The following is a 57,671-nucleotide window of genomic DNA, read 5'->3' on the forward strand; positions in this document are numbered from 1 at the left end:
CCATAGTTTGGTTTCCTCAATCCTTTGAGTGCAGAATTTAAGCTTAGGCGGAATTTTAGGAAGGTGCAAATTAGTGATGGGTGTCAGCTATTTAAGCTATCAGCTATTTAAGCTATTTAATTCATAGGGAGTCAAAAGTGCTCATACATGGGGCTTTTAGCGCTTGCCACATTACAGCATTGTTTAGGCTTGGAGATCACGTTATTAATATATTTAATAAATGTTTTATATATTGATTTTTTGTTTCTCCGCTGCCAGTATAGCCATTAGTAAGTTTCCGATTTGGAAACTTTAAACAATGATTATCAAGGAAATAAAATGAAACTAAGCCTTAAGAAAAGGAACATGAAAGTACTCAATAAAGACAATAGCCACGTTGTTAAAAATGTCACTTTGCAAATTGCTGGTGGTTATAATCGAGGTTATACAGACTTTTATTTTTGTGGGACAACGCATTGTCCATCTGCGTATCCAGAGTGTGAAACTATGGGGTGTAACGCGTAACCTTGCTCCATAGTTGGCGATTACTCATCAATTCATAGGTTTGTTCTGAATCTCAAACTTATGAATTGTAATTCAGTGCATTCCTATTTTATCAAACACCTTCCAAAGTGCCTTTGCGTGTACTTGCTACAACACAGAAAAATCACGACAAGTAGAGATTGACTCTCTGAGTGCTTTAAATATACGTCACTTTTATATGTTGGGCTTTGTATCGAACACTCTTTTGTAGTATGGCTTTTAACGTTTTACTCTTTTTTGATTGGTATGTTATATTGTATCAATTGCGGGCGAGCATGACAAAGGAGAAAGCGTGAACGTAAAAGTACAGTCGCTTGGAGACAAAGCAGCAATTGGGTTATCTATGTTGTGCTTAGTCCACTGTTTAATATTACCTTTTTTATTACTTGTACTTCCTCCCTTCGCGGGTTTATTAGCGCTCTCTGATGAAGCTTTTCACGAGTGGTTACTAATAGCAGTAATACCTATTAGCGTTTTGGCCCTTGGGTTTGGCTATGTGCGGCATAAGTCAGGTCTTGTTGTGGGCATGGGGTTAGTAGGCTGCACATTCTTGGTGCTAGCAACTATTTTAGGTGAACAACGCGGAGAAACCTTGTTCACAGTGCTTGGCTCTATGCTCATCACCTACGCTCATCTTCGAAACTATGCGCTGCGTCGCAATTTTCACTAAATAAAACCCTATTTGGAGTTACTATGAATAGCCTTATGCCTATAGAGCCGTTGCTTGACGTGGACTCAGTGCATCATCAGCAGTCAGAACATGCAACTGTGTTAACCAAGATTTATGAGTCCAACACCAATATTGTGATTTGGCAACATGCATTATCACCTGCTTTGAAAGCAGAGTTTGGCCACTACTTAGAAACAGCAAAAGAGATAGAATTAGCGCTACAAATTGCGACTAGCAATATCACTTGCGAAGTTAGTGATCCGTTAAAGCAGATGAATTTTAGCGATGCGATGGTGGCGCATATTATTGAAATAGTAGATATGTTTAGCTGTTTATTTGAACTTCGCATAGTTGGTTTACGGTTAAAAATGCTCGAGACTGCAATGTGCCCGAAATTTCATGTTGATAAAGTACCTGTACGACTGGTGACTACACTAGCAGGCGCTGGCAGTGAGTGGCTTAGAAACCAGCATGTATCAAGGGATGGCAACAAACTGACTGTTGTCCCGGAAGCAGACGCAATATCACTAGCCTGTGGGGATGTGGCATTATTAAAAGGCGAGCGTTGGGAAGGCAATGAAGGCCGTGGCTTAGTGCATCGCTCACCAGCAGTAGTAACAGGGGAAAAACGATTGCTACTGACATTAGATTTTATCGCATAGACTGGATTTATTATGACAACAAAATTAACTGCATTTGTATTTAGCGCTATTTTTAGCCTCTCGCTTTTGGGATGCCAGTCAGAGCCTACAAATATCGGTACTTCCGCGGTAAGTGGCCAAGCAACCGTCGCTCCGCTTAAAATCGCGACTTGGAACATGGAGCATTTAGCATATCCATCGAACACAGGGTGTAGGCCTCGTGATGAGCAGGAGATAAGCGCACTGCGCGATTATGCAAAAGGGCTTAATGCAGATGTTATTGCGCTGCAAGAAGTCGCATCGGTTAAAGCATTAGAGCAGGTCTTTCCAAGTAGTGAGTGGCAATTACTGATTTCAAGTAGAGCTGATAGCGCGACGTACGACTGTAGAGGAAGTGGCAACGTCTCTACACAGCAGAAAACCGCTTTTGCAATTAAAAATAGCCTTGCCTCAAGCAAAGTGGATAACGTGAGCGAACTTAGCGTGGATGTTGAAGGGCTAAGACATGGTCTAGTTGTGACCTTAGATACTCAGTTTGGTGAGCTTTCACTGCTTAATGTCCATCTTAAAAGCGGCTGTTTTGTTGATAACTACTCGACATCGGATAAAAAACCCTGTCGATTGCTGGCAGAGCAATTACCAGTACTCAAGTCCTGGTTGAAGAAACACGCAAATAGCAACACCATTGTGTTGGGCGACTTTAATCATCGTTTAAGCCATGGCGACAATCAATTTTGGCAGCAGTTAACCAAGCACCAAAATAACGCCTCTACACCTTTGATAAATGCAACTAAGACGCTGACAGGTTGTCACCCTCGTTACCCTGTGCCGATTGACCATATATTACTGAGCAACAAACTTGCAAACACGGTAAAATTCGCCCCCAGCGTACACTTTTTTGCGGATATGTCTGAAGAGAAAATGCTCAGCGATCACTGCGCTATTTCGGTGTCAATTAGCGTGCGTTAAGACTGTTGCTAGTTGTACTAAAAGGGAGCGCATATAGCCAACCGCTGCCGTGCAAATATTATCAAGGTCTAATCAACAAAAAAAGCAGCATCTTTAATGGCAACTTTAGTGTTGAAATTAGACCTTATTTGCTTTTGCTAACGGCTTCTGTTGTCGTGATTGGATAAAAGGGTATGAGGCTTATCTAACGGCATAGCAGGGCGACACTACGCCTTTGATCCCTTGGATCCAGTATAAAAAATTACCGAGCCGAGAGAATTAAAACAACATTTAAGTTGTCTTGAAGCGGTCATGCCTGCAATATCATGTTTGGCCTATGATAAAAATATTGTGTATTAGGGCCTGTTGCTAACATAAGCAGCTATTTGACAACCGCACTTAATGAATAACTTAAACGAAAGGAGTGTGCTATGCCATCCGCAAACTTACTTGCCTTGCTCGATGATGTCGCTGCGCTAACAAAATTAGCCGCAACCAAAACCGCTCCGGTGTTAGGAGACGATCTCGCCGTCAACGCAGAGCAACTCTCGGGCGGGATCAAACCAGATCGGGAGCTTGCAGTGGTATGGAAGGTGTTTAAAGGCTCCTTGCTAAACAAGTTTATTTTAGTGCCCGCTGCTTTGGCTTGCAGTTACTTTGCGCCGTTTATGATCCCCATTATGCTAATTTTGGGGGCGCTGTACTTGCTGTTTGAAGGTGGCGAAAAAATTCTCCACGCTATTTTTCACCGTCGGGAACAACAGCAAGAAACCGATGAGTTTGTCAAAGCGCTTGAGGATGAGCGTGTTGACTTAGTCGAGTTTGAAAAAGACAAAATCAAGGGCGCTATCGTTACCGACTTTGTTCTATCGGCGGAAATTATCATTATTGCGCTGGGGGCGATTGCTGATCAGCCTTTTGAAAAGCAAGCAATAGTCCTTTCGTTAATTGGGCTTGCACTGACAATCGGGGTTTACGGAATCGTGGCCCTGATTGTTAAGCTTGATGATATTGGTTTAGCCATGATTAAGGACGCAAGTAAGACTACACTTGCAGCGATAAAACGTGGGGTGGGTAAGGGGCTGCTTTATTTTGCTAACGGTCTGATGAAGTTTTTGTCAGTCGCCGGTGTGCTGGCAATGCTTTTAGTTGGCGTTGATATTTTGGCTCACCAGTTCCACTTACTTGAAGAAATTGTTCACGCTATTGAAAATCTGATCCCTGCATTGAGCTGGCTTTTGAGTATTATCGCCAAGCTTGGGTTGGGTGCAGTGATTGGTGTCATTATTGCGGCGGTGTTAAGTCAGTTGTTGGCAATGTTTAAAAAAGCATAAATATCTATATCGCAAGTAGCCGTATATTTCAGGGCTACTTGCAGAGCCTTTCGATTACCTTCTAATCGGCACTTGCTGGTTGACTGGCTTTTGCGGTGCTTCATTGAGGTTTTGTGGTAATAAACGTTTGGCTTTACGCTGCTCCCGTAGCGTAAATTGCAGCGCTTTTAAAATCCGCGCATCCAATGGCGTTTCGCAAAACGGGCTTAACAGGTTGTTCTCTTCCGTCGGATCTTCACTCAAGTTATAACACTCGTATTCACTGGGAATGAACTGAGTGGTTGTTATTCCGTCTGGGTTGCTGACGCCAATGACATTACTCACAGACGATTGCGTGGTAGGCTCATCGTTACCACCAAGATCAACTAAATTCGGGTCTTGCTCATAGAATCGAGCGTTATCAAAATAACGCACAAACTTCCATTTCGTATCACCGCTGATATCCGGTAGTTGCGTTATTACAGCTTCGATATGGTTCGGTTGGATAATACTATTGTAAGCTTTACCGGTAAGCATATTCGTCATATCACTGCCAACTTCGATGTTGTCATCGGTCATAAAGTAAATGGCTTCTTCTTTGGGCGACGCTTCACCTAAAATGACGTTGGCTAGGTTTCTGCCAACGAGTGGCTGTGCCTCACTGTGATCTTTAGCAAGCTGAGTACGAGTTTGCTCAATATCTATATCCGCTAGACCAAGCAGGGTAGGCAGTAAGTCGATATGTGATGTGGTGATATCAAGCTGCTTAGGTTGATTGAAAAGCACAGGATTAGAAATAATAAACGGCACGTTTAATACTTCTTGATACGCGGTGTACCATTTTTGATGTAGACCGCCGTGAGCACCCAGTAGCTCACCATGATCTGAGGTAAAAATGACAATAGTATTTTCATAAAAAGATGACTGCTTTAATGCGTTAAATACCTGTTCTATATGCTTGTTCACTTCTGCGATAAGGTAGTAATAAAACTGTCGATAGGTTTCATCTGGTGGCTGTGGTAGATACATATGCGGGTACATAAGCTGATAGTCTTTTTGGCATCTAGGCTTGTCCATTAAGCTTTCAGTTTGGCTTGGGGCTGGCGCAACACTTGGAAGGTTACCGGCTTCTTTTTCGGCATAAAAGTTGGAAAACCAATCTTTTTGTCCCATTAATACAATGTCATGAGGGTTTACGAATGAAGAAACCAGTAAAAATGGTGTTTGGTCGCCGTTTTGTGCCTTTTCTTCAAGTTGTTTAAGGGTTTCACAAACTTGATTGGCAAATCCCGGATCTCGAGACGTACCTGAATTGTTCTCTGCAGCGCCATGAGGTTCAGGACCTATCCATTGACTAAAGCCAAACTTATCTAGACGCTCTGCGCGCTCATAGAGAGCTTGTTTTGCTGGGTAAGGCTCTCCAGTTTCAGAGTTACTATACAGCGCTTGCTGACTTCCCGGCACGATAATATCCTCATCGGAGAGGTGCCATTTACCACGATAATAGGTTTGATAACCCGCTTCGCGAAACCAAGAGCCCATGGTTGGCACAGTATTGGGAGTCAGCCAGAACATGTTTTGATCAAATGACGACTTGCCAATTCCTGGAGTTTGGCTCACGCCGTGTAGGGATGGATATTGTCCCGTGTAAATGGATGTTCTACTTGGTGCGCATGCCGTCGCTGCTGCATTATGATTCATGAATTCCATGCCACAGCGGCGCATTTCTGCCATGCACGCACTGTGCTTGAGTCGATACTCTTTTGCTTGTGAATTTTCGTAAGGCGGAGGGAAACGCTCTTCATCTGTGGTAATGATTAGAAAATTCGGTTGTTTGCCATTAATCTTCATTACAATCTCCTTTTAACTTGCACAGGGCAAATGCCCACGGAGAGTGTAGTTGAAGATCCTTAGGTATTTGCGTTTTATGTAATTTAATTGTTTTTTATTTTAAATAATGTGTAAAAACAACATTCTGTATTTTCTCAACGGCGAATAGAAAAAAGGCCTTATCGGCCTTTATATATGCTTTGGTATTTGGTGAGTTACCAATCGCCTGGGTCGCCGCCATCTGAGTCGCTGATCTCTTCGTAAGTACCGCCGGTGTCAATACTCAGCTGTTTAAGAAACTGAAATGTAGGGGTACTAGATACCGACTGAGATGCAGATGAAACATCTAATACATACATCTTATCTTTATTAGCCAGAATATTTTGCACTGTGCCTGTATAGATTGTGGCATTGAATTGCACTGGTGGTAGCTCAAACAGGTATTTAGAGGTTACGCTCGTTTGCCAATTTGAGCCGCCACAGCTAGAGACTGGACTGTCATTTTCGCCGCCATCAGTAGAACCATACACTCTTAGCAGTGCGCCATTAGCGGCTTCCGTTGAGTAATTTGCTCTTAACTCATCAGCGCCATCACACATAGCTTGTGCAAGTGCAGTTAGCCCCGAGCACCCTTCTGGATCTAGTTGATAGAGTGCCATCATTGCCGCATTGAAACCGACAAACCCGTTAGTTAGAGATTGAATTTGACCGCCACTAGCAAACGTTTTCACATTTAACTGTTGGCCATTAATTGTGGCATCTAGAAAGAACTTTGATACTTTTTGCACTGCCTGTTGCTTTGAGAATGAACATCGGCTTTGTCCATCTGGGCGCAACGTGTTCATTGAACTACTGCGGTCTAAAAAAAGCACGCCATAAGATTCAGGCGCAGCGAGCGAATTGAAACTCGACATTGTGGTTGCCAATGCAATGGCAGATACTAAGATTTTCATCATTGTGAACTCCATGTCAAAAGATACCATTTGCATTATCTAATCGGAAAACCTCAAGGCTGCGACAAGATATTGTTCAAATGGTGTAAGAAGTATCTGGCTGTACTGCTGATGCAGATACATGATTTGCGCAAGTAAATAAAATGAACCTAGTTGGTTGCAAATTTGTTGCGCAGCGTAAGGGTAGGGTAGATTCTGATTTTATCCATTACACCACATTACAGCGATAATTTATTTTTAAAACATAATGTTACATTGAATTGTGAAGTAAGTTTCAGTGTTTTCAGTATGTTATGTTTAGCTGCTTGATATTATAGCGGTTGCGATTTAGTTTCTAAAAAATATACAGTAGGATGAAGTAAACTGTATTCAAAAGTACGAAATAATAAAAACAATGACAGGAAGTTTTATGAAGCGATATCTATTTTCTCTTTTAGGTTTAATTGCAATCGTCGCTGCTGGTTGGAAGTTTACCCAGTACCAGTCTCATTACACTTCAGATTATGTTGATGTAGTGTTGTCTTCACAAGTGCTTAATGAAGATCGAAAGGTCTTTATTCGCCTCCCAAAAGGATATGACAAGGCACATAGTTATCCACTCATTATTCGCACCGACGGCAACTTTAATCTCGCGCGGTGGGATGAGGTACTAAGCAGCCTTGCCGAACAAGGTAGGGTAGAAGATGCCATTTTAGTGTCTATTCCCAATCAATTTTGGACTGAGACCCGCAACCGCGACTTAGTACCGCCTTATGCTCGACAAGATGTTGCGATTGAGGCTCGTCCAGAGAGTGACAATGATCCTGCCATTTTTGGTCGTGCAGATCGTTTTTTGCAATTTGTTGAAAGCGAGCTGTTACCCTATTTAGAAGCTAACTACTCAATTAACGACAACCGTGTGTTAAGTGGGTTCTCTGCTGGTGGAAGTTTTGTACTTTATACCATGGTGACTAAACCTGCGCTTTTTGATGGCTACTTTGCTTTTAGTCCTGCTGCGTGGTATGACGACTCGGTTGTCGTAAAAGAATTCGCAAAAAGCCTAGCCAATATTCAAGGCAAACCTAAGTATATTTACCTCTCCATAGGCGGTGCTGAGAATGACATCATTACGGGGTCATTTCGCGGTTTATTAGAGGCACTTGAACAGCATGCGCCTGCCAATGTGCGTTGGGGACACAGCATTAGCGAGGGCGCGGGGCATTCACAAAATCCAGTGGTTTCCGTGCCACTTGCCTTGAGTGAGTATCATCACTTTAGAAAAAATCAGTTAATGTAAGTGTTGCAATGCTTTGATTTCAGAGAGCAAATGTTTTTGTTCACTTTCACTTAGCCCTTCAAGCTTAAGCATGGCTTGGTAGGTCTTTAATAGTGATGGCTTATCTCCTTTTTGCTGATAAGCCATGGCCAATTGCTGCAGTGCATTGAGGGACGCTGAGTTGTGCTGGCTCACAAAGCTGAACAGGTTGATGGCCGCAGTGAAGTTACGTTCGAATAGGGCGCCATACCCGAGCGAAGTCAGTGCGTCGTAGGGGTAAGTCTTGAGTCCGTAAAGCGATTTAGCGATGGCAACATGATTTTCCAGCTGAGTGACACCCGCGGCCGCTACCTTCAAGGATGGCTGATAATGGTTAAAGAGGTGCTGCAGACCATGATAATAGCTTGGGTAGACGACGCTCATATGGGATTCGCCGCTAAAGTGCTGCGCTTTGAAGTCAATTCCATTTGGCTTTCGCCAAGCATCATTAAGACGTTGAAATGGCTGCGTTATGATTGCGCTTTCGTCAGCCATGCTGATGTAGATACACTTGTTGATTAACGCTTTTGCCAGTAAGTCATTTAATAATCGCTCTTTATCCCACCAAAGGCTTGGACTTGCCAACATCACACCATTAAATAAATCGGGTTTTTCAAGTAGCGCATAGGTTGCAAACAGCCCACCGAATGAGTGTCCTGCTAACGCGCGATAGCCTGATGTGCGATAATGCTTGTCTACGTAAGGGATGAGTTCTTTGTCGATAAATTGCAGTAGCATTTCTGCACCGCCCGGATTTTGCTGCCGTGTTGGACCTGCAAAATGTCCCAGTACCGCAAGGCTACCTTTGCGATAAGACGGGGTCAGATCTCGAGTGCGGTGTTCGTTGGTTTCGATGGCAACAATGATAAGTTCCGGTATTTTATGTTGTTGTGCCAAGAAGCGAGCCGCTGAAGCGGTATGTTCAAGATTGCTCTGGCCATCAGTTAGATATAACACTGGATAGCCTGTATTGCCTTGCTCATAGCTTGGTGGCAGGACGATATGAACCGTTCTTTTTTGCGAAAAATAAGCGGACGAAAGCTGCAGTGTCGAGTTCGAATCTACTGATTTATTAGCAATAGCGCTACCAATTGACAGCAACGTAAAAATAGCCACGATAACAATGTGAGTAACTAACCTAGCTTGCATAACCGCTCGTTCCTTGCTTAAAAATCATCACTAATTTAACACGAGTCAAAACGACAAGGAACGAGTTATATAGCAGCGCCTAGGAATTATTTGTGTTGTCTTGAGCCTTCTAAGGTCACTATTACTCCATTCTCATTGGTGTTTGTGTCTTCTTAAGTAATTTAGAAAAGATAGGTTTTAAGCAAAAAAGAGAAAACACTGAAACGATTGCCATCACTAAAATGCCAACTAGTGGAATAGCATAACCAAAGGTAAAACTAGCACCGACCACGTGTCCCAATATGCATTCTGCGCGGTAGATTGGATAAAATAATCCAGCTATCAAAAGTCCTAAGGCTGTATACATGGTGAGGCTTTGATAACCGAACTCCCAAAGGGCTGATTGCAACAAGCTAAAGAGTAACATCACAAAGAATGCGACCAAAAACTCAGTAGGAATAACCACGGGTGCTGTTTTTTTAATGCGCTCTGTGCCAATTGCTTTATGTAGCCGCAGTGCAGTAAGCCAAGCTAATACGGGAATTATGATAATGCCCCATGCGTTATATACTGCTGGAAAATCAGCTCTGTGAAGTAAGTGGTGACTCACTATTCCGCCATTTAAATGTTGCCACATCAGCGTTAGTATCACGAGCAAGATTGCCGATGTAATTAGGCCTTTGTTGATTTTGTTCGCTTTGACTGAAAGCATGTTTCTACTCCTAACTGATTAAACTGTAATTTAACTAAAAAAGACGGCTGAAATGCGTGGCCACCACATCATGACAGCGGCCGCGCAGACACCAATCGCGGTGATCACAAAACCTAGGCTCATCATCACCGTGATTATCCAAACCGGTGCGCTGACGTTGGTTTGGCGTTTTGCCCAAAAGTAGAGCTCTGCGAGTACCATTGGTAGCAGATAGCAGGCAAACGAAATAAATATATCGACAGGGCCATCTAAGGTTGCGGTATTGCCATTGAAGCCTTGATTGACCATGTACCAACCAAACAAATAAAGACGAAACGTCCACACCCCATTAACCAAGAAAAAACTATGTGCGGCATAACGTTGATGTGCGGCGATATTTTTTTGTATGGCAGCGCGCCAAGCAAAAAATATCGCAATGGGAATTAATATACCGTTGAGTGTTATCCCAATGGCACCAACATCGCTTAGCCTAAGACCGGTTACCCAAGTGAGATATAACCCTGTGAGTGCGCCCGAAATACCGAGAATAAAAAATACGCGTCCGTTGTAGCGATGAAAGCGTGGAAAGCGTTTTCGCACCGCAGGAATAAGCTGTAATAAACCGTTGGTGGCCAAAATCACAGCGGGTAAAACATGACTAAAAAACACCTTGGCATCTTTTGTGTGTCCACTCGCCGGTGAAACCGCTGCACTTTGCTCTGTGAGTCCCACGATAAGCGGGATGGCATATAGGCCTAAGATATAAACAGCAAACATCCATTGCCCGAGCAGTGCGACACACACCCAGCTCTTTGCGGCACCATTCAATACGCTAAAGGGACTAAAGAAAACCCCTGTTGTTTTGGTCAGATTGAGGGAAGACAAAATACTTATCCTTATAAATCAATAAACTTGGTATATAAAATGACAAGGTTTTGCTATCTCGTCGCTTTGATTTTGAAAATCAAAGCAAAGAAAGTAGGCCGAATTTTAAAAATGCTGGTGTTAAGTTTACTTACAAAGTTAATTTGAATGCTTTTGGTGTGGCTGTTAGAGTTTCTGCGTCTATCAATATTCCTTCAATCGCCATGACTATTGAAAACTATTACCTACTTTTGCTTAGCCTATGTTGCACTTTGGTTGTTGCTCAGCTTTTTGTAAAAGAGAAAAAAGCAGCACATTTACTCTTTGCTTTGGTGTGCGGCTCAATAGCTTTGGCCACCACCAAAAAGCTGACGCAGGACTCCTTAAATGGATATCAGTATTTAATTGGCATGGGCGCTTGTGTGACCTGTAATGGGTTTTGGTTGCTTGCAAGGGCATTATTTAGAGAAAAACATGCCATTTTAAAAAGGCATATTGTGTTTGCAATCGCCATTGCTGCCTTAGTCGTGTGGCGGCAAGGCTATTTGTTTATCGATAGTCAATTACACATGGCTGCTAGCGGATTAGTTGAGTGGCTTAACATTGCGGCGTATGAGCTTACTTTGTTGTTGTCATCTAGTGTACTCATGCTGGCATTTTGGGAAGGGTGCCGAGGGTTCTCGCAGTCTCAAGGGCAGGAAAAAGCACAAAGGGTGCTATTCTTATCCGCTTATTTTATTTGCGTCGCAGGCACCAAATTAGTCGAAAATCGCTTTGCCGATAATCGTGAGGTTCAAGAATGGGCAGTGACAAGCGCAGCTATCCTCATCATATTGACGGCGCAAGTGTTACTGTATTGGCGATTTTCATCTCAACGTACAATTACATCTGTTAGGTGCGTTGAATCAAACGAGCCAACACAAACCGAGGATGATATTGCGCTCCAGCAACAGGTGGAACACTTTCTTATCGAGCAAAAAGGTTTCCTCAAAGAAGGGTTAAAAGTCGCTGACTTAGCTCAGCAATTTAATGAACCTGAATACAAGATAAGCCGAGTGATACGACAAAACCTGCAAGCGCGAAATTTCAGCCAATTGGTCAATGAGTTGCGGGTTGAACATGCCAAAGTGCTGTTACAAGACCCCGCTAAACAGCATTGGCCAGTACTTGTCGTTGGACTGGAAAGTGGTTTTGCGTCGGTTGGACCATTTACTAGAGCATTTAAAATCGCTACGGGAACCACGCCAAATCAATTTAGAAAGCAAAATAGCCAAACGCAAGTGCTACGTGAAGCACAAGAGTAAGTGGCGATTAATCTAGCTTAGTCAGTTTGTATTGTAGCTGCTGAATAGGCAGCTCTATCGTCTGTGGGTCAAGCTCAGGCGTAATATCACTGACCGGAAAGACGTTATCTATTTCCACCGCATTCGCGATAGCGTTAGTATCGGCATTGGATAAAAAAGTAAGTTGGGTGTAATCACTGGGCTGTAAGTCATACCGAGCCAGCGTTGCTTTTAAGTCTATGCTGTATTCGTATGCAGCTAACAGGCTACCTGCGTTATCGTTGTATCTGCAGATCCGCCATTGATAGCTACTTTCAATAAACTCCAGCGCCCAAATCCCACCTTTATCTTGGATCATTTGTTGTGGTTGTTGGCAGGGCTGTGGTAGGGGCAGTAAACGGCTATGAGACCAAAGCCCCTCGTGGTTTTGGCACAATAAGTCGCCCTTACCAAGGTCGATAATATGCGGGCTTAGACCATATTGGCAGAACTGGGAGGCGGGAATGAAAAAGGGATCGCTGTGCTTGTTAAACGCGCCAAACGCAATATAGCCCATTAATACCTCAGTGTTGGTCATCCAGCCAAGGTAAACATATTCATCATCTTGCCAGTTTATTGATGCGATTTTCCCCTGTTTAACGGTGTTAGTCAGCGTGAAGTGGTCGCTTTTACCATTAAATGTACAAGTCAAACTGCCTTGTGTAGCGTCGATGTTGCATGATTGCTGAACTTGCTCTTGTGATAGCCGCTTTATTTTAGAATTTGGCGTTTGATGAGTTAGCGCTGAGGTGAACTTAGCCGCAGCAGACAACAGGCCGGTTTGATCTTGTTTAAAACGACATTTAGGCTGTATCTTTGAGGAACTGAGCACGACACTACCATCAAGTACAGCAAGCTCACAGCTATTGGCTATGGTACAAGCCGTGAGCAGCATAACGCCACAAAAGGCAATCCAAGTGTTTTGCAAATCACAATACTCATCAATCATCAGCTACATTCTATAAACATAGCTGATAACACCTTGATTAAGCAATATGTGCAGCAATACCTGATTTTCCCATGGCGACTTCGGCTTTTAGTACTTGGCCGTTGATGTAATCGCCACTATTTTGCTTTCGATAGGGGATTGGCTGTTCACTAAATACGTGTGTTAAGCGCTCTGACCAATTAGCGATTTCATCAGCTATACGTTGATTAGGCTCGCCTTTTGCGTCGAAAATAACATGGTTTTGTAGAACGTCCATACCTGGGAAAAACAAAGTCCCGTGCGTGATCGGAAATAGTAATTCGTCCATTGTGCCGTTTATCCCTAAAGGAGAGTAATCCTTATATCCACCACCTGTGGTTACACAAATTAACGCTCGTTTTCCCTGTAAAACTCCCTCGCCGTAGCGCAATTGGTTCCCTTTGTTTTGATAACCGTAAGCAAAGCCATAGGCATAGACTCTATCGAACCAGCCTTTAAGTATGGCAGGTACGCTGTACCACCAAAGCGGAAAATGAAAAATAACCAAGTCGGCAGCCAGCAATTTTTGCTGCTCTTGAATAACGTCTTCGGTTAGGGTGTTTGAGTGATATGCCTTGCCAGACGCTGCAATAATCGCAAGTGGTGCTTGAGAGTCATCTTGCGGGAAGTCGGTTGCGTCAACCACAGCCTTCCAGTCCATTTGGTATAGATCTGAAGTTTGAACTTGCAAGCCCATGCGCGTTAAGGTTTCGACACTTGTTTTAGCGAGTGTCTGGGTTAAGGAAGTCGGCTCTGGATGTGCCGATACCACTAGTGCGGATTTGGTCATGATAAGTGCTTTGTAACGAATAGGAGTTGTTACTATCTCTGTAATCTTGCTATAAATGAAATTGAATATTTTTACCCTAGGTATAAATTAAATGGATAGCAAAAAGGTGGACTTAAACCTGCTTCAGACTTTGGTGGTGCTACTGGAAGAGTGCAATGTGACCAAAGCGGCAGATAGGCTGAACCTCAGCCAGCCAGCAGTAAGCACTCAGCTAAGTCGGTTGCGCGGGCTATTTGATGATCAGTTATTAGTCCCTATTCATAAAGGCATGCTACCAACTGCCAAAGCGCTTGCTTTGCTGCCGGAACTTCGCGCTGCGATGAAGCTTGTAAGTAACGTGTTAGTAGAGCATCAAGACTTTATCCCTGAAACGGCCAATTTAACCTTTAAAGTGGCATGTACCGACTATTTACAGCTGGTGGTGATGACAGAGGTGATACGGCGTTTAAAAATAGCTGCGCCCAATATCAAGGTCGTGCTTTGCCACTTAACAATAGCAACACTTGCAGCCCAGCTACAACACTCAGAACTCGATTTGGCATTAATGTCGCCGGAATGTGGGCCTGATTCGTTAAGATTTAAAACCTTATATCAAGAGAAGTATGTCTTGATTGGCAGAAAACACCATCCACAGCTAACGCCAGAAATGACAATAGCAGATTATGTAAAGCTTGAGCATATTGTGGTGTCTTTTGAAGGAAATAGCACCTCAACATTCGTTGATTCAATCTTGCAGCAATATGGTGTATCGAGGCAGGTGATGACGTCAGTACCCTCATTTTTATTGGTGCCGGAACTGGTGAGAAATACCGAGTTGGTTGCACTGATTCCGGCTCGTCAGGCATCAAAACTCGAAGCAGATTTTACCCTCGTTGAAAATCCGATACCTGACTGTGCTTTTGACGTCGCTATGGTGTGGCACGAAGTACAGCATCAATATCCTGCACTTCGTTGGTTACGAGCGTTTATCAGTCAGACTATGGCTGAGGTTTGTTAGTTATTTCGTCCAGCTCCTCGGTTGGCTCACTATTTTGCTCATTGTCGTCGAGTTCATCGTCGTTATCGCGAGGCGTGTCTTCGTCAACGACAAGCAGCTGTTCGTGTGCTGTTTTTTCTTCGATACGCGGGTCCATGGTGGCTGCGAGCGGTGAGCTGGTAATATCAGAAGTCGCAGCAACATAGTCGCTAGGCTCTGGTTGCTCAGCTTTTTGTCTGGCGTTGATAAAGTGGAGCAGTAAGAACATGACAACGGTTAGTGCGCTTAACGAAGCATATAGGGCTTGATGACCAAAATGGGACATGATCTGTGCAATAGCGGCCGAGCCAACACAGGCACCTCCGCCAAATGCCACCAACAGTGCAGAAGAAACGCCAACACGGTCTTCATCATCAACGCGGGAGTTTGCTAGTGCCGAAGAAAGTGGATACATGGTAAATGCGAATAACCCAAAGCCAAAAGTCAGCCAGAGACTGTAGCTTGGACTCAGTGGAAGCAAAAATATACAAAGAGAAATCAAACCGATAAAAACAGCGTTACTGCGCAGTAAGATACTTCTGCGAACTCGGTCAGAGATAATGCCCATTGGCCACTGCGCAAGCAAACCTGCAAAAATCGTTACCGACATATACATAGCAATTTCTTCGGCATTAAATCCTGACTGGCTGGCAAAAGTCGGGGCAAGTCCATAAAAACTACCATTAATCACTCCGGCAAAACAGACCGCCGTGAGAGACTGAGGCACTTTTTTGAAGTAGGTAAACAGACTTACTTGAATAGGCTTAAGTGGCTTAGGGTGGATCCGCCTCGTCGTTGAAATAGGGATAATTCCAAAGGATAAGGCAACAACAATTAAAAACAGCGGCGCATAGCCAAGCTCAGGAAAATTAGAAAGCGCAAATTGCCCTGTTACCATACCGAGGTAGGAGGTGAGCATGTAAAAAGAAAATACTCGTCCCCGCTGCTCAGGCGCTGCTTGTTCATTTAGCCAGCTTTCGAGCACCATAAAGTTACACATCATGCCAAGACCCACCACAAGTCGTAGTCCAAGCCAAAGATAGATATTGTCACTCACCCCATGTATTGCTACGCAGGCAGTCACTGCCGCTGTGCTTGCCGCAAACGCGCGAATATGTCCAACTGATTTGATCAGGTGATAGCCTAATTTGGCACCGAGCAACAAACCTAAGTAATAAAACGAGGTAAGCAAGCCAATCCAAAACGTACTGACGCCGTGCTGGCCTAAATAAAGCGCTAAGTAAGTAGTCAGCAGGCCTGTCCCACCGACTAAGAATAGATTTGTTAAATAAAGCGATGGAAAAGATTTCATATCGACCTTGGGACTCATTATGGATTTGCGTGTAACGCTATAATAGTAGGGGACAAATAGTTTATTTCCAAGCAATCTTTGGTGTTTGGCTTAGGTTCTACCTAGTACATTTTTGTTCAGGTTTTCAGCTTGTTGCTGGGGTATCTGATAAGGCGTTGAATAACGAGAGTGAACCTTCTTTAGGGCTAGCATTTAAAAATAACTGTGCTCAAAAACCAAAGTAACGAGTGCATAGGCGGAGAAAATGTATGAGTTAAAGCTCTTTTAACTAATTGAAATAGAAAGTTACTTTTTTATATTTACTCCAATTAACTAGCAGGACGCATAAACTGAGCTAGTGCGGTAGATTCATTGCTCAAGTTTATAAAGGAGTAACAGAATGCGTTTCAATTTTTCGCAGCGAGCAATTTATATTCAGGTCTTTCTAGCATATCTTGGAGCTATTTTAGTACAGCGACTAGGGTGGGAGTTAGCAGGATGGTTTAGTGGATCTCCACATTGGCGTAACTTTACTGAGAATTTACTCGGTGTAGTGTTTGTCATTTTGATTGCTAGATACTTAAAAGTCTGGGAAAAAATATATTGGTTAACCGTAGATGCCAAACAATACTGGTATCTTTTTGTATTGCCACTGGCATACGTATCAATCAATATTTCTCAGTGGTACCCGCATTCGTTTTCGGAAATTGCTATTGGTAGTATCTCAACCCTTTTCACTGGAATTTTAGAAGAGGTGTTATGCCGAGGTATTGTAGTGTACATATTACTTTGCTGTTATGTCAGTGGTGGCGCTCGGCGTCCAGTGTTGAAAGTTGCATTCTTCTCTGCGCTTTCGTTTGGTATAGTTCATTTGGTGAACGTGTTTGAAAAACCGGATTCAATTGGTGTAATAATTGGACAGGTTATTTATGCGACCTTTATTGGTATGGGGTTTGCGGCATGTTACCTAAGAACTAGAAGCTTAATTCCGCTTATTGTTATACATATACTCATTAATTGGTTTAGCTTTATGGGTCATGATCCTACGAAGGCTGAAGCTGCCTCTTTTATTGCCACCGTTCCTGCTATCATTGTGTGTTTTCCGCTGTTTGTTTACGGCGTGATGATCCTTTATAAATCGGAAGAAGCGGTGCTCAAGCGTTGGTTAGTGAATAAGGAAGTAAATTGATAGATTGGAAGACCTTGCCGCTATTTATTGCCAGTATTTTATACATACTACTTGCTGTGCGACTAATGCGATTGAGGTATGCTCAGCTTGATGATGAGCATACCTCGGGTCACCTGATTGGACTGTTTGTTGTTTTGGCTACTTTGTTGGCGGATGAGTTTTTTGTTCAAAACAGACTTTTGACGGAAGGTCAGGGTTATTGGGCGTTACTTATTACCAGCCTAAACCTAGTACTCGGGCCTTTGACCTATTTATATGCATCGGCACTATGTAAACGTTTTAGTTGGAGTAAAGTGGTACTGCACTTAAGTCCGATTATGATGTTTTTCATACTGAGTATTTGCGCTCAAAAGATATATCCAGAATTACAGCAAAATAGGTTGTTTCTCACTTTTTTTAGTTTACTTTTTTTGGGAAGCTTATTGCCATATCTCATGTTTACGTTTGCACTATTGAAGGAATATCTCGACTCTATTAAGGCACACTTCTCAAACGTGCAACGTCATGATGTTAGCTGGTTTAAGTGGTGGCTCTACTTAATTACGGCGATGGCGATTTTAGTCTGTACATCGCCATTTATGCCTCAGCTCTTTTGGCTTGATACACATTGGCTGTTGTTTATTTTTGCTCTGTTACTAAGCACCAAAGTTGATTTTATTGCTCCTTCTGCAATTGCCCCTTTAGATACTCAAGTGACGGTAGAAAAGGAGGCGTTAAAGGGCATTGAGAAGGTATTTACTAAAATAGATAGCGAAGTTAAGAAGCAGAAATTGTATCTGCGCAACGGTTTAACGCTTAACGAGTTAGCCAATACGTGTGTGATGACTACCCACGAAGTGTCTCAAGCGATAAACCTGATCTATCATTCAAACTTTTATGATTATATGAACAACCTTAGGGTAGAAGAGTCAAAGCGTTTATTACTGCGATCACCAGCCCAACAAGTTACAACAATAGCTTATGAATCAGGGTTTAACTCTAAATCTTGTTTCTATAATATTTTTAAGCAGCGAGTGGGTTGCACGCCTACAGAGTACCGTAAAAAGTCGGTATTGAATTAGCTTAAGATGACAGGCTAGTTTGCAAATTTCAAGAGCTGTGCTTGATTGGCATTTCTACATTTTGCCAGCCTGCCGGGCTGAGTGGACTGTTGTAAAAGCCAGCTTGAAAATGAACACTTCCTTGTGTTCATAAACAATAGTGATATTTATGTGGCTTAGTATCAGTCCTGTTCGAGGAATAATACCAATTGAAGTAATACTCCAATACTTAAAATAGCTGGTATAAAAAATCACACAATCAGGGCATCTCACCCTGAGCAGTTGGTATTAATTCCCCTGATTCATCTGCGTTAATTTATCACCAATGGGTTGAGAGAAGTTATAGCCATCGTATTTGTCCCAGTTAATCGACCATGTCATCACGCCACCAAAGTTCGGATAAGTCTTGCTTGGTTGGATAGTGCCACATCCTGTACCTTTGGTTAAACAATCTAAGGCATTGATGATATTGCCGATAGGCGCTTGACCTGAATTTGCCGACTGTGGACCAGAAGGTAGACCGATGGCTACTTGGTCATCCCTAAGTGGTGCAAAGCGGGTGCCATCAGCAAGATCAAATCCCTCAATCAACATTTTTGCATGGGCAACCATCATGTTCACTGAGCCCTCAGGGGCGCTTCCCGGTTCGTATGGGTTAGGTAGGCCGCCATTGTTGTATAGCTGTACGTGAAGTAAATCTAATGTATCGCGTAGCTCGTTTATAAGTGGAATATAAGCGCCCCAAATACCTGAATAGGCAATCATGCCACCATGTACATAGGGATGTTCAGGGGCCATGGTAAGTACCATATTGCCACCAATATTTTGTTCAATTTGCTTTAATGCTCTTGGCAGCCGAGCTTGGATCTGAGAGCCATGCACAAGGTTCGAGCCACTCTCTAAGTCGATATCAAGCCCGTCAAATCCCCATTGTTGAATAATATCGGTGAGGCTACTGACAAATGCCGCTTCATCGGCATCCGTATTGAGGGTAATTGTGCCTTCTGCACCACCAAGGCTTAGCACAAAAACTTTACCTTGCGCTTGTAGTGCCTGCATGTCGGATTTGAATTTTACCGGATCGATAGGCGGGCAGTTAGAGCGAATGTCTTTTTCAAATGGTGTGAAGTGCACTGTACCATTCGAGTTTCTATCATTTTCAGCAAAGGCAATATCTATGATGTCCCAAGCAGTAGACATCTGATCAAGTGGAATAGGGCAACCAGCCGGATTGACAAAGTTATGCCAATAGCCAATCAGTTTGTGCTTTTTACCTATGGGTTTGTCGATGACTTGAACAGTCACGCCGCTACTGGACAGCTGATCATTATTGTCGTTGATGGCCGTGGCATAAAGTGTTTTTGTGCCGATTGAGGCCGGTGCATAACTATATTCGTAGGGTGGCGTTGTGTCTGTATTGAGTAACACGCCATCAGCATAAAACTGTACTTGAGTGATTTGTCCAACAAAAGAGGATGCTTGTGCAATCAATTGAGTGGAATTACCCAAGGTAATTTGGCTGCCGCTAGTGGGGGCAAGTAAATCAACGGCAATCGGTTTATCTGTCACATTCACTGTAATTGTTTGCTCGCTTTGATTACTTTCGTTATCGACGGCAATGGCTTTTAAGCTCACAGGATTGAGGGCTGTCGGTGTCCAGCTGTGACTAAGCGTTTCCTGATTGGCTGTGGCGAGGAGTGTGTTGTCGGCATAGAGTGACAGCGTAGCAATGCTGCCGTCTGTATCTTGAGCTCTGACAGAGATAGTGGTGGGCGTATTGACCAAAACAGTACCGTTATTGGACGGGCGTTCGAACGTTACGGTTGGCGCGATTGCGCAGATCCCTAAATCGCTCCATGCATCGGTCCAATACTGGCCTGCGCCTGGCTCGTATGCCCATTGCGCGTTTGAGCTACACCAACCTGCAATATCACAGCGATATTTATGATTATTATGAGCGACCAGTTCACCAGCCTGGTAATTTTGTCCAGCGCGGTATGATCTAAGGCCTAGGCAGCCACCTCCCACTTTTGTTAGCACATCGATGGCAAGGTTTGCCTCACTTACCAAGCCTTGATTGTCTATCGCTTTTACATTTAGTTGGTTTACGCCAACTTGCTCCGCTTGGAATTGGAACTCAAAAGGAGAGGTTGTTAGGTCCGCGACAAGCTGATTGTTCACGCTAATTTCCACTCTCGCAATAGTACCGTCGCTATCTTCAGCTGTGATGCTGATCCCTACCATATCGCCTTGATAGAACTGCTGACCGCTGGCTGGCGCTACAATGGATACGTTCGGTGGTAAATTTCCTCCGCCCGGTTTTACTGTGATCCGTGCTGATTGCGAACTTCCGGTTAGCCCTTGGGCATCGGTGGCAATTGCACTGATATCGTATTCGCCAAGTACTGCGTTCCAAGTGGTTTGAAATGGCGCGGTAGTGTCCGTAGCGATAACCTGCCCATTTACTAAGAATTCGACATAAGCCAGGTCACCATCGACATCATTGGCATTAGCGGAAAAAACAGCGCTGTCATTTTCGCCCAGCACAGCGCCATTATTTGGGCTGGTGAGTACGACACTCGGCGCTTGACCTGACCCCGTTGCACAAGTCCCCAATGACCGCCAGACATCATAAGGACCGGAGTGGCCTGCTGGATTGTCGTTCTGACTATACCACTTTGCTTCATATGCTTGGTTTTGGGACTGTGTGATATCCCCTTGTCTGTAGACTTGTTGTTCAGACCAAGGGCTTAAATTACTACAGTCGTAGGCGTTTGCTTGGCCTGCGAGGATGAGAGCACCACTCGTCCAAGCCAATCGTAATATAGAAGTTGGTTTCATACTGATCCCTTACATGTTGTTGTGTGTTTTATGAACAAAACCAAATTAGCATATAGGTAAATAATTCGTTAATCAACACTCGAGTTATGAGTAAATCTCATCGCTGCAATAACCTGAGCATCGCAATTTTAATTCGCATATTTCAAATAATCGGCTAGGTTTAGAGGGAATTTAACGGACTTTATAGGATCCATATCATGGCGACTTCTTCAATTCCCTCCGGTTATCATTCACTCACGCCTTACCTCATTGTGGCTGGTGCAGCAAAAGCTATCGAATTTTACCGAGCTGCTTTTGGCGCTAGCGTAAAGCTTCAGTTACCTATGCCAGATGGAGGAATAGCACATGCGGAGCTGCTGATTGGTAACTCTTATGTGATGCTTTCAGATATGTGCCCTGATATGCACTTTAAAGATCCCAGTGAGCTTGGTGGTACGCCCGTTAGCTTGATGTTGTATGTTGACGATGTGGACACTGTGTTTGCGGGGGCAATTGAATTGGGGGCACAGCAAGTCACGCCCGTTTGTGATCAGTTTTATGGTGATAGGGCGGGAACGCTACGAGACCCATTTGGTCATGTCTGGACGATTGGCACGCATAAAGAAGATCTCACAGAAACCGAGTTACTCGCGCGTATGGCTGATTTTATGGATAAGCAACAAGATGCCTAGTTGAGGTAAGCTTATCTCATTAGATTGCAGATTTATTAATTTTTTGTTTGTTTTTGATGGTGCGTTTCTTTGAGGTGCTTGGTTAGAAGTTATTATTTAACATGTGGTTAAGTGTTGTATTTGTGGTGAGTGAATTTTAAAGTTGATTTTATTGTTAATAATGTTGAATTTTTTATTTTTTCATGGCAGCTTAAGAATTAGTGATAAATTTTGATCACTAAACGACTATTTCAAGGAAATGATAATGAAATTAAAATTAAAAAAATCAGCGTTGAAGCAACTAGATAAAAACCAAAACCTACCTTTACAGCAAACCCCTCAAGTAGCTGGCGGTGCTGAGCCAAATACCAGAATCCCATGCCGTTTAACGGAAACGTTGACTGGTACGGATTATGGTCAGTGCCGTTGTTAGTATAGTCGAGCAGTGTTTTAGGTTAGCCTGATGAGGTGGAGAATCTACTTGTTGGACTATCAACCTTAAACAACATAATTTATAAATTAAGATTAACTCAAGGATAATAAGATGAAATTGAAATTTAAAAAAACAGCATTAAAACAATTAGATAAACAACAAAGCTTGCCTCAAGAGCAAACACCAAACATCGCTGGTGGTGCGACAGGTATTCGTTGCCGTCCGCCTTTGACGGAAACTGGTAACCAATACTGGCAGTGTGAGTGTTAAGGTTAGTGATAAATTAACTTGCATAAGCTCACAGTAAAGTGAGCTTTTTTATTTCCGAAAGTTACCAGTTTATTTTATTTTCATATAATTCAATGATTTACGTATTTTGTAACGCCTCAATAAGTTAAGCGGTTTACGCTTTAATCCAGCAGCAATTACGGTCTCTGTTGCAGCGAGTATGCGCTCGGCGCTTTTACCATCGCGGTAAGGGTGCACTTGCTGAATATATTGCTCAATACGTTCACTTTGTGCGTCGGAGAGGTTGAGTGCTTGTTCAACCGCTGCAGATAATTGGCCTGCGTCGGTAATATTGATTAAGGCATCTTGAGGTTGGTGATTATTAAAAGTGATAACCGGTTTACCAATTAATAGTGACTCATCAACGGCGCTAGAGGTATCAGAAATCACCACATCGGCTTGCTGAATGAGTGGAATAAGATTGTCATTTCCGGCGATTTCAAAGTCGCTGATGGTTTCAAGTTCTATGTACATCTGTTGCCACTGCTGTTTCGTCTTAGGATGAAACTTAAGTTGGACTTTGTATTTTCCTGACTCTGCGAGCTGTTTGATTTGTGCATGTAATGCTTCAAGCGACGTGAGATTGGGTGAAAAAGTGGGAGCGTACAGTATGACTGGCTTTTCATTCTCTTGTTTGGTGTAATCAAAATAAGGATCGAGTTTTGGCCAGCCAGTTTCAATCACCGAGAAATAACCATGTTTTTGTGCAAGTTGGTTAAATGGCGCAGTGGTAATTGGGCCGTGAGTACAATACAAATCGAAGAAACCGCGGATCCCAAAGTGACCTTTCTTTTTATATTCCAATCCGTGAAATACTTGCACTTTGGCGCCTGGAAAAAAGTCAGGAACAACGTTTCCAGGTACAAATACTGCTCTGGGGTTAAACGCCTTGACGTCCTCTACGCTCAGTAACTCTGATTCGTCTGGTGCAAGTGAACTTGAGTTTACATCTTTACCTTTTAAAAACCATTTCACCACATCACCGTTTGCACGGATAGCATTTTGGAGAGGTCTTAGAATGGCAAAGCTATATGGCTGCTCAATGTAGAAAAGATAATGTTTAGGCATTGAAAGTCACTTATAAAATCAGAGTTTATGGCCAGCACTTGAATGGCGCAGCTAGGGCCAGAGCGATATTAAGCAAATAATACCGCTTTTACCGCATCAATACCAAACATCCGTTACTTGGCTGTACTGTTGCTGATACGTGAATGCACCTCAGTGGCTTGAGCCATCATGTTATCCATTAAGGTTTGTACTGATTCGATTTCTCGAATTAAGCCTTGAGATTGACCAATAAATTGCACGCCATGGTCTAAATCTCCGTGGATTGTGGCGGCTTCAAGCTTTTCGGTGGCGGCACCAAAGAGTGACAGCATCTTAATTTTATCGAATTGAGATAACAGTCCTAGTAGTAGCTTCCATAAGGGCATGTCGACCATTTTTGCGGCCTTGAATGATTTTATGATGGCCATGAAAAAGTTCATCGGGCGGCGCGTTGCCTTTTCAGCCATGGGGGTTTTCATTACTCGAGCATAAAGACCATCGAAGTTTTTGGAATAAATCGTCTGTTCAACGTCTTTTTCCACAACGGTATTTTTGACATGTTGATGCAAAGGGCTTTCTTTAGATGTTGCAAAACGAGAGCCCATCGCAACGCCCTCTGCGCCAAGCGCTAGCGCGGCGATAAGTCCTCGACCATCGGCAAATCCCCCTGCGGCAATTACAGGTATATTGACGATATCGACTATGCTCGGTACTAAACACAGTGAAGTCACTTCACCACCATGGGCTGCGGCCTCATGACCTGTAACTAATAGCGCATCAACGCCAGATTTTTGTGCTGCTAATGCATGCTTTTGCGTCACCACTGTGGCAATGACTTTTCCGCCGTAGGCTTTAGCTGCTTGTACTAGCCAATCGCCTTTTCCTAAAGAAAAATTGATAACAGGCACTTGCTCTTCTAATGCGACTTTGGCATTTTCTTTGGCGCCTGGCATCATTAACGTCACACCAATACCAAAAGGCTTATCGGTGAGTGCACGAATTTTTCGTATTGCTTGACGTGTCTCGTCCTGACTGAGCGGGCCCGTGGCTAAAATACCTAAGCCACCAGCATTGCTCACTGCCGCAACAAGCTCAGGGACAGAAATCCAGCTCATGCCGGGTAATATAATAGGCTTTTCGATGCCAAATAATTCGGTGATAGCAGTTTTCATCATTGTTATTCTACTGGTCAGATGTGTTTATGAGCATAGCTGGAATTTTGCTTGAAGTGAATACTGGTTGTAAGATACCTGTTTAGAAAGAGGAGCTAAGATGAACGTAGTTATATTATTAGTGAGTTTAGTCATCGCATTGGTTGTCTTGATACCGTTATTGGAAAAGTATCAGCAGCGCTTAGGGCTAGATAAAATGCAAAAGTATGCCAAATATGTACTGCCTTTATTAATGGTGACGCTGATCATTAAACTTATCTACGTTTTGGTAGTCGGGTAACAAGCGCCGAGCTATTTTTTGCGGCGCTTACCATTTTGTAACTTCAACCATCCTGGTTTTTGCGAACGATTTAATTCACTTAAAATAAGGGTTGCCTTTTCTATTGTGATCCTAAAGTCGGCGATATCTTTGTATACCTGAACTGCTATTTTCTTTCTTTTTACCGCCGCGCCGGCATCTAAAAATGACTCGACCAATTTATTCAAAAAGCGTGTTAGCGGCGAGCGAGCTCGGGTATTATCTTTACTTCCTAAGCGTTGTATTTGTTGCTCTAGTTTGCGCTTTATTTGCGTTAATTCGGCTTGGCTAAATTCGCTTTGGGCATTGGGCAACGCTTCGAACAAGTCGAGCTTGTCAGCTAAGTATTGGCATTCAATCGCGCTGAGTTCCTCTTGTTGTAAAATTCTACTTAAGCCATTTCTAAACTCAGTTTGTGTCACGCTGCGGTGGCTCAGGCGCTCGCAATGCTGATTAAACAACTGCCACTTTTGCCACATGTAAACATAGCCCAGTCCCGCGCCTTTGATATTTTGCATGCCGACGATAATTTGGTGTTCATTTGGCAGTGCTTGTTTTGCAATGATTTGGTTTAAAGCATCAGGCTTGATGTCGCTATCATGCACTAACGTACATTTGAGAGAGGCAAGTTGCTCTGCAAGCGCTGCTGTTTGCGAAAGCCTAGTGCTCAGGTCTTCAACTTCCAAAAGCGACTGGGCAATTGTCCACGCTTTAAAACGCTTTAGAGTAGGGTGATGTGTGTTGTCCTCATTATTAAGTTGCGACTGCAGCGAGTCGAGGCTTGAAAACGCAGACTCAGGTAGCTTGTCTGTCGTAGTATTTAATGATGCGATCAGCGCATCTCGCGATAATGTGAGCCTAAGGCGCGTGAGTAAATCGCGCAGTGCGTTGTGGTCGTTATTGCTGAAAATACTGTGTAAGAGATTTTCCAGTGCAACCATAAAGTACTTAAAGAAGCCATCGATATTGGTGCCGATCACCACAATGGCATCAAAATGCAGATCATTGGCCAGAATGTTCGCAAATACTTGCGAGCGCGCTACACGGTCGTTACGATTATTAATTAATGCAACAATTTGCGCCTGCTTTCCCTGTTCGACGATGTTTAAGCGTTTCCAATTTTCTATCGTTGCTAGGCGTTCGTTGGCAGACATGCTGTTGATAAAGCTTTGACTGATTGCACCAATCTTTGCAGTCGTAAACTGCTGAAGCACGCCAACATCGGGAATAACCCTAGAAGCCGTTTCTTTGAACACATAGTCTTTATTGATGCCAATATATTGCGCCATTTTGCAGACTAAGGCGATGTTATCCGGATGCTCAACATAGGGATATTTTGCGAGAATGTCAGGCGTTATTTGATACCCATCACCCCAATGAATCTGAATGAGTGACGTGTTTTTTTGCTCCGCCGCCAAGTTGAGTACTGAAGCCATATTCTGCTCGGCGGTGAACACTTGGGTGTTGTAACCCAAAAAGGCAGACATCTCTTTTGCTACATCCAAGCCTGTTGGGCCTAAAATATCTTCATGATCTGGGTAGGCATTAGTAATGGTGGCGAAGTTATCTTTCATCCAGCGCACTAGAATTTTTACATATCTCGGAGTCAGGCCCATACATTCCCACAGGAAAACGTCCGCTTTTACCTGCTTTGCAAAATGTAGCACATCAGCTTGCTCCCAAATACTCGCTTTGTCGAAAGGCCGAAATAGTGGGATCTCATATTGCTCACCAGAAATTTTTGAATAGATAAGCATTGCTTCACAGCCCGTGGTCTTGCTCACGACTCTCAGCGCCAAACTGCTAAATAAGGCCGACTTCAGCCTCTCGGTTCCTGATTTTCCTCGTGTTCCCCAGCCGCCAATGGACACCGGAATGTGTTTTCGATTTTGTTTTATTCTTTTACTGACATAAATATGCCGAGTCCAAAAGTAGCTAATAAATGCAAGCACAAAGAAAACCAGCTGCGAAATACTATTTTGATAAATGGCATCGACGTATTCTTTAAAACTGCTCCAAATGGTGAGTAGCGCAGAGGTGACACCAGAGCGAGTATAAAGTTGCTGAATGTCTTTCGCGACAGGAAATGGCGTTTTTGCGATGTCGCCATAGGCACTAAAGTGTAGAGAAAACCCCAGCGTGTTAAGTGCATCCAAATACTTACCTTGCTCAAGTTCGTTGCCCTTTCGTAAGCGGTCTAGCTCTGCAAACTGCCATGTTATGGTCCAGTACGCCTTAAGGCGTCGCCACAAAGTCGATGGCGGAGTAACGGCTAAAATACCATCCGGCGTATAGGTTTTGGCGTCTTCTTTACTGTGGTCATTGGTCAGTACACTTAGCAAAAAGTCGAGTAATGGTAGATGTGGTCGACTCGTTTGTTCGGCGATATTAAAGAGCAATTCCCCTGGCACTTTTGTTTCGCTAATTTCAGCGGTAGTGCAGCTAGGGACGTGGATCGATACGCTGGGCTTTTTCGCTTTGGTATGGGAATAGCTTTGACGTTTATCGGTACTTGGTTGTCTTATTTCGTGTATTACTCGCCATAATCTTCTTGCTTGACGATATCCTTGTTGGATACGCCAGCCAGCTTTTGTTTTTGAGGCATTAAGACTTTGACCGCGCTGTGCAATATAAGAAAGTGAGCGGCCCAGTTCATCACGAGACCAAGTTGCCAGTGCGTCACTTTGTTCGTTGGCTTCAAGAGAAGCGTTGAGCTGCGCGATGATGGCTTGATGATAGAAGCTACCTAGCTGTTCCCTGGCTCTGGTGATATAACGGCAAACGGCGATGTTTGTTTCGTTCGATAAGCAGTCATTTAAGGTATCAATAAACCGTTTGAAGCAGAGTTCGGCTTGATTTGATTCAAGTTGCATATTCAGCATAATACGTGCGCTTTGCTCAAGCGCTAAGCGCTTGAGCTGCATACTAAAGTCGCCTGTTAGCACACGTTGCCACAGTAAAAATGCAAAGTCCTGCTGGCAAAAGCGGTCTGCGGATAACTGTTTTATCAAGGTGAAAAGTACGGCATTTTCACTTTCTTGCTCAAACCGTTTGGCGATTAACTCTTGTGCAAAGGATGTGGGATAAAACTCGACAAACTCTAGCGTAACCTGGCGCACTCTGGGCAAGGTGTGCTCGCTGAGTGCGCAAAGCATATTGAGATCTTTTTCTGTAAGCTTTGGCTGGCTGACAATAATTTTAGGAAAGATACTCAAAATATAGAGTACTTCGGCATCAACTTGCTGACTATTTTCAATGTCGTTCGCTTCTTCAAGCAAAGCCCACATGTAGGCACGAATAAAGGTGGGGCGTTGATGTATTAAGATCTCTAAAATATCGACGGTGGCCTGATAGGGCATATTGTCAGACTCAAGCAACTCAATAAGTTTGGCGATAAGCTCTGCGTCTAATTCCGAGTCAACCTCATAGTTGTTCAAGGTTGCGACCATATTCACCAATGCGCGGATCAAGCCATGACGAATATGTTGATTTTGGCTATGGGCGAGTAAGTTTAAGCAAAATGGCTGCAAATCCAAACGTTGCCAAGCATTTTCTAGAGTATCGTGATGAGCACGTAAATATCGGTTAGTTAGGGCGCCAAGTTTGGCAATTAAAAACTTAATTTGCTGTTCTATCGTGGCAACTTGATGTTGATATCGAGCAACTACAGCGCCTTCGTCAAACCATCGTGAAAATGCTTTTTTATCTTGTTCTAACGCGACTTTAGTGGTGCCAAGTTCTTGAGCATAGGCGATAATATGTAGCTCTTTTTCGCTGGCAAATTCAGACTTAGCGATACGCTGTACAAATCCGGTGTGGGATACCTCGAGCAGCAAAATTTGCTCATGTAGGGTCTCAATTTTATGCCGCAAAAAGGCGATAGATTGAAGTACCAGCCAGTCGGTTTCATCCTCGTTTTCAGGGCGATTGTAAATGAGTTCCCATGCGCACAATTCGTCGATCAACGCACTGTATTTATGTTGATACAAGTTCAGCCAAAACTTTTCCGTTTCGGCAAAAAATAGGGCTTCTAATTGACTCTTTAAGGCTTTAGCGCTCATGTAAATCTTGCTCTAATAAGTGACTTAGCTGTAACGATTCAAAAATAATTTCGTCGTGAGCATAGGGGGCAAAACCGGTTTGCTGTAAATTGCCTAAACGTACTTGTAGCCCAATCTGATGGGTATTGTTAAACCAGTCTTGAGTCCAAGTAACGCCTAACCAACCAGCTGTGTTATGACTAAAGTCAAAACCCGTTTGCCAACCCAATTGAGTTAAGTATTGCCATGTTGGATTAGGGCGGTTTTGATCGGCAAATACATAGCTTGATGTTAATCCGGCGTGGAAAATATGGCCTTGATAAAATTGATACCAATCAAATGAAAACAGTGCATTGTCGAGCGTTTGCCAATCTTGATTTGACGTCAGTGTAACGCCGGAGCTGAAGTAACTATCAACCCAAGGCTGATAGCGCAGTCCAGCATGCGCTTGCCAGCCGTGCTTATGATTATTACGGTAAAAGGTGTACATATCAGGGCCAATTTGCTCATCTGCAATAAATTCGTCCTTGCTGATACTGGTGTAAGTGTAAAAAGGCTGCCACCACCAAATGCTTCTAAAACCGCTGTTATAACGGTGAATTTGGCCAAACTTTGCCGAAATACTAGAGCTTAAATGGGTTTCACTGATAGCCGTTGCATCCTGCCAACGATTACGCACCCTCGCTTCTGCAAACCAGTTCGACTGCTGCGAGAGCCAATCATATTGACCATTGATAGAGAAGGTGTCTTGGTGATGATTATCCATCGTATAGAAAGTATCGATGCGGTACCAGTTATTCTCATCCTTCACTCTCAACGATAAACCTAAATCGAGTGTGGTACGGCTGGGGCTAGGCTCCGTTGTCTGTACAATGTCGTCGCTATCAATATTCAAAAATCCTTCGACGCCAGTGCGACTTTCATCAGTTTCAATACGAGCTTGCTGAAATTTGGGCTCAGCATTTGTTGGTGTTAACTGTTGTTTGGCTTTTAAGAACATTGGCACTTCAGGTACTAGGTTAACGCGATGCAATGTTGGACTTAACGCCCAGATAGACATGCGTGCTAACGTTTGCTGTTGTTGGCCAGTTAGTGAGACTTGTCCTGCCGGGTGAAAATAGGTGGCTTCATTTCTAATACCATCGGCAAAGGTTTCAATTTTAATCAGACTATCTCTAGTTAATTTCGCCGTGATTGGGGTTGTTTCATCAGAGCGATAAAAAATCTGTCTAGTATCCAATGGGATATCATGCCATTGACCTTGGCCAAAGTATTGCGGACGTACGCTAACGCTTTGCCCCGATAAAGGGTTGAGCCAACGCAATTGCAATAGTCCTTGTCGCGTCTCAACTTGTTTAATGCCGTAATAGAGCGGTTGCGTTGGCTGCAGCGAGATCACATCACCTTGACTTGGCCCCACCAGCTCTACATTAGCAGGCGGTGCCACGATTTGCTTGGCAGCAGAGTAGGCAAACTTTACTCTTACTTGAACTTGTTGATACTCAGAAAAATCAATAGTCAGTATTTCGTTTGCTCTGAGTGGCAGGCCTGACGGCTGATTTTCTGTGAGGTGTGCGGTGATCTGGTCACCAACGCTTTGCGCCGCAAGCGTATCAACTTTTACCTTTTGTGTGCCCACATAACTCGTGTATTGTTCCGCAGCAAGCCATTGACCATAGCGCATCAAGCGGGCATATAAATCGGTTAAAACGGCATCATCCGATAAACTGGGGTGCAGACGTTGAAGGACCCTGTTGTAGCTTTCGTTAGACAATGTTTGCTGACTCAATTGATACAAGGCATTTATCGCAATTTCTTTAGCACTGAGCTCATCTGCTATGTTCGCATCAGTGCTACTAACCAAGTGCGCAGACTTATCTGCAAAAGCCGGAGTGTTAGCGGTTTCTGGTTGCACCCGGATCTCTACAAACAACTCATTACTACTGAAAAGTGTGAGGCTTTCATTTGCCGCTAATTGAATATATTGCTGCGATGCAACAGATAATCGAGTCGCTTGTGGCTGCAATTGCAAGTTTGCTGCAATATCACTAAATATGGGTAAAATCCGGGTTTTAGCGTTGTGTTCATATAGCAGCCATTGAGTATTTTTGTATTCTTGTCCTTGGTACGCAGCACGTGCACTTAGCTTGACCGTCAAAGGCGTTTTAGCAACCAGTTTGATGGGTTTACCTGAACCTAGCGGGTACAGCTCAGTTTGATTATCCAGTGATTCCACGGCTTGAAGGCCATAGTGATTAAGGCTGTATTGAGGCTGGGTCAGTTCGTTTGTTTGAATTGCCGCGACTTGTTCGGCCTGTTTTGGTGTTAATGCCATTTGCTGGCTTGTCCACAGCGCTTCTTGCTGAAGCCCAGAGTCAAGCAGGTACGTCAACAGGATATCATCGCATTGATATTGCGTGATATCAGTTTCGTGGGCAGCGCATAATAGGCTAGCTTGGATATATTCATTCTGTGCTAAATATCTCGCGAGTAGTTCATTGGCAGCGTACTCTCTTAAAGATTGAGCGGTGCTTTTTAGCAGTGATTTTAGTAATACCTCGGCGTTTCCACTGCGTTCTAGCTGAGTCAAAATAGTAATATTCAGTTGCCAAGCCATTAACGCAACTTGCTCACTATGCCCACTCAAATACGGCTTCAGTTTCGCAAGTGCCATGAGTGGTTTGGTCTTTGCTACGATTTGCAGCTCCGCAAGCACTTTGGTGGCGGTAAACTGGCCGTGGCTGTCTGTCTTAACACTTAGTTCCGGTGCACTCAGCCCGCTAAGAGATAAATAGTAAGTGTCCGCTCGATTTTGTTTGCTTCTTGCCAGCAGACCTTGAACCAATGACCCTTGGCCTAGCGCTTCTTGCGTCATGGTTAAGAAGTCGGGAAATGGTTGTACGCGGTTTATTGCTACAGCGATATCAAGCGCTTGCTTAGCCCCTTCAATCATCACAACTTTGGATGCTGGATTCATGTGTAGGGTAAGTCTTTGAAAATGACTGCTAGGCGCAACAAGCAGCGTATGTTGGCCATGCTCGCTGGTGATGGTTAAGCGTTCTGGCGTTCTTGCTCGAACATACAAGGTAATTGCATTATCAATTCTCAGTATGTTCTCAAGATGATACTTCAGTGGCTGAGGCGATGTAATGTAATTGACTCGCTGAGCGCTTGAAGTGAGCAGCACTTGCCCAGCGGCGCTGCGGCTGCCCAGTGTTACTCCACTTATCGCAACATGATGAGAGAGCGGTTGAGGGGAGCTTGGCGTTAAAAAATACACCGTAGAGGCAATATCGTTAAGCATTTGCTTACGTTTGACCGCTAACGCCGTGTCAGAAGCGTTAAAAGTGAGTGGAGAAGTATCACCATTCATGTAAAGGGCGCTGAGCTGCTCGTTCAGCTGTTTATTCCAATACGGACTAAATAGCGACTCTTGCAGCTTTATTCCTGCATTATCGTCGTAAATACCACGGTGCATTTGTAGTAAGTTAAGGTAGGCAGGCACCGATGTTGTGATAGTGAGATAACTACCTTGCGGGACAGCAATATAATCTTGGTTAGACAAGCCGACTTTAGGCTCAAGGTACTCATCCGCTTGGATGTCTGATATTGCAATGGTGCTGATAACCTCACCGTTGACTTTAATTGTGACAGTACCATTTTGCGCAATCGCGTGTAGATCTTTTCGAACTTCTAGTTTGAGCTTTTTGGCGTGCTCAAAGAACAAGCTTGTCATTTGTGTAGGTTGTAGGTGAAACCAGCGCTCTGTATCTTGCGCTAATTGCAGTGTTTGGTCGTCAAGCCCTGGCAGTCTAAGTGCTCTTCGATACGGATCTCTGTGGCTATGCATGCTGCCTTGCCAAAGCGCGAGAGATTGAGCGTTATCACCGGTGTAAGCAACCTGAATTAAGCGGTTTTGTGCTATTGCACTCAGTTGGCAGCGGGATTGAATACATAACCAATCGGATGTTGGAATGGCACGTCGTAGTTCTGGGGTTTGCCCCGCAAAAAATTCGAATGTGTCGAGGGCACTTGGCGTTGTGACTAACCACGCGTGACTTGGCAAAAACAGCCACGCTTTTTGCTGCGGTGCAAAGTGCTTGTTAGCATTGGCTTGGATAAATTGCATACGTGACAGGTCAATCCATTGGGCAGCCGTCTGTATCCCTACCTCATTGGCTCGGGATATCGTTGCAAACAGCAGTAGTGTCATTATAAAAGTGATTGCACGCATTTAGTAAACTGCTCTAGTTGTTGATTGTTATTAATTAATTGCTTTCTTGTTTGATAGCTTAGCTCAATATGGATAAAGCTATATTCAGGAAGCGCAAGCTGATGCATGATATTTTGCGTCCCGCCAAGTTCTTGCACTTCTTGAGGGTAAATCAGCGCCCGATAACCTTGCTTAACAAGACAAGACTTCAACTTCCATAGTGTGTCGTCATTTGTTTTGCCTTGGCTTAAAATTATTTCGCTTAGTTTACCGCCGTCGGTTTTTCGCTTCTTCTGACTAAACCCATGTATTTGGAACACTTTTGCTATTGGGTGTAAAGATGTAAAAGCTATGATAGCTGACGCGTGAATATTGTGAGGTTGCTTGGCGTAATCATAGGTTTTACCAGTGTCATTGTTATCGTATCTGTGTTTTGTGTTGTTCAGTAACACTTGGCAACTGTGCTGGAAAATGTGCTCACCAATGGTCAGCGTATGTTTATCATGAAAGCGATGTGGAACAGACACCACGCAAGGCCGGTGCTTAGGCGCATACGTGACTTCGCCATGCGCTTCACTTTGAGGCTTTGGCGTCAATGTAAACTGCTCTGCTTGGTGCGTAAATTGCCAGCCATCAAGTGCTACAGGTTGCTTAAACCAGTGCGCCATTTTGCTACTGTCGGGAACCGCAGCGTTAACATTCAGTGACAAGCACAATGCCATGTAAAGTGCGTAGCGACTAAGGCGTTTCATCTTGCCACCAGTTTAATGTTGCATCAGGCTGTTCATGTTCCTCTAATACACTTATCCAAACATCATGTGAAAAGCGAAGCGTCATGGTTTTAGGCGATGTTAAGTCTTGAAACAGCGGCAAAGTAATACTTGGGTACTCGTACAGCTCTGCGTGATTAGGGTTAAAAAACATCCTCGTTTGTGCAGGGTTTAGGTGTAAGACAAAGTGTTTAGCTAAAATCGTGTATTCATCGCTTGGGGTGATGACCTTAGTGCTATCTAGGGCGGTTGCTACCGTGATTTCAGCTTGAGGTTCGGCACTAAACACTTTGACGACCAAAGCGTTAGGTTGCAAGTTATTCTCACTAACAGCAACGGTAAGTGGCGTTGTTTTTGCCACTTTGTACAGGCGGATCTTCCGCACGGTTCTTGGAAGCCCTTGATTGATGAAAAGTGCTTGGGTGTTCGCTAACTCCTCTATTTGTAAGCTGTTTAACGGAACTTCAAATAGTGTAGGTTTGCGCTTTTGCTTCACAATCACACTGCTTGGGTAGCTTGTTGCTTTACCGAGCTTATAGAGTGCAGATTTAGCTACCTGACGATATTCAAACTCCATTTGCGGTACTGAGTTATCAAAGTAAGCTTGCTCAATGGGCACCAACGCGATATCCGATACAGCTAAAAGCTGGTCTAAGTCTTTGGAGCGGTATTGAGGCAGCAACTCAGGTACTTCAGGTGGCGCTTCAAATAAGCGCACCGATGCTATCTGCTTTTGTGTGTGAAAGAGGTAATGGTTGTCGGCCTTTTGGCTAAACCATGCGTCAATACCTTGATAAATCGGACTTTCAGGGTCGCACACTGGGTCACAACGATGACTCAGGTAATTAAATGTTGGACTGCGGGCTTGCAGCTTCACCATCGCGTCTTCGGCTTCAATTTTAATTTGATTAACGTTATCTGGTATTGCCAAATAACGCTTCTCTGCGGTTGGTAAGGTTTGTCGCTCCGTGGTTTCAGTTATCAGTCTATCAAACAAAGCTTGCTCCGCCGTTGCGGTAAAAACATAGTCCTTGATCCGCTCATTGTTGCTATAGAGGCTCACAGAGAGAGTGCTGCCAATGGGCGCGCGCCACTCTAAAGCGATATCGCTTTTAGGAGAGACTTGATAGTAAGCCGGCGTTTGCGCGTTGAGCATATAATAGTAACTATGCAACGGGACTATAGGGTCGACGCCATTGCTAAATACCCGAATGCTGGTGGGGGCGCTTGCGCTAACGGTAACAAGGCCAGCAGGTAAGTTGCTTAGTTTAGCTTGCGCAGCGGATAGTACCTCAGGCGTTAGTGGCTTTGGCGCGTCGAGTTGGCGTAAATCGTGCCAAACAAAAGTGAGATTTGCATTCTCGGAATGGCTTAATAAATATTCCGTGTGTTCATAGACGCGAAAACTTGCGCTTAGCTGCTCAGAAATAAACAAACTATCTAAGTCTAGCTGGGTCGAGAAATCATGATTAAGCACATTGTAGGGCAGTGACTCGTATAACAAGTCAGCACGAAAGTCGATGTTAGGCACGCCCTGTGGCGCTAGCTTTTGCCAATCTAACATGACCGAATTGTATTTTTCTTCGTTGGTTAAGGCGTTTTCACCTATGGTGTGGTAATTCGTCATGCGTTCACGCCATTCGGTTGGCCTTTTCAGCCATGCTTTGGCGGGGTCGACAATACTGTTACTGGTTTGGGCATGGACGCGTACTACCACGCCTTTAAGCTGAGCATTTTCTGGTATTAGCTTTAACGTGATGGTTGCAGCCTGTTGTAACTCTTCACGATTTAAATAAAAGGATTGCCCAGACGCCACGGCCAACGCTTCACGGTTTTCAATGATCTGTTTTACTTGTTGCTGAAAGTCGTTCGAGGCGGCTTTAGCTGCATGGTGATAAGTACCGCGATAGATAATCGCTCCTTTTGCATCAAGTAACTGATATTCAATAGCATAGTTGACAGGCTGATCATCCAGTGGTTGCGATTCGAATATCCCATTGGACAACACCCGAACAGACATGGTCCGAGACGGAGAAAAGGAAAACTTCAGTGCACTGTCGGTTTTTAGCCAATGAACATTGGAGCGAATATTAAACAAGGTCGAGGTATTTGAAGGCTCCGCCGATTTTACCCACACAAATAAAGTGACGGCGAACCAAACAAAAAGTAGCAGCAAAGCCGTAAAAATAGCAAATCGTAATATCTGCTTAATCCAGTACATAACGCCCCTCATGAACCGCTTTTGCATAAGTGGCTAAATCAATAATGCGATTTCTTCTTGGTAAGTATAGCGCGAGCAGTGCGTTGTCACGGGTAAACATTAATCCCAGCTCACCATTTCTATGCGTGCTAAAGGCGCTTATTTTACACTGGCTTTCAAATTGACAAAGTGCTTGGAGCACCGGTAAATGTTGGGTGGTGGCATAACGCCCAGTGGCCACATTAAGTGCGTCAATAAATTGCGCACTGGCCTCATGCCAATCATTTGGAGAGAGGGCAAGCAAGTCGATTATTTTGAGCCTAGGTGTGTGTGCAACGGCTAAAAGGCGTTGCAATAAAGCATCGTTGGTAATGGCAAAGTGCGATTTAAAATCTGATGCCAACCACAGTGCTGCTAACTCACTTTTTGGCGCGAACAGCTGATATCCCGACTGCGGTGTGGTACCGAGTTCTAAGCCTCTTGTTGCTTGTTGTCCTGAAACGGTTTGGGTATTAACACCAAGATCAGCTAGCACCCTTTGTAGTGTAGCAATGGTGTCATTATGAATAGGGTTAGGCGTTGTAAATTGGTACGCAAGCGCTGAAGGTCTGATGCTTGCAGGCGCGCTATGACTGCGGATCTGTAAATTAAGTAAGGGGTTGTCATAAAAGTAGCGCTGTGCACTTTGATACACCACATTAAATAATGACCGCACGTTGTCGGCTGCCATTACATTTGCATCTATGCTGGTATACGGATGAGCACCAGCGATTGCCAGTAACTTTGCATGGGTGGCCGTAAACAACTGCCCAGAGAACTCCAGCGTGTTACTTTCAAAGAGTGGTCTAGGCACCGCAATGGTGAGGGATGGTTTAGCCAGCAAGGCAATAAAGTACACCCCTTGACCCAAATCATAGGCAGATTTGGTATCTAAAGGAGAAATTGCAACGAATTGCCCTTGGTTATTTTCAACTAAAGTTAATTGATACTGTAATAGGTTTGCTACGCGATTTATCTGGCTCAACCTTACCTCAAGCGTTTCCGGCGTTGTTACTATCTCGAGGTTTTGGGTGATGGCAAATAGCGGCCTTAACACTTCATATTCCCACAATGCAGCACTGGTATCGCTCAGTGCACTAAATGCACCGCTGCCTTTGGCGCTAATGTGACTTGAAAATGCTTCAATAAGTGCCTGTATGCTCTCATCGCTTGTGCTTATTTTATCTATGTCTTTGTCGATGCGTTGCAGGCCATATGCGCTTAGCAACGACGAATAGCTATCCGAGCTTAAATACGCCTCAATCATCTGTCCATGGAATTGGCTGTAAGGTAAAGGCGCATTTGCCGCGAGACCAAAGTGTGCATCGTTGATGTTAAACAAGGTAGCAAGTTCAGATTGTTGCACTGAGCTTGGCACACTGTTAAATATCCACATCTGTGCGTCTTCTTTTAAACTGTGTTGGTGCATCAATTGGCTTACTTGCCGATTAATTTCTCTGAGTTGTACGACCTCTGGGGTATCCATCGCGATGAAAAAGTCACTGTAGAACTCGCTTTGTTTGCCGTTCTTATCGCCACTTTGGTTAGGTCGCGCATTGCCAAATGCTATCGCCTGGCTTTGCCAATAGGAAAACAATATCCCACCAGCTTCGCTGGCAAGCCGCTCAGCGGTGGGGTAAGGCACACTGATGATATGGGCTTTTTGAGTAGCTAAATTAATGATAAACAGGCCGCGTTTATGATCTTGTTGATTGTCTTTTATTACTAAAAATTGTGTCGTACGCTGCAAAGAAAAGTCGGCTTGGCGCAGTAAGGTGGCGGCTTCGGCATAGTGTGACTCACTATCCTGCTTAAGCAACCTAATTGCTTGTTTAAAGTGACTACGTTGCTGCTCGGTCACATATTGACTGACATTAACGTTAGCGGCATTTTGAGTATACAGCTGGCTCTTGTAATTACTGATCACTTGGCTGAGTGTTAAATCGCGGGCTGATTCATTTATCGCTAATGTATTACTTTGTACGAATAGGCTTGGAATGACCATAATTGCAAAACCAATACAGATGGCGATAAAGCCACCAACAATTGAGGTTTGAAAAGTTGCGCGGATCACAAGGCCTAGCGCATTTTTTTGGTAAATTTTAAGGGCAAGTAAGGTCGATAGCATGTAGCCAAAAGCAAAGGTATCGGTCACTTTTAAGGTTGGGAAGTAACCGACGACGACATAGTTTAAAATCAGTTTGTAGACAAAGCCGATATTAAAAAACAGCAGCATGAGCCGCGCGCCTTCGATATTGGCGTGTTTTAAACGAGTAAAGTTTAAGACTATATATCCAAAGACTAAAATAATTGCTGTTTCTACGAATGATGTGAGCAGCTTTGTGGGTTGCATCAGTTGCAGTGCTAGCAGCGCTGGCAGCATAATGCCATTGAATTCCCAGCCGTACTTTAAATTAGCCCTTGATGCGATAAAAGCGGTGATCACCAAGATAATATAAGCTTTAGGGGCTGCAATAATTGAGGCCGCAACAGCTTCGTACATGACGGCAAGATTGGCAATGCTAAAGTTGGTAAACGTCATCAATCCAAAACGAATGATGATATAGGTAACAATCAACTGAATAGCGGTGACTTTTATGCCATATTTAAAGCCGCCATTCCACATTACATTGGCGGTCAATGCGATGATAATCAGCCCGAGGCTATAAAGTTGTGCGGCGTAATCAAAAGTGATGTCCCATTGTGTTAAGTACGCGGCGACCAGCGGCCAAAATAGCACATCCATGGTAACTCGAACCATAATGCTTAACAAAACGATGGCAAAAAATCGGTCACGGCCAAACATTTCTGCATAGCCTAGTCGCTCAACAAGTGTTTTGGCAAAAAACCGCATTAAGCCATAAACAACAATGGCCTCAACAATGATCACCCAAGCCGATGTTGGGCTCACGATAAATAAAGGGACTAGGTAACCTGGAACCACTAAACCAGTTAACGGGAAGCCAAACCTTAGATTGAAAAATGCGACAACCGCGATGCCTATCCAAACACACGTGATAACGGATTGCCCAAGTCCGCCCGCACTTGGGAATAGCATTAGCGTCCAGTCCATTTATTCGTCATCCCACTCTTCAGGCAAAAGTTGCTCGTTAACCGCAAGCTGCTCTGACAAATGTGTTAAAAAAGCTTCTTTATCATCTAGTTGAGATAATTGCTCACCAAGGTCGATAAATTCAAACAACACCCCGCTGGTTTCAAATGGGGTACTGGCGTTAAGGCTGGTTGATTGTTTGAGTAAGGCGCGAATGCTTAGTAAATAAGTTCGATTGTCTAAATACACAGGTAATACGATTTTGCCACGTTTTAGGGTTAAATAGCGCAACTTTCCTTTAGCTTGTTCACTATCCATCTCGGTACAGCGGCAAAGTAAGTCTAAGGCGGACATGTCGAAAATAGACAGCTTATGTTCTCTAGCAAAGCGTTCAAGAGATTCATTTACCTGCACAATTTGCCCAAATAAGTTATATAAAATACTGGCACTGTGAAGCTGGTTGAAGACATGCTCCAGTGAGGTGAGTTTTTGATCCATCTCATTAATTGCATTTTTGATTTTATGACTTAGTGGCTCCTTTAGAGAAAAAGTCAGCGCTCGAGTCAGTGTGCTTTTGAGGTTTTTTTGCTCAGCAGCAAACACCTTATAGTGGAATAATAATTCACCAATTTGATGCGCAAAGAGATTTACATTTTTAATAAATGCTTGCTCATCAAAGTTGTCTTGAGGAGTGACGGTTAGCGCCCAAAAACCCCGAACATCTCCTGCGTACATTAAGGGGGCGATGTACTGCTGCTCATCTTCAGCTAGATGTTGGAAGAAAGGGCGGGTAATTTTGATGGCACCAAACGCTTTGATTGCATCTGAATAGGGTACTCGCTCGTAGTCTCTCCGCATCTCTAAGATATCGCTGAGCTGACAGTGTATTGCACGTATTTCAGTTACTCTGTGGTCCCCCTCTAAGCGGGTGAGAAAGATACTTCTTTTCAGGTTGAGCTGTTGATTTACAAGTTGGATGATTGCATCCCAAGGTTCATTATGCTCAAGAAAATGTCGTGGTAAGTATCGACCCATCATACGTTGCTGGATTAGGGCTATCAGTGATTTTAAGTTTTCCTCTTCTGACCACTTCAGTGAAATAAACACCCAAATTAGCGATAGCCATATCAAGGAAAACAACTCACCAAGCGGCAATAACACGGAATACCAATGATGCGCAGCAATGCCACACATAATAAGTAACATGCTGGTGAATACTGCAATGACTACATTGGTTTTTGTCGCATTTCTTTGGTAGCCCACTAAGAAAAATATTGATGCCAGTACCATCACTGCGATTATTGTCACTTTATTTAAAGGTTGGATAAAACTGTCGGATGCAAAGCTATTGGCAATAAATGCTTGTAGGTAAACAGGCGGAAGTTCTTGCGCACCAAAATAAGCATTACTATTCAAGCGTGAAAATTTTGAGTGCTGAGCAACTAAGATGACCTTTTCGCTAAGTTGTGCGGTGAATAAGTCACCATCAAGCACTCTCTGCGCACTAAATTTTGGTAGTGAATAATAAGGCAGCGAGTAGTCTATGATTTTGTTGAGGTATTCACCATGCTGCGGAAATATTTTATCCCACAATATGTCACACGCACCTGCAGGTGGTGCAAGGCTGATTGCGCTGCCGTACCAATTTTCTGTCTCCAATAAACAAACCGATTGCGTATTGAATGGATAGTAAATTGAGTCATTGTTTTGTTGTGGCGAAAGTTCGGTATTTGCAAAGAACACAACGGCTTTTGGTTGATAGCCAGAGAGTATTTTTGCTAACTGCTGATGTTGTTGCTGTAAGTTTTCCGCTTCAATCACGACTACTTGCGTTGCTTGCGTGGTGTTGAGCTTGGAAAACCATTGTAACCCAATTAGGTTTACCTGTTTATATAAGCCTGATGCTGACGCGATCAACAAAATAGCGAATAAACTCATAAATAGCCAAAACTCACGTTGGCGTTTTATAAAGTTTAATTGACTAAAAATCGACATGCTTTTTCACTCTCTTATTGCTGGCTGAAAGTGAGAGTCAGCTCAGTCGTCTTCGTTGTTTTTACTTTAATAAATTCTAAGCCATGAATTTGCTCGCTTTGCCACTGAGCGCTCTGAAGTTGCACTGGACGCTGCCACGAAATCATCGCAATATCATCTAAAAATAAGGCACTTTCACCGCTACTTGGTGGCGCCATGGAGAGGCCAAACTGGACGCCACGAGCGGGCAATCCTTCTTCGCCAAGCACAACGGAATCGTCAGGTAAGGTAATATCTTGTCTAAATGTTTGCCACTCATAACTACCTGCAGGTTTTAATTGGGGCGTTGACTCAGAAAAGATAAGGCTATCTTCTGATGTTAAGATACGAATATCAGCCTTAAACTCACCAGCGTTCTCTCCTTTGGCATAACCAAAGAGCGAGAGCTCATGGTAAGCCTGTGCCGTGCTCGGCGCTGGCGTAATCGGCATGGTACGAATTGTATGTTTGAACGGCACACGCGTTGGCGTTTCGTTAAATTGTGTTCGTTGTAGACAAAGCCCTTGTACGCCACGATATTTGCCGACTAAGCAGGGCGCGATATCGTCGGCCTCAATTAACCAACGAGAGACTTCCCCCTGTTCGTTATCGCTGTCCCAGTCTTCAAAATCCCCAAAGAACAATAAGTCCCGTCCAAGCACAATCTCTGCTTGAGGATCACTAGCCGTGAGTTTGCTAAGGAACTCAGCACTGCTTGAATATTGGCGTAAATCGACAATATGCTCACCAGCTTCCAAGGTAATGACTTTTTGCTCGGTTGCTTTTGCTTGAACCGGTTTATCAAAGGTGACTTCTGCAAATCCCGAGCGCAATGAGATACCAACTTCGGGTGAAGAAAATTCAGCGATGCGTTTTAGTAGGGCATTGGCAAGATCGCCACTTACAAACTTAGGAACATAGTCTTCTAGATAAACAGGATAGGCTTTTAATGCACTGATTTTAGGTGTGCCTGCGGTTTCTAACTCTACCACAGCTATCAGTCCTAAAAAGGTTTCAAGACGATTTTGTTCAAACACAAAATTGCCTAGCCCAAGTATGCTTGGTACGCCATTGTATAAGCCAAACCCTTGCGCAACGTGAGGATGATGCGCAATCATCAAGTTAGCACCATTTTTGGAAAGTAAATCAAAGCGATTTGAAATATACGCCGTTGGTGCGTATGAATACTCATCGCCACCGTGGAGCTGAGCCACAACAAAGCGGCCGTTGGTACTGGCTTGCATCACCGTTTCTTTCATGCCATTGGTATCTGTTAGATCGGCAGCTCCCCCTTTAGCGTCTGATGCCACATAAGTGACGGTATGTTGATCGCCTGTAATAGAAGTCGCAGACACAAAGTCTATCGTTGTTTCACCAAGGCTTAGGCTGTAGGGCTTAAATGCCTCTGCCGCACTTGTGCCTGCGCCACTGTGTTTAAACCCTGCCTGCTCGACATACTTCAAGGTATCGTTCAGTCCAGGTGCTCGATAGTCATAGACGTGGTTATTGCCAAGTGCTACATAGTCAATACCCAAATCATTGAGGGCAATTAATGACTCCGGCAGACTAAAAAATGCGAACTCTTTGCTTGGGTGGACCGTGGTTGGGTTTTTTAGGATTGGAGATTCCAAGTTTACCGAAGCGAAATCGACATGTTTAAATAAAGGATGCATAAACTGCACTAGGGCTTGGGCATCAGGTCCTGCGCTTTGGGGCTGGATAAGTCCGTCAGGGGTGCTGGGCAATGAATTCCCCATAGTAATGAGAGCAGGGTTGAAATAACGACGCCCAAACATGGTATCACCGGCAAAAAGTAAGGTTTTTAGCGTGCTCGACTTAGCTTTTAGTTCAAGCGTGAGCTGCTGCTCATTGTTATTTTGATTCGCTAAGGTAAAAACCAAGGGCAAATAATCTGGGTGGGATATTTCTGCGACATAAGCGCCGTATGCTAAGGCCGACAGGTCAAAGATACCATTGTTATTTGAGGTAAATAACTGATCATTTATCGTGAGGCTAGCATTGGCAATGGGGGTTGCATTTGCGTCGTGCAAAAGTATGCTTAAATTGGGCGTCTCGCTATCCCTATCTTGTTGGCTTTTATCTTCATCCTTATCTATTTGTGAAGGACCTGTTTCATTTGGGTCCTCGACTGAGCAGGCTGTGAGTGCAAATAGCAATACTACATTTAAGATTTTTTTCATTGTGGCCAGCCTGCTTTCAAAAAAGATACATTATTTAATTCTTTAGTATTATATCTGTAACTCTTTATGTGTTGCAATCCTTTGAAATGGAATGTAAGTTTCCAAATCAAAAACTTAACAAGCGCTGAAAAATGCCTTAAAAAACAACTTTTTTCAGTTCTTCATTAGTATAGGACAAGAATTTACGAAGATAGCTAAAATTCTGTTCAATATTCTTTACGTTTTTCTAGTCGGACAGCTATTCTTAGAGTATGATCTCGTCAATTGTGAAAACCCGCTTTGAGGAACAAATGCGTCTAGAGATACATTGCGCTGACCGTATTGGTATTGCCCAAGAAATTCTCAATATCTTGGTGAGTTACCGTGTCGACTTGAAAGGTATAGAAGTCGATTCAGTAAATTGTCGAATGTACGTGAGCTTTCCACCCATCGAATTTGAACAGTTTCAGAAAATTATGCCTGAGATCCGCTTAATCGATGGTGTTGAAGATGTTCGTACTACAGCGTTTTTACCGTCAGAACGTGAACATAATGAGCTGAATACTTTGCTCAGTGCGTTGCCTGATGGTGTAATTTCTATCGACGCTAAAGGCTGGGTACGTCATTGCAATGACGCAGCTTGTCGCGACCTTAACATGGTTGAAAAGGAAGTGATCGGTGCCAACATTAACAACCTTTTGAAAGGGTTTAACTTTACTCGTTGGTTAGAAGGTAAAGAGGTGTTAGGCCAGACAACCCGTGTCGAAGTGGGCGGGGAAGATTTTATTGCTGATATTCTGCCAATTTCGGTGCCCCAAGGGATTGAAGGCGATGTATTAGCCGGTGCGGTGATTAACATTAAATCGCAGTCGCGATTAGGACAGCAAGTCAGCGCATTTCGTCGTTATGGACAAGAAAGTTTTGCGACCATCCATAATCACAGCACTGCCATGCGTAGAGTCGTGCGTGAAGCCAGAAAAATGGCGCAGTTAGAAGCGCCAATTCTGATCACAGGTGAAACAGGTACTGGTAAGGAACTGCTTGCCAGAGCATGTCATTATGCTTCCAACCGGTCATTAAAGCCTTTTATCGCACTTTCTTGTGCTTCGCTGCCTGATGACGTTGCTGAGTCCGAGTTGTTTGGGTATGCAGGATATGAAGAAAATGCAGCGCCAAAACGCGGTGTATTAGAGCAAGCGGATGGCGGCACGGTATTCCTCGACGAAGTGGGTGAAATGTCAACCCAGTTACAGACTAAGTTACTGCGTTTCTTACAAGACGGTACTTTCCGAAAAGTCGGTGACGAGAATGAAGTTAAGGTCAATGTTCGCATCATAGCTGCAACGCAAAAAGACTTGCCAGCAATGGTTCAAGAAGGTGTATTTAGAGAAGATCTCTACTATCGTATTAACGTGCTAACGCTCGAAATTTCACCGCTGAGAGATAGAAAAGCGGATATCGGTCCTTTGGCTGAACACTTTGTGCAAAAATATGCCCAGCAAAATGGTCATCCAGCGCCAACATTTGCCAGAGAATGCATTGAATTTTTAGAGAATTACCCGTGGCCTGGTAATGTGAGGCAGTTAGAAAACGCTATTTATCGTGCGGTTTCGTTGCTTGATGATAAAGAGCTTCGTACTGAGCATCTAAACCTACCGACCTTTACCCATGACTTAGGTTATTTGGAGTCTGATTTTGAAGGGACGTTAGATCAAGCCGTGAAGAGGTTTGAAGCAACCTTGTTGCGCAAGCTTTACCCCGCTTATCCAAGCTCAAGGCAACTGGCTAAACGTTTGGGATTAAGCCACACAGCCGTTGCCAACAAGCTGCGTGAGTATGGGATAAATAGAAAAACAGTCAAAGTATGATATATAAGGCTACGCAATGAGTGTGGCCTTTATGATTTAGTTCCCATGTCTTTTGCCACGCCATCTACCTTAATATTCTTAACGCCATCTTCTTCAAAAGAGAGTGTGATACTCACGTTATCTCGTGCAAAGAAGTAATCTATCCCATTTACCGTCAAGACGTAATTACCCTTTACAGAGTCGCTAAACTCTTTTTTCACAAGAGAGATTTGATGATCTGCAATTTGCCACTTAAATTTAGAAATAAAACCTTGATTGAATTCTTGGATCCACACGCGGGTATCGTCCTTACTCAGTGTAATGGCAACTGAGTAAGACTCTGGTAGTTCAGACATGTCATAATGATTTGCACCGATGCGAAACTGTTCAGTCTGTTTGTTCCAAGCAAAACCAAACTCAAACGCTTTCTCTACACCGGTTGGGTAGGTTAGCGTGCCTTCTCCTTTAAAGTCGAAGTCTGCGTAGCACATACTGGAAAAGACAAATAAGGTGGAACAGGTAACAAGGGATAATTTTTTCATTGACTTCACTTCAGCTATTTTACTTAATTTGAGGTTCGCGTATGTAGTAACCGAACTCATTGTTTTTAAGCTCATTTTATGGTCTTTTCTTGTCATGCTAGAAAGGCGTTCATTTTTTGAAGCTCAGGTTATTAATCTAGTTTACTGACAGCATTACCGCAACTAAGGGCAAAGTAATGTATCAGTTATAGACGTAAGCGTAGCAAAATAATCACTTTAGAATATGAATTGCTATGCTAGAATCGAAAAATTATAAACTGGTAAGACCATTGTTATGAATTTATATTTTCGTTTACTGCTGCTGTTTTGGAGAATAAGACAAAATAGACAAATCGCAGATTCCATTTTGTCTCCGATAGATATCGAGTACCGCGCCCTGCCAAGTGATTGCGATATCAATATGCACTTGACCAATTCACGATACTTAGCATTTATGGATTTGGCGCGCACTTGGATGACAGAGCGAGTTGGGTTATTTGCAGCTGTGATGAAACGCCGCTGGTTTCCAATTGTTAACGCGACGGTAATTACTTATATTCGCGATATCAAACCACTGCAAAAATTTACTATTACCACTAAAGTTGTTGGTTGGGATCACAAATATTTTTACATTGAACAGCGCTTTCATTCTAAGCGTGGGCTGCATGCAATTGCCTATGTTCGTGGGGTATTCAAGCGTAAGGGTGGTGTAGTTTCTGTTGAGGAAATGCTAGAAGTGGCTGGGTTTAATGGTGAAGCACCTATTTTATCTCCTGAGATTATGCATTGGAAAGCCATGTTAGAGGCAAAGAAAAACAGTAATCTATAAACTATAAAGGCCACATCAGTGGCCTTGGGGATTGAGAAAGTAACAGTAAATCTGTGATTTAAACCATTTAGGTGTTAGAACTTATATTTCACACCGAACATGGCCACAATTGGGTCAAGCTCTACGTCTGAAGTTAATGCTTTTACGCCATTTGCGTATACAGTTGCATCGGTATTGATATCCATTTTAGAGATCATACCGTGTAGACCCCATTTTTCATTTAAGTCGTAGTTAAAGCCGACTTGTAGTGCGATACCAAAAGAACTATCCAAATCAACTTCGACATCGTTAGTCTTTAGTGTTGCTTTTAGTGCTGCACTTGGCTCTTCATCGAAGAATACTGTGTAGTTTAGACCAGCACCGATAAATGGGCGGAACTTAGCACTCGCATCAAAGAAGTGATACTGCGCAAGTAGCGTTGGTGGCAAGTGTTTGATGTCAGCGATTTCCGCCCCTGCTAAGCCACCAGCACCGTCTACGGTGTGAGAAAATGGTGTTGCCGCAACTAGCTCAAATACGATGTTATCGCTGTAGTGGTAATCAAGAGTGATACCAAGCTGGGTGTTTGAATCAGCGACTAAGCCTAGCGAGTTATCTTGATCAATGGCAGAAGCCGTGTTGTCAGGGTTTACATTAATAGCACCAACATTAACACTGAAATTTGCGTGTGCGAAGGGAGCAGCAACTAGCAGAGTAGATAAAAGTGCAGCGCTTAAAGTTTTCATTTTCTTCTCCTAACCCTATGTGAGGACATTTTTAAACTGTGAAACAGTGTGTGTTTTCAATGAAGCCATCTTAAAAGGGTTCAAAAAATGAAAAACTGTTCTAGATCAATTTTTAAATTGTAAGATTTCAGAAATTTTTGAAAGTTTGATTTAGATTAAGTTTTCTCGATGTCATTAATTTGCATTAAAACTGCAATGCTGTGGTCAAAGTTTCATCTTTAAATAATTGCTAGATTTCACCTACAAGTCATTCTCAGTTATGTCATTAGCAACACAGAATCAAAATCTTAGCGCGTCTCACGCAACCGAGATATTAACGCATTTGATCCAAGCGCCTTCGGTTACACCGTGTGATGCAGGCACTATCGCTTTTATGTCAGAGCAACTCGCCGCGCTGGGTTTTACTATTGAGCAGTTTGAGGTGCAGGGAGTAAAAAACTTGATTGCAAGTTATCGTTTCTCTTTGGGACCAACTTTTGCTTTTTCTGGTCATGTGGATGTCGTGCCTGCAAATAATAAAGGCTGGATTGTGCCGCCATTTAGTGCGCAGATTATTGATGGCGTGATGTATGGACGTGGTGCTGCTGATATGAAAGGTGGCGTTGCGGCAATGCTTGCTGCAACCAAAACATTACTACAGCATCGTGAAAAATTACGAGGAAGCTTTTACTGGTTACTCACTTCTGACGAGGAAGGTGAAGCGGAGTTTGGTTCCAAATTGATTGCAGAGCGATTAGCTGAAAATGGCATCGAGCTAGATGCTTGTTTGGTAGGTGAACCGACTTCACATCAAGTAGTGGGAGATACGGTTAAAAATGGTCGTCGCGGTGCGATTTCTGGGCGTATTCAGGTTAAAGGAAGAACGGGGCATGTGGCTTATCCAGAACAAACGGTTAATGCAGCTCACATCGCAGGCCAGTTGGTTAGTCAACTCGCGCTTTTACCTTGGTGGAAAGATGAAGCGGGATCGCAAACCACGCTGCAAGTTACTGGGATCACAGTTCCAAATATCGTGGATAATTTAGTACCAGCAGAGTGTGAAATCACCTTTAATATTCGTTACAGCCATGCCTATAAGAGCCAAGAAGTTGTGCACTATATTCAAGAGTCGCTGGCTAAATCCGGTGCTATGTTAGCGATCAGTTGGGAGCGGCCTTGTGAGTCGTTTTATACCGGCGCGAGGCAAGAAAACTGTTTCTTAACGCTGGTAGAGCAAGCAATCCAGGAAACAACGGGGCAGTATCCGAGTTTAAGTACTGCAGGCGGCACCTCCGATGGTCGCTTCTTTGCGACCGGAAAAACGCAAGTGATCGAATGTGGGGTAAAGAATGATTCAATTCATCAAGTGAATGAACATCTATCCCTCAGCGATCTACATGCGATAGAAAAAATATACTTATCTGTTTTAAATAGGTTTTTTAAAAAAGTTGAAAATTTTTAAAAGAATTTTCTTGAAAATAAATTTGCTGACCATAAATAGCTTTATGAGGACGCCGACAGGGCCTCATGAATTAAATAACTATTTGTTTTAAAAGTGCTTATTGGTTCTTTTTGAAGAGTGAGCACCTATGTATAGCTTTAAGAGGATACAAAATTATGCGTACAGTAGATTTATCACCATTATATCGTTCATTTATCGGTTTTGATCATTTAGCTTCTATGATGGATGCTGCTGCAAGAACAGATAAACAACCTAGCTATCCACCATACAACATCGAAGCGCTAGGTAAAGACAAGTACCAAATTACCATGGCTGTTGCAGGGTTTACCGAGCAAGAGCTAACGCTGGAATCAGAAAACAATACGTTGACCGTAAAGGGACAAAAGCAAGCAACTGAAGAAGCCAACGAGCGTAAATTTATTCATCAAGGGATCGCCGAGCGCGGGTTCGAGCGCAAATTCCAACTTGGCGATCACGTCAAAGTATTAGGTGCAGACTTAGCGCACGGCTTACTGGTTATTGACCTTGAACGCGAGATCCCAGAAGCACTGAAGCCAAGAAAAATAGAAATTGGCTCGGGCAACTTGCTTGAAAGCAAGTAATATCAATCTAATTTATTGATTTCCAACCCGCCGCCGTCAGGCGGCTTTTTTTTGCCTAAATGCAAAGCATTTGTTATTAGTAAAGTTATGCTTCAGTCGTTATCCCCCAGAAAATGAAACTTGGACTAAGACAATACGTAAAAAGACGAAATGGTGTACCACTGGGTCATAGTCAGTCACTAGGAAACATGTTTCGGCGGGCTTTCGGCGCTCGGTCTTTCGATGGTTTCTGGGTGTATTGGAATCCTATCTGGAGTTATTACTTGGCGCGCTTCGTATTTCGTCCATGCGCAGCGAAAGTGGGGGAAAAACTTGGCTATTGGTTTACTTTCATAGTGAGTGGCGCATTGCATGACGTCATTGTTGGATTAGTGGTGGGAGAAGCGATTTTTACATTTACCCCATTCTTTGCTGTACTTGGGGCTACTGCGCTTGGATTTAAAGTGACGGGCTATCGTTATTCGAGTCAGCACTTTCTCATTGCACCTTTGTTTAACGGTTCGATCATTGTGTTTAGTTTTTATCTAAGTAGTGTTTTTAGCGAGTTACTTGTATGGTAGAAGAAAAATATTGCGTTGAGATGAAGAATGGAATTAAAAGATAAGCTGATATTGTTGTTGAAATCAGGTGGGTTATCGTTACTCATCGCGGGTGGATTTTATACTTTGTTGTTTTACATGTCTGCACAATTTCATCACCAAGTGCAATTTTCGCCCTTCTCGCAGGATATTGGCGTAAACGCGATGCTAATTTATAGCTTCTTGGTTTTTCTATTTAGTGCCATTTTTAGCTATTTCTTTTTGAAAATGCATGCTGCCCGTCATGGTATGCATGTCGATGGCTTAGTTCTGAGCATAAAATATACACACTTAGTACTTTGGGGAGGTGTTGTCAGCATTGCGATTTATATCTTATTACACATGAATCAACATGTTTTGGTGTTAAAACAAGCCAAAGACAGCCACACTTCAGCTCAGCAACTTGAAGCGTTGGTTTCTTATCTGCCTGAAAGTGGTGATGTGATAGATCTTGCTGTTGCACAAAATCCCGCGACGGCACCAAACACGCTAACTTACTTGAGTCTAAAACGAGACTTTGCTACGCACTTAGCACTTGCCATGAATCCAAGTACTCCCAAAAAAGTGCTAGAAGAAATTATTAGCTATTATCACGGAGGACAACAAGATGTAGTCCTCAATGCGGTGATGAAAAACCCTAATGTGGCTAGCGGCAAGGTTCAGCTGCAGGTACATTAATCGTTTTGTTCTATGACTGAGCGTATGGGAGACGCGAGAGGAGCCACTGCCTAACTTTATTTGTTATCACGTTCGCTCAATTCAGTACGTAGTTTACTTTGCATGTCTTTAAGTGCTGTGATTTTATCTCTTGCTTCTTGTAACTGTTGCTGTGGTAATCCCTCTTTAATCCCACGTGCTAGCAGCGTTTCTATTTGTTCTACTTTGCCATCAACAGCCGCAATATACTGTTGTTTTAGCTTGGTGTCTTTTTGATCCAAATATGCTTGGTAAGCTTCGGTATCCGACAAATCGCCCTGAAAATCATCTATTTGTTTTTCGGCTTGGCTTATTGGCGGCAGATATTCAGGTTTCGTGATTGGCTTAACGGCTTTGCGTGAGGTCTCGGCATTTGGTTTGATAGCAGTATAAGTATTGATAGGGGGACTTAATGCTACAACTTTTTCCTCTTGCTCAAGCTCAGCCTGCGAGGGAGCGTTATATGTGGCGTTTTGCCAACCTATGTTGGCAAAACGCAGTGTGAATACAGCGATCACTGCTCCAAGGAGTATGACAATCAATGCTTGCCAGTACTTCATATCACCGCTCCGTTGTTTGCCGCTTTCCAAGCCATATAATCTCGCTCGAATTTGTGCTGAGCAAACTCTCGGGTCAGTGCTCGCAGCGCTTGGTAGCGTACTGTCTCACTTTTCACATCGTAGTAATCATATACCGGTGACTGGCTATACAATACTAGCCACTCGCCATTTGGCGTGCGAATACTAGGCGTGATCTTGCCCTGTTTACTACTAAATGCCAGTTGTGTTTCCCATTTCGGCGTGCTTTGGCGTGTCAGCGGAATTAATTCAGTCTGCCATATTAATGTAGGGGTATATTTAGCGACGGCTTGTTGCCATGAGTGTGCATTTGCATATTCGTTAAATTGCTGTGCGGTTTTTTGTTCGGGAAATTTCGCTGCGCTCGCACTCACTTGCTTGACGTATTTAAACCTCTTCTTATGACGCTCATAATACTTCGCGATGGCACTATCAGGAATTTCACTTTTTAGGGTATCGACATACTGGCTCGTTGCACCATGCATCTCTTCCTTAACACCAAGAAATGCCAGCATGCTCGGCCTCAATAGTTCTGCGGTTACCACTTGTCGTAACTGTTCTATTGTCAGACCTTGCTTTGCCACATAAGGTTTTGCGGCGGTAAATAGCGCCTGTTGATTGAGGTGTTGATTGACAATAGCTTGCAATAACGAGAGTTCTCCTTGGTGAAGTTTAAAGCGGTTTTGCATTGATTGGCTATGTAATACTTGAGCAAGTGTCAGTGGCGCTGATTTTGTTAGTTGCAGCTGTTGCCATTTGAGTAATTGCTCAGCAGTGTATTGCCCGTCAGCGGGGTACTGTCCTAGTAAAGACAGCATCTGATCCTTATCAAATACCAAAGGGTAGTGCTTCTTTTCAAGCTGAGTAAGTGCAGGAAACCAGTGAAGGAGTGAACTGGCGAGAAACTTATCGACATGATATTGGGTGCTGAAACCGACTCTGGATTGGCGCTCTAAAATACTTGGATTAAGTTGCTTTGCTTGGAATAGCAAGAATTGATTTTCAAGCAATTGCGCAGTAGTTTGCTTTTTTGATAACTCTCGGCCTTGCTCAAGATAGAGTTGATGAACTAAATGCGTCAGAGATTTAGGTATGCTCGGTGAGGCAAAACTTGGTAAGCAAAAGCTACTTACCAAGAAAAATAGAACTAGACGCATTACCTAACGTCCATCGCATGATTTATCAAATGAACGACCATGGCTATTGCGTGAGGGATCACTTGCTTACCTGTATTTACACGATCGTAATGATCCTCTGAATTTAACACGATACCACCTTGTGAATAAGAGAAAGAACCGCCTTGTGTTAGTAATGGGCGAATATCTGTTGAGTTGCTATCAACAGCGCTGAAACTATTCATCGCTTGCTTTACTAAGGTAAAATCGTTCAATGATTCTTGGTCATAGTAGTCTTTCACCCAAGACTCCCAACCTGCATGATTCAAATCTGATGTTGTCCAAGTATGATGCGGTTGAAGTAAATCTGTAGTGTGAAAAACAAAGCCTAGTACCTGTGGGTTACCGCTCTGTACATAGCTTTGATACCAGTACTGGCCTAAGTTATCAATTGGCTGAAAAGGCATCTCTTCAAAATCATCGTACATGCTATACGTTGAGTGGCTATCGATACGATAGTGTTTTTCTGTGATCCCATAACTATCATATTCAGTATCATCAGCGCTAAACCAACCTGTTTCGCCGCCATGACCATCGTCTAAATAATCGCCTTTCAGCCAAGTGGCAGCCATTGAATCAACAGAGCCTGATACGGTAAGTTTCTGATAATTATAACCACCGAAGTCATTGCCGTGAGTATCAGCACCTTGAGTATGGTTTTGGAAGTGCCAGTAACTGGTGTATTTCACGATGCTTTCAGCTGCACCCCAAAGCGGTGCTTGTACACAGTCACCCGTAATGGCGCCGCAGAAGAATGTATCCTCAAAATCATCAACATCATACGCAGCTTGGCCCAGTAAATTGGCTAGTTGAGAAACTGACATGCCGTTAGCTTGAGCATATGCTTGTAACTTTGCGTACTGTGTTGTAGTTGGATTCTGTGCCATGTAATTTACGGCGTCGATGACGATGCGCTTATGTGTCTCTTGACTAAACGCGTGGCTTTGCCCTGCTGCGACTAAAAGGGCCATAGGAAGTAAATAATTTTTCATGAGTTGCCTCTATAAATTTTAATTTGTGTGAACGCAATTTTTCTACTTAAAAAACGAAGTGCGCTATTTAAAATAATTTATGTGAATTTTTGATTAAAATAAAGTTAAATTTTGATTGTGTTAAAATTCAGAGAAGATGCTTGTTGGTCACAAATGGGTCAGGTATGATCTCGGGGAGAATTTAGGCACACCTGCGCTAAACGAATGGAACTATGAAAAAACTACTTATAATAATCAGTTTATTGTTACCGTTTTATGGAATTTGCGAAGAACAAAGTGACGAACTTGATGACGAGTTTGCTTGGCAGTTGAGTGTCGGTGCCTTTTACGTTGATATGACAATGCCTGCTTTAATTGGCACGGACTCGACATTCAAACATGGCACTTTTTTAGTCGATGCAAAGATAGAGTATAAAAGCTTTTACTTGAATACCCATTCAGGTGATTTTTTTGGTGGCTCGGATATAGGTTACCAAATTATCAATAATGGAGAATGGGGTATAGATGCTATCTATGGCAGTTATATGTTGCCTTTTTCTGAACGTGGTTACTATGACACTGATGATGTCGTGCCTGAACTGAGAGGAATACGTAAACGCGATCAAGATAATTCATTGGGCTTTTCCTATTACCGTCATGTTGGTGAATTTCTTGCTGTTGCTGAGATTGTTTACGATGTCTTTGGGGAAACAAACGGTTGGGTTTTTCACCTCGAAGCGACACGTAATTTTGAACTGAGAAACTGGGATTTATGGCTTAATTTTGGCGCTAACTATTATTCTAGTAATTTTCATAATTACTTTTATGGTGTTTTAGAATCCGAAGTCAATGATTATTTAACCCCCTATAAACCTGGTGCTTCAGCTTCTGCGTTTATGCAAATGCAACTTAATTACCCAATTGCAGAGGATTGGGTGTTTAGCGCAGGTGCATCGTGGTTAGTTGGTTCTCAAGACACGTTAGATAGTCCTTTAGTTCGCTCTCGTCACGCCAGAGTATTCTTTACTGGGGTGAAATATGTTTTCTAAATTAATCACATGGACAGTGCTGTTTTGGAGTATTTCACTGAGCCAACAACTCCGTGCTGCTGAAACTAATCCAGTGGGAATACTTCATGCCGTGCCGAGCAAGTGTGTAGCCCTGAACCAAGGGCGAACTTGCTATGCGGATGTCAAAGTAACGGTGAATGCGCCTTCCGAAGGGGATTACTGCATTCGAGAAAGTTTATCGAAGAAGATCCTGCAGTGTTGGGCCAAGGCGGATACCTTTAAATATGAGCTAGACTTTAGTTCGGATGAAAGTTTGAGCTATGAGCTTATCTCAAAGCAGTCTCGAGATGTGCTAGCTGTGACCACTATTGAGGTGAATTGGGTTCACAAAGTAAAAACAAAAAAAAGGCGTTGGCGCCTCTTTTGATCCGAGGGCTGCGTGCGAGCGTAGCCTAAAGTTGCTCGATGTTATCTAAACACCACTGAGCCCTTGCAAGCACCTCTTGCCGTGTTTTCTCATCTTGTTTTTGCCAATTTCGATAGTTCATACCAATACGGTGGTTATTGGCAAACTTATCCTCATGGCGGTGCATAAAATGCCAATATAGGCTGTTAAGGGGACATGCATCATTGCTTGATTTTTGCTTGACGTCGTAGTGGCAGTGCTGACAATAATCACTCATTTTTTGTATGTAGTTACCACTTGCGGAGTAGGGTTTGGTTGCCACTATGCCGTGGTCTGCAAATTGTGTCATGCCTCTGGTGTTTGGCATTTCGACCCATTCAATGGCGTCGATGTATATACCTAAATACCATTCATCCACTTGATCAGGGTGTATTCCGGTTAGCAGACAAAAGTTTCCCGTGACCATTAATCTTTGAATGTGGTGAGCGTAGGCATAATCCAGGCTTTGATTGATAGCTTCACTTAAACAGCGCATCTTCGTTTTTCCATGCCAAAAATAGCCTGGCAAATTGCGCTGAGCAAGCAAGTAATTTTTATGACGGTAGTCCGGCATATTGAGCCAATAGACGGCTCGGATATACTCTCGCCAGCCCAATATTTGCCTAACAAATCCCTCAATCTGTGCAATATCAATTTGTGAGTTGTCTTGGTAAGCCGCTATCGCGCTATCGATAACGTGTTTGGGGTGAAGCATTTTTGTATTCAACGCAAAAGAGAGTCGTGAGTGATACAGTGTCCATTTATCGACACTTTTACAGGTCATTGCATCTTGAAATTGACCGAATAAAGGCAATAGGTGTTCACAGAAAAAGGCCAAAAGATCGTGAGCTTGCGCACGGTTAGCCGGCCACAGCAATGATTCTTCGCTGTTACCAATGGTCTTCACTTTATGCCGTTTTATCCGCTTTAAAATGTCACTAACATCGTTGGCAAAACAAAGCGGCTGTGGGATAGCGTCGATGTCTTTTGACTTGAGCTTATTACGGTTTTTACTGTCGAAATTCCATTGCTTGCCAAGCGGTTCACCGTCGTCCATTAATACATTAAAACGGCGCCTGAGCTTGCGATAAAAAAACTCCATTGTGGTGTGTTTTCCTGGCGTTAAATAATCATCCAACTCTTCGTAAGGGACTAGAAAATGCTCAGTGTCATAGCAACGAACCTGTAACTGGTCGAGTGTTAATTCCATCATTTGCTTCAGTAAGCGATATTCATCAGGTCGTTGATAGTCAAAGCTCGACACTTGATATTTATCACATAAATGAGCAATTAAAGCGGGGAGATCAGAATAGTCCTGAGTCTCATCGAGGGTGAGATGTAGCACATGAAAGCCTACCTTATTCAGTGCGATGGCGAAATTTTCCATGGCTTTGAAGAATGCGCATACTTTTTGTATATGATGTTTGGTGTAGTCGGCCTCTTGTTTGAGTTCTGCAATCAGATAAAGGTACTCAGCTTTATCGTCAGCAAACCAACTATGCTTGGCGTTGAGTTGGTCGCCAAGAATTAATCTGAGGCCTTTATATTGAGGCTTTTGTTGTGTCATTAGTTATCCTCCAAAGGCCAACCAACATGATCTTGGCTGTCGAGTTGTAGAGTAGCTTCTCCTTGCCATAATTTTATATATTCACCATCTGGGTCAAATAGTGCTTGTTGCTTTGTGATATTGAAATGGCGACCGCCACGAGGATCTGCTCCAACACCAGCGATATACTGCCAATTACCCCAGTTCGCTGCGACGTCATAATCGATAAGATGTTGCTCGAAAAAAGCGGCGCCGTAGCGCCAATCTAGCTGTAGCTCATTAACACAGTAGCTCGCAGCTATTTGTCTCGCTCTGTTGGAAATCCAGCCGGTTTTAGTCAATTCGTGCATAATGGCATTGACTAGCGCGCTGGGCGTTCGGCCTTGGCACCACTTTAAAAAGCGCTCTGGATAGAAACTGGTTTTTGGTGTTTTGGCTTTGACGCCTGAAAAGCAAAATAGCGTGTGTTGATGTTTGAGGGCATACCAATGAAAGTACTCACGCCACAACAGTTCAAACCAAATCCAATAGGTTGATTCATTTGCGCCTCTTTGTAGCTCAAATTGCGTAAGTGCTTGCTTGATCTGTCTAGAGCTGATAGCGCCAGAGGCTAGTATTGGACTAAACCGAGTGGAAAAATGATCACCGAACAAGGCGTTTCGAGTTTCTTTGTATGTGAGAGCCGCATCCGTTTGGAAGTATTGTTGTAGCTGTTGCTGGGCTTGCGCTTCGCCTGCGGCTACTTTGATATTGTATGAAGAGTTTGCTTTAAATTCAGCTAAATCTAAAACCCGATTCGGTCTTGGTGGAAGCGTAGCGGTTGCAATAGGTGATTTAGGTTCAATTTCCTCTACAGCTTTGCGAAATGGCGTAAAGCTCGGTGGCAGCTCACTGATTTTGAGTGGTAGTGTATCTGGTTCAAACAGCGTACTAGAATAAGCGCTAACGTATTGAATGTAAGGAAAGTTATTTTGTAATTTTAACCAAAGCTTTTGTTCATCGA

Annotated in this window: 47 protein-coding genes (1 of these 47 running past the window's edge); 22 read left to right on the forward strand and 25 right to left on the reverse strand. The window is 43.4% G+C overall.

Features of this window, described 5'->3' with window-relative positions; all coding sequences use genetic code 11:
- Positions 1 to 318 precede the first annotated feature (318 nt).
- The 5 genes from MHN32_RS15110 (at position 319) to MHN32_RS15130 (ending at position 4,115) form a co-directional block, all read left to right on the forward strand.
- Positions 319 to 504, forward strand: coding sequence for a hypothetical protein (locus tag MHN32_RS15110; RefSeq protein WP_029215937.1), 186 nt, complete (start codon positions 319 to 321; stop codon positions 502 to 504).
- Positions 505 to 814: 310 nt separating this feature from the next.
- Entirely contained in the window at positions 815 to 1,192 is a 378-nt protein-coding gene (locus MHN32_RS15115; RefSeq protein WP_235368740.1) for a MerC domain-containing protein, read from the forward strand.
- Positions 1,193 to 1,215: 23 nt separating this feature from the next.
- Entirely contained in the window at positions 1,216 to 1,854 is a 639-nt protein-coding gene (locus MHN32_RS15120) for a DUF1826 domain-containing protein (protein WP_235368739.1), read from the forward strand.
- A 12-nt stretch (positions 1,855 to 1,866) separates the two neighbouring features.
- Complete coding sequence (locus MHN32_RS15125) at positions 1,867 to 2,802, forward strand: endonuclease/exonuclease/phosphatase family protein (RefSeq protein WP_235368738.1); 936 nt, start codon at positions 1,867 to 1,869, stop codon at positions 2,800 to 2,802.
- A gap of 410 nt (positions 2,803 to 3,212) precedes the next feature.
- On the forward strand, positions 3,213 to 4,115 hold the full coding sequence (locus MHN32_RS15130; protein WP_174170766.1) for a DUF808 family protein: 903 nt from the start codon (positions 3,213 to 3,215) through the stop codon (positions 4,113 to 4,115).
- Between the two features lie 54 nt (positions 4,116 to 4,169).
- Here the strand turns inward: MHN32_RS15130 and MHN32_RS15135 are convergent, their stop codons facing one another.
- Positions 4,170 to 5,945 carry a sulfatase-like hydrolase/transferase gene (locus tag MHN32_RS15135; RefSeq protein ID WP_235368737.1) on the reverse strand — a complete coding sequence of 592 codons (1,776 nt, stop codon included), beginning with the start codon at positions 5,943 to 5,945 and terminating at the stop codon, positions 4,170 to 4,172.
- Between the two features lie 194 nt (positions 5,946 to 6,139).
- Complete coding sequence (locus MHN32_RS15140) at positions 6,140 to 6,880, reverse strand: VWA domain-containing protein (protein ID WP_239422237.1); 741 nt, start codon at positions 6,878 to 6,880, stop codon at positions 6,140 to 6,142.
- Between the two features lie 406 nt (positions 6,881 to 7,286).
- Here MHN32_RS15140 and MHN32_RS15145 point away from each other — a divergent pair, with 406 nt between their 5' ends.
- Positions 7,287 to 8,153: an alpha/beta hydrolase-fold protein gene (locus tag MHN32_RS15145; protein WP_235368735.1), complete on the forward strand. Its 867-nt coding sequence runs from the start codon at positions 7,287 to 7,289 to the stop codon at positions 8,151 to 8,153.
- Here MHN32_RS15145 and MHN32_RS15150 read toward each other — a convergent pair.
- The 3 genes from MHN32_RS15150 to MHN32_RS15160 form a co-directional block, all read right to left on the reverse strand.
- On the reverse strand, positions 8,145 to 9,320 hold the full coding sequence (locus MHN32_RS15150; protein WP_235368734.1) for an alpha/beta hydrolase-fold protein: 1,176 nt from the start codon (positions 9,318 to 9,320) through the stop codon (positions 8,145 to 8,147). The genes MHN32_RS15145 and MHN32_RS15150 overlap by 9 nt on opposite strands.
- Positions 9,321 to 9,441: 121 nt before the next feature.
- Entirely contained in the window at positions 9,442 to 10,011 is a 570-nt protein-coding gene (locus MHN32_RS15155) for a hypothetical protein (protein WP_239422238.1), read from the reverse strand.
- A 30-nt stretch (positions 10,012 to 10,041) separates the two neighbouring features.
- Positions 10,042 to 10,875: a DUF2306 domain-containing protein gene (locus MHN32_RS15160; protein ID WP_235368733.1), complete on the reverse strand. Its 834-nt coding sequence runs from the start codon at positions 10,873 to 10,875 to the stop codon at positions 10,042 to 10,044.
- A gap of 50 nt (positions 10,876 to 10,925) precedes the next feature.
- On the opposite strand from MHN32_RS15160, the gene MHN32_RS15165 reads away from it, so the two are divergent.
- Complete coding sequence (locus tag MHN32_RS15165) at positions 10,926 to 12,158, forward strand: AraC family transcriptional regulator (protein ID WP_239422239.1); 1,233 nt, start codon at positions 10,926 to 10,928, stop codon at positions 12,156 to 12,158.
- Positions 12,159 to 12,165: 7 nt separating this feature from the next.
- Here MHN32_RS15165 and MHN32_RS15170 read toward each other — a convergent pair whose 3' ends face one another.
- Both MHN32_RS15170 and MHN32_RS15175 read right to left on the reverse strand, forming a co-directional pair.
- The gene (locus MHN32_RS15170) at positions 12,166 to 13,125 is read right to left on the reverse strand and encodes a hypothetical protein (RefSeq protein ID WP_239422240.1); all 960 of its coding nucleotides are present in this window, start codon (positions 13,123 to 13,125) and stop codon (positions 12,166 to 12,168) included.
- A gap of 37 nt (positions 13,126 to 13,162) precedes the next feature.
- Positions 13,163 to 13,933 (reverse strand): NAD(P)H-dependent oxidoreductase, encoded by a 771-nt coding sequence (locus tag MHN32_RS15175; RefSeq protein WP_010607837.1) that lies wholly within the window; start codon positions 13,931 to 13,933, stop codon positions 13,163 to 13,165.
- A 91-nt stretch (positions 13,934 to 14,024) separates the two neighbouring features.
- Between MHN32_RS15175 and MHN32_RS15180 the strand changes: the two genes are divergently transcribed.
- Positions 14,025 to 14,930, forward strand: a complete 906-nt coding sequence (locus MHN32_RS15180) for a LysR family transcriptional regulator (RefSeq protein ID WP_235368729.1) — start codon at positions 14,025 to 14,027, stop codon at positions 14,928 to 14,930.
- On the opposite strand, the gene MHN32_RS15185 is transcribed toward MHN32_RS15180, so the two are convergent.
- Positions 14,911 to 16,260, reverse strand: coding sequence for an MFS transporter (locus tag MHN32_RS15185; protein WP_010607839.1), 1,350 nt, complete (start codon positions 16,258 to 16,260; stop codon positions 14,911 to 14,913). The two genes, MHN32_RS15180 and MHN32_RS15185, sit on opposite strands and share 20 nt — an antisense overlap.
- Positions 16,261 to 16,639: 379 nt before the next feature.
- Between MHN32_RS15185 and MHN32_RS15190 the strand changes: the two genes are divergently transcribed.
- On the forward strand, positions 16,640 to 17,428 hold the full coding sequence (locus MHN32_RS15190; RefSeq protein WP_239422241.1) for a CPBP family intramembrane glutamic endopeptidase: 789 nt from the start codon (positions 16,640 to 16,642) through the stop codon (positions 17,426 to 17,428).
- The gene (locus MHN32_RS15195) at positions 17,425 to 18,489 is read left to right on the forward strand and encodes a helix-turn-helix domain-containing protein (RefSeq protein WP_239422242.1); all 1,065 of its coding nucleotides are present in this window, start codon (positions 17,425 to 17,427) and stop codon (positions 18,487 to 18,489) included. Before MHN32_RS15190 ends, MHN32_RS15195 begins: the two co-directional genes overlap by 4 nt.
- A 267-nt stretch (positions 18,490 to 18,756) precedes the next feature.
- On the opposite strand, the gene MHN32_RS15200 is transcribed toward MHN32_RS15195, so the two are convergent.
- A complete protein-coding gene (locus MHN32_RS15200; RefSeq protein WP_239422243.1) occupies positions 18,757 to 21,309 on the reverse strand; it encodes an Ig-like domain-containing protein in 2,553 nt (850 codons plus the stop codon).
- Between the two features lie 197 nt (positions 21,310 to 21,506).
- Here MHN32_RS15200 and MHN32_RS15205 point away from each other — a divergent pair, with 197 nt between their 5' ends.
- From MHN32_RS15205 to MHN32_RS15215, 3 genes are all read left to right on the forward strand, one after another.
- Entirely contained in the window at positions 21,507 to 21,980 is a 474-nt protein-coding gene (locus MHN32_RS15205) for a VOC family protein (RefSeq protein WP_239422244.1), read from the forward strand.
- 244 nt (positions 21,981 to 22,224) lie between these two features.
- Positions 22,225 to 22,392: a hypothetical protein gene (locus MHN32_RS15210; protein ID WP_017217813.1), complete on the forward strand. Its 168-nt coding sequence runs from the start codon at positions 22,225 to 22,227 to the stop codon at positions 22,390 to 22,392.
- A 111-nt stretch (positions 22,393 to 22,503) separates the two neighbouring features.
- Positions 22,504 to 22,662 (forward strand): hypothetical protein, encoded by a 159-nt coding sequence (locus tag MHN32_RS15215; RefSeq protein WP_167310207.1) that lies wholly within the window; start codon positions 22,504 to 22,506, stop codon positions 22,660 to 22,662.
- Positions 22,663 to 22,731: 69 nt separating this feature from the next.
- On the opposite strand, the gene MHN32_RS15220 is transcribed toward MHN32_RS15215, so the two are convergent.
- Together MHN32_RS15220 and MHN32_RS15225 are read right to left on the reverse strand one after the other, a co-directional pair.
- Positions 22,732 to 23,748, reverse strand: a complete 1,017-nt coding sequence (locus tag MHN32_RS15220) for a UDP-N-acetylglucosamine 2-epimerase (RefSeq protein ID WP_102056344.1) — start codon at positions 23,746 to 23,748, stop codon at positions 22,732 to 22,734.
- Between the two features lie 113 nt (positions 23,749 to 23,861).
- Complete coding sequence (locus MHN32_RS15225) at positions 23,862 to 24,908, reverse strand: nitronate monooxygenase (protein WP_323054436.1); 1,047 nt, start codon at positions 24,906 to 24,908, stop codon at positions 23,862 to 23,864.
- A 91-nt stretch (positions 24,909 to 24,999) separates the two neighbouring features.
- Between MHN32_RS15225 and MHN32_RS15230 the strand changes: the two genes are divergently transcribed.
- On the forward strand, positions 25,000 to 25,179 hold the full coding sequence (locus MHN32_RS15230; RefSeq protein WP_010370747.1) for a hypothetical protein: 180 nt from the start codon (positions 25,000 to 25,002) through the stop codon (positions 25,177 to 25,179).
- Positions 25,180 to 25,190: 11 nt separating this feature from the next.
- Here the strand turns inward: MHN32_RS15230 and pgsB are convergent, their stop codons facing one another.
- Genes pgsB through MHN32_RS15265 form a run of 7 tightly spaced genes read right to left on the reverse strand, consistent with a single transcriptional unit; the run spans position 25,191 to position 43,725 of the window.
- Positions 25,191 to 29,258, reverse strand: coding sequence for a poly-gamma-glutamate synthase PgsB (gene pgsB, locus MHN32_RS15235; RefSeq protein ID WP_239422245.1), 4,068 nt, complete (start codon positions 29,256 to 29,258; stop codon positions 25,191 to 25,193).
- Entirely contained in the window at positions 29,248 to 33,471 is a 4,224-nt protein-coding gene (locus tag MHN32_RS15240; protein ID WP_239422246.1) for a hypothetical protein, read from the reverse strand. The genes pgsB and MHN32_RS15240 overlap by 11 nt, the downstream gene beginning before the upstream one ends.
- The gene (locus MHN32_RS15245) at positions 33,450 to 34,202 is read right to left on the reverse strand and encodes a hypothetical protein (RefSeq protein WP_239422247.1); all 753 of its coding nucleotides are present in this window, start codon (positions 34,200 to 34,202) and stop codon (positions 33,450 to 33,452) included. The genes MHN32_RS15240 and MHN32_RS15245 overlap by 22 nt, the downstream gene beginning before the upstream one ends.
- The gene (locus MHN32_RS15250; protein WP_239422248.1) at positions 34,189 to 36,441 is read right to left on the reverse strand and encodes a hypothetical protein; all 2,253 of its coding nucleotides are present in this window, start codon (positions 36,439 to 36,441) and stop codon (positions 34,189 to 34,191) included. The genes MHN32_RS15245 and MHN32_RS15250 overlap by 14 nt, the downstream gene beginning before the upstream one ends.
- Positions 36,428 to 39,532, reverse strand: a complete 3,105-nt coding sequence (locus tag MHN32_RS15255) for a poly-gamma-glutamate biosynthesis protein PgsC/CapC (RefSeq protein ID WP_239422249.1) — start codon at positions 39,530 to 39,532, stop codon at positions 36,428 to 36,430. Before MHN32_RS15255 ends, MHN32_RS15250 begins: the two co-directional genes overlap by 14 nt.
- Positions 39,533 to 41,506, reverse strand: coding sequence for a hypothetical protein (locus tag MHN32_RS15260; protein ID WP_239422250.1), 1,974 nt, complete (start codon positions 41,504 to 41,506; stop codon positions 39,533 to 39,535).
- Between the two features lie 14 nt (positions 41,507 to 41,520).
- Entirely contained in the window at positions 41,521 to 43,725 is a 2,205-nt protein-coding gene (locus tag MHN32_RS15265) for a CapA family protein (protein WP_239422251.1), read from the reverse strand.
- A gap of 290 nt (positions 43,726 to 44,015) precedes the next feature.
- Here MHN32_RS15265 and tyrR point away from each other — a divergent pair, with 290 nt between their 5' ends.
- On the forward strand, positions 44,016 to 45,572 hold the full coding sequence (gene tyrR / locus MHN32_RS15270; protein ID WP_010607852.1) for a transcriptional regulator TyrR: 1,557 nt from the start codon (positions 44,016 to 44,018) through the stop codon (positions 45,570 to 45,572).
- Positions 45,573 to 45,601: 29 nt separating this feature from the next.
- Here tyrR and MHN32_RS15275 read toward each other — a convergent pair whose 3' ends face one another.
- Positions 45,602 to 46,168, reverse strand: a complete 567-nt coding sequence (locus MHN32_RS15275; RefSeq protein WP_239422252.1) for a hypothetical protein — start codon at positions 46,166 to 46,168, stop codon at positions 45,602 to 45,604.
- A 199-nt stretch (positions 46,169 to 46,367) separates the two neighbouring features.
- On the opposite strand from MHN32_RS15275, the gene MHN32_RS15280 reads away from it, so the two are divergent.
- On the forward strand, positions 46,368 to 46,901 hold the full coding sequence (locus tag MHN32_RS15280; RefSeq protein WP_239422253.1) for an acyl-CoA thioesterase: 534 nt from the start codon (positions 46,368 to 46,370) through the stop codon (positions 46,899 to 46,901).
- Positions 46,902 to 46,975: 74 nt separating this feature from the next.
- On the opposite strand, the gene MHN32_RS15285 is transcribed toward MHN32_RS15280, so the two are convergent.
- Positions 46,976 to 47,626 (reverse strand): OmpW family outer membrane protein, encoded by a 651-nt coding sequence (locus MHN32_RS15285; protein ID WP_010607855.1) that lies wholly within the window; start codon positions 47,624 to 47,626, stop codon positions 46,976 to 46,978.
- A 259-nt stretch (positions 47,627 to 47,885) separates the two neighbouring features.
- Here MHN32_RS15285 and dapE point away from each other — a divergent pair, with 259 nt between their 5' ends.
- The 4 genes from dapE to MHN32_RS15305 all read left to right on the forward strand — a co-directional run bounded on the left by dapE (position 47,886) and on the right by MHN32_RS15305 (position 50,925).
- On the forward strand, positions 47,886 to 49,067 hold the full coding sequence (dapE, locus tag MHN32_RS15290) for a succinyl-diaminopimelate desuccinylase (RefSeq protein ID WP_010607856.1): 1,182 nt from the start codon (positions 47,886 to 47,888) through the stop codon (positions 49,065 to 49,067).
- A gap of 155 nt (positions 49,068 to 49,222) precedes the next feature.
- A complete protein-coding gene (locus tag MHN32_RS15295) occupies positions 49,223 to 49,669 on the forward strand; it encodes an Hsp20 family protein (protein ID WP_010607857.1) in 447 nt (148 codons plus the stop codon).
- A 263-nt stretch (positions 49,670 to 49,932) separates the two neighbouring features.
- Positions 49,933 to 50,229, forward strand: coding sequence for a hypothetical protein (locus MHN32_RS15300; RefSeq protein WP_010607858.1), 297 nt, complete (start codon positions 49,933 to 49,935; stop codon positions 50,227 to 50,229).
- 27 nt (positions 50,230 to 50,256) lie between these two features.
- Complete coding sequence (locus tag MHN32_RS15305) at positions 50,257 to 50,925, forward strand: hypothetical protein (RefSeq protein WP_239422254.1); 669 nt, start codon at positions 50,257 to 50,259, stop codon at positions 50,923 to 50,925.
- A gap of 56 nt (positions 50,926 to 50,981) precedes the next feature.
- Here MHN32_RS15305 and MHN32_RS15310 read toward each other — a convergent pair whose 3' ends face one another.
- From MHN32_RS15310 to MHN32_RS15320, 3 genes are read right to left on the reverse strand one after another with little or no spacing between them, the layout of a single operon-like run.
- Positions 50,982 to 51,503 carry a hypothetical protein gene (locus MHN32_RS15310; RefSeq protein ID WP_239422255.1) on the reverse strand — a complete coding sequence of 174 codons (522 nt, stop codon included), beginning with the start codon at positions 51,501 to 51,503 and terminating at the stop codon, positions 50,982 to 50,984.
- Positions 51,500 to 52,678: a peptidylprolyl isomerase gene (locus MHN32_RS15315; RefSeq protein WP_235368711.1), complete on the reverse strand. Its 1,179-nt coding sequence runs from the start codon at positions 52,676 to 52,678 to the stop codon at positions 51,500 to 51,502. The genes MHN32_RS15310 and MHN32_RS15315 overlap by 4 nt, the downstream gene beginning before the upstream one ends.
- A complete protein-coding gene (locus MHN32_RS15320) occupies positions 52,678 to 53,688 on the reverse strand; it encodes a phospholipase (protein ID WP_010607862.1) in 1,011 nt (336 codons plus the stop codon). The genes MHN32_RS15315 and MHN32_RS15320 overlap by 1 nt, the downstream gene beginning before the upstream one ends.
- A gap of 212 nt (positions 53,689 to 53,900) precedes the next feature.
- Here MHN32_RS15320 and MHN32_RS15325 point away from each other — a divergent pair, with 212 nt between their 5' ends.
- Together MHN32_RS15325 and MHN32_RS15330 are read left to right on the forward strand one after the other, a co-directional pair.
- Positions 53,901 to 54,716 carry a MipA/OmpV family protein gene (locus MHN32_RS15325; RefSeq protein WP_010607863.1) on the forward strand — a complete coding sequence of 272 codons (816 nt, stop codon included), beginning with the start codon at positions 53,901 to 53,903 and terminating at the stop codon, positions 54,714 to 54,716.
- Complete coding sequence (locus tag MHN32_RS15330) at positions 54,706 to 55,104, forward strand: DUF3019 domain-containing protein (RefSeq protein ID WP_010607864.1); 399 nt, start codon at positions 54,706 to 54,708, stop codon at positions 55,102 to 55,104. The genes MHN32_RS15325 and MHN32_RS15330 overlap by 11 nt, the downstream gene beginning before the upstream one ends.
- A 25-nt stretch (positions 55,105 to 55,129) precedes the next feature.
- Here MHN32_RS15330 and MHN32_RS15335 read toward each other — a convergent pair whose 3' ends face one another.
- Positions 55,130 to 56,689 (reverse strand): cryptochrome/photolyase family protein, encoded by a 1,560-nt coding sequence (locus tag MHN32_RS15335; RefSeq protein WP_239422256.1) that lies wholly within the window; start codon positions 56,687 to 56,689, stop codon positions 55,130 to 55,132.
- Positions 56,689 to 57,671 carry the 3' portion of a DASH family cryptochrome gene (locus MHN32_RS15340; RefSeq protein WP_239422257.1) on the reverse strand. 322 nt of this gene lie beyond the right edge of the window, so 983 of the gene's 1,305 nt are visible here — the last part of the coding sequence; its start codon lies beyond the right edge, outside the window; it ends in the stop codon at positions 56,689 to 56,691. Before MHN32_RS15340 ends, MHN32_RS15335 begins: the two co-directional genes overlap by 1 nt.

Source organism: Pseudoalteromonas sp. Of11M-6 (assembly GCF_022347905.1).
In the GTDB taxonomy this organism is placed as follows: Bacteria; Pseudomonadota; Gammaproteobacteria; order Enterobacterales; family Alteromonadaceae; genus Pseudoalteromonas.

Excerpts from the sequence above, each read along its gene's own strand:
- MHN32_RS15110 (WP_029215937.1), top strand. The coding sequence starts at position 319 with ATGAAACTAAGCCTTAAGAAAAGGAACATGAAAGTACTCAATAAAGAC.
- MHN32_RS15120 (WP_235368739.1), top strand. The coding sequence starts at position 1,216 with ATGAATAGCCTTATGCCTATAGAGCCGTTGCTTGACGTGGACTCAGTG.
- MHN32_RS15125 (WP_235368738.1), top strand. The coding sequence starts at position 1,867 with ATGACAACAAAATTAACTGCATTTGTATTTAGCGCTATTTTTAGCCTC.
- MHN32_RS15130 (WP_174170766.1), top strand. The coding sequence starts at position 3,213 with ATGCCATCCGCAAACTTACTTGCCTTGCTCGATGATGTCGCTGCGCTA.
- MHN32_RS15135 (WP_235368737.1), bottom strand. The coding sequence starts at position 5,945 with ATGAAGATTAATGGCAAACAACCGAATTTTCTAATCATTACCACAGAT.
- MHN32_RS15140 (WP_239422237.1), bottom strand. The coding sequence starts at position 6,880 with ATGATGAAAATCTTAGTATCTGCCATTGCATTGGCAACCACAATGTCG.
- MHN32_RS15145 (WP_235368735.1), top strand. The coding sequence starts at position 7,287 with ATGAAGCGATATCTATTTTCTCTTTTAGGTTTAATTGCAATCGTCGCT.
- MHN32_RS15150 (WP_235368734.1), bottom strand. The coding sequence starts at position 9,320 with ATGCAAGCTAGGTTAGTTACTCACATTGTTATCGTGGCTATTTTTACG.
- MHN32_RS15155 (WP_239422238.1), bottom strand. The coding sequence starts at position 10,011 with ATGCTTTCAGTCAAAGCGAACAAAATCAACAAAGGCCTAATTACATCG.
- MHN32_RS15170 (WP_239422240.1), bottom strand. The coding sequence starts at position 13,125 with ATGATTGATGAGTATTGTGATTTGCAAAACACTTGGATTGCCTTTTGT.
- MHN32_RS15175 (WP_010607837.1), bottom strand. The coding sequence starts at position 13,933 with ATGACCAAATCCGCACTAGTGGTATCGGCACATCCAGAGCCGACTTCC.
- MHN32_RS15180 (WP_235368729.1), top strand. The coding sequence starts at position 14,025 with ATGGATAGCAAAAAGGTGGACTTAAACCTGCTTCAGACTTTGGTGGTG.
- MHN32_RS15185 (WP_010607839.1), bottom strand. The coding sequence starts at position 16,260 with ATGAAATCTTTTCCATCGCTTTATTTAACAAATCTATTCTTAGTCGGT.
- MHN32_RS15190 (WP_239422241.1), top strand. The coding sequence starts at position 16,640 with ATGCGTTTCAATTTTTCGCAGCGAGCAATTTATATTCAGGTCTTTCTA.
- MHN32_RS15200 (WP_239422243.1), bottom strand. The coding sequence starts at position 21,309 with ATGAAACCAACTTCTATATTACGATTGGCTTGGACGAGTGGTGCTCTC.
- MHN32_RS15205 (WP_239422244.1), top strand. The coding sequence starts at position 21,507 with ATGGCGACTTCTTCAATTCCCTCCGGTTATCATTCACTCACGCCTTAC.
- MHN32_RS15210 (WP_017217813.1), top strand. The coding sequence starts at position 22,225 with ATGAAATTAAAATTAAAAAAATCAGCGTTGAAGCAACTAGATAAAAAC.
- MHN32_RS15215 (WP_167310207.1), top strand. The coding sequence starts at position 22,504 with ATGAAATTGAAATTTAAAAAAACAGCATTAAAACAATTAGATAAACAA.
- MHN32_RS15220 (WP_102056344.1), bottom strand. The coding sequence starts at position 23,748 with ATGCCTAAACATTATCTTTTCTACATTGAGCAGCCATATAGCTTTGCC.
- MHN32_RS15230 (WP_010370747.1), top strand. The coding sequence starts at position 25,000 with ATGAACGTAGTTATATTATTAGTGAGTTTAGTCATCGCATTGGTTGTC.
- pgsB (WP_239422245.1), bottom strand. The coding sequence starts at position 29,258 with ATGAGCGCTAAAGCCTTAAAGAGTCAATTAGAAGCCCTATTTTTTGCC.
- MHN32_RS15240 (WP_239422246.1), bottom strand. The coding sequence starts at position 33,471 with ATGCGTGCAATCACTTTTATAATGACACTACTGCTGTTTGCAACGATA.
- MHN32_RS15245 (WP_239422247.1), bottom strand. The coding sequence starts at position 34,202 with ATGAAACGCCTTAGTCGCTACGCACTTTACATGGCATTGTGCTTGTCA.
- MHN32_RS15250 (WP_239422248.1), bottom strand. The coding sequence starts at position 36,441 with ATGTACTGGATTAAGCAGATATTACGATTTGCTATTTTTACGGCTTTG.
- MHN32_RS15255 (WP_239422249.1), bottom strand. The coding sequence starts at position 39,532 with ATGGACTGGACGCTAATGCTATTCCCAAGTGCGGGCGGACTTGGGCAA.
- MHN32_RS15260 (WP_239422250.1), bottom strand. The coding sequence starts at position 41,506 with ATGTCGATTTTTAGTCAATTAAACTTTATAAAACGCCAACGTGAGTTT.
- MHN32_RS15265 (WP_239422251.1), bottom strand. The coding sequence starts at position 43,725 with ATGAAAAAAATCTTAAATGTAGTATTGCTATTTGCACTCACAGCCTGC.
- tyrR (WP_010607852.1), top strand. The coding sequence starts at position 44,016 with ATGCGTCTAGAGATACATTGCGCTGACCGTATTGGTATTGCCCAAGAA.
- MHN32_RS15275 (WP_239422252.1), bottom strand. The coding sequence starts at position 46,168 with ATGAGCTTAAAAACAATGAGTTCGGTTACTACATACGCGAACCTCAAA.
- MHN32_RS15280 (WP_239422253.1), top strand. The coding sequence starts at position 46,368 with ATGAATTTATATTTTCGTTTACTGCTGCTGTTTTGGAGAATAAGACAA.
- MHN32_RS15285 (WP_010607855.1), bottom strand. The coding sequence starts at position 47,626 with ATGAAAACTTTAAGCGCTGCACTTTTATCTACTCTGCTAGTTGCTGCT.
- dapE (WP_010607856.1), top strand. The coding sequence starts at position 47,886 with ATGTCATTAGCAACACAGAATCAAAATCTTAGCGCGTCTCACGCAACC.
- MHN32_RS15295 (WP_010607857.1), top strand. The coding sequence starts at position 49,223 with ATGCGTACAGTAGATTTATCACCATTATATCGTTCATTTATCGGTTTT.
- MHN32_RS15305 (WP_239422254.1), top strand. The coding sequence starts at position 50,257 with ATGGAATTAAAAGATAAGCTGATATTGTTGTTGAAATCAGGTGGGTTA.
- MHN32_RS15310 (WP_239422255.1), bottom strand. The coding sequence starts at position 51,503 with ATGAAGTACTGGCAAGCATTGATTGTCATACTCCTTGGAGCAGTGATC.
- MHN32_RS15315 (WP_235368711.1), bottom strand. The coding sequence starts at position 52,678 with ATGCGTCTAGTTCTATTTTTCTTGGTAAGTAGCTTTTGCTTACCAAGT.
- MHN32_RS15320 (WP_010607862.1), bottom strand. The coding sequence starts at position 53,688 with ATGAAAAATTATTTACTTCCTATGGCCCTTTTAGTCGCAGCAGGGCAA.
- MHN32_RS15325 (WP_010607863.1), top strand. The coding sequence starts at position 53,901 with ATGAAAAAACTACTTATAATAATCAGTTTATTGTTACCGTTTTATGGA.
- MHN32_RS15330 (WP_010607864.1), top strand. The coding sequence starts at position 54,706 with ATGTTTTCTAAATTAATCACATGGACAGTGCTGTTTTGGAGTATTTCA.
- MHN32_RS15335 (WP_239422256.1), bottom strand. The coding sequence starts at position 56,689 with ATGACACAACAAAAGCCTCAATATAAAGGCCTCAGATTAATTCTTGGC.